61 protein-coding genes (2 of these 61 running past the window's edge) are annotated in these 54,633 nt (G+C 60.3%); 24 read left to right on the plus strand and 37 right to left on the minus strand.

Annotated features, from left to right (window positions below; translation table 11 throughout):
* Positions 1-763, minus strand: partial view of a hypothetical protein gene (locus tag BLR20_RS19335; RefSeq protein WP_074594979.1) — the 5' portion only. Its footprint begins 80 nt before the window's first position; only the first 763 of its 843 coding nucleotides appear in the window; the start codon lies at positions 761-763; the stop codon falls past the left edge of the window.
* Positions 764-1,054: 291 nt separating this feature from the next.
* Here BLR20_RS19335 and BLR20_RS19340 point away from each other — a divergent pair, with 291 nt between their 5' ends.
* Both BLR20_RS19340 and BLR20_RS19345 read left to right on the plus strand, forming a co-directional pair.
* Positions 1,055-1,366, plus strand: coding sequence for a cupin domain-containing protein (locus BLR20_RS19340; RefSeq protein WP_074594982.1), 312 nt, complete (start codon positions 1,055-1,057; stop codon positions 1,364-1,366).
* Positions 1,367-1,845: 479 nt separating this feature from the next.
* Positions 1,846-2,481, plus strand: a complete 636-nt coding sequence (locus BLR20_RS19345; RefSeq protein WP_010438272.1) for a hypothetical protein — start codon at positions 1,846-1,848, stop codon at positions 2,479-2,481.
* 42 nt (positions 2,482-2,523) lie between these two features.
* Here the strand turns inward: BLR20_RS19345 and BLR20_RS19350 are convergent, their stop codons facing one another.
* A complete protein-coding gene (locus BLR20_RS19350) occupies positions 2,524-3,075 on the minus strand; it encodes a hypothetical protein (protein WP_025991131.1) in 552 nt (183 codons plus the stop codon).
* Positions 3,076-3,307: 232 nt separating this feature from the next.
* Between BLR20_RS19350 and BLR20_RS28145 the strand changes: the two genes are divergently transcribed.
* Positions 3,308-3,733, plus strand: a complete 426-nt coding sequence (locus BLR20_RS28145; protein ID WP_010438277.1) for a hypothetical protein — start codon at positions 3,308-3,310, stop codon at positions 3,731-3,733.
* Positions 3,734-3,904: 171 nt separating this feature from the next.
* Here the strand turns inward: BLR20_RS28145 and BLR20_RS19360 are convergent, their stop codons facing one another.
* The 5 genes from BLR20_RS19360 to BLR20_RS19380 form a co-directional block, all read right to left on the minus strand.
* Positions 3,905-4,144, minus strand: coding sequence for a hypothetical protein (locus tag BLR20_RS19360; protein WP_003317071.1), 240 nt, complete (start codon positions 4,142-4,144; stop codon positions 3,905-3,907).
* Between the two features lie 228 nt (positions 4,145-4,372).
* Positions 4,373-6,679, minus strand: coding sequence for a TonB-dependent receptor (locus BLR20_RS19365; RefSeq protein WP_032615672.1), 2,307 nt, complete (start codon positions 6,677-6,679; stop codon positions 4,373-4,375).
* A 71-nt stretch (positions 6,680-6,750) separates the two neighbouring features.
* Entirely contained in the window at positions 6,751-7,155 is a 405-nt protein-coding gene (locus tag BLR20_RS19370) for an ExbD/TolR family protein (RefSeq protein WP_032615670.1), read from the minus strand.
* Between the two features lies 1 nt (position 7,156).
* Positions 7,157-7,849 carry a MotA/TolQ/ExbB proton channel family protein gene (locus BLR20_RS19375; protein WP_010438285.1) on the minus strand — a complete coding sequence of 231 codons (693 nt, stop codon included), beginning with the start codon at positions 7,847-7,849 and terminating at the stop codon, positions 7,157-7,159.
* Between the two features lie 10 nt (positions 7,850-7,859).
* Positions 7,860-8,660, minus strand: a complete 801-nt coding sequence (locus tag BLR20_RS19380) for an energy transducer TonB (protein WP_074594983.1) — start codon at positions 8,658-8,660, stop codon at positions 7,860-7,862.
* A gap of 319 nt (positions 8,661-8,979) precedes the next feature.
* Here BLR20_RS19380 and BLR20_RS19385 point away from each other — a divergent pair, with 319 nt between their 5' ends.
* On the plus strand, positions 8,980-9,828 hold the full coding sequence (locus tag BLR20_RS19385; RefSeq protein WP_074594985.1) for an ureidoglycolate lyase: 849 nt from the start codon (positions 8,980-8,982) through the stop codon (positions 9,826-9,828).
* A 45-nt stretch (positions 9,829-9,873) separates the two neighbouring features.
* On the opposite strand, the gene BLR20_RS19390 is transcribed toward BLR20_RS19385, so the two are convergent.
* The gene (locus BLR20_RS19390; RefSeq protein WP_010438292.1) at positions 9,874-10,692 is read right to left on the minus strand and encodes an alpha/beta fold hydrolase; all 819 of its coding nucleotides are present in this window, start codon (positions 10,690-10,692) and stop codon (positions 9,874-9,876) included.
* A gap of 291 nt (positions 10,693-10,983) precedes the next feature.
* Here BLR20_RS19390 and BLR20_RS19395 point away from each other — a divergent pair, with 291 nt between their 5' ends.
* From BLR20_RS19395 to BLR20_RS19405, 3 genes are all read left to right on the plus strand, one after another.
* Positions 10,984-13,302: a mechanosensitive ion channel family protein gene (locus BLR20_RS19395; RefSeq protein ID WP_054993305.1), complete on the plus strand. Its 2,319-nt coding sequence runs from the start codon at positions 10,984-10,986 to the stop codon at positions 13,300-13,302.
* 151 nt (positions 13,303-13,453) lie between these two features.
* Entirely contained in the window at positions 13,454-14,338 is an 885-nt protein-coding gene (locus tag BLR20_RS19400) for a sugar nucleotide-binding protein (RefSeq protein ID WP_074594987.1), read from the plus strand.
* Complete coding sequence (locus BLR20_RS19405) at positions 14,331-15,260, plus strand: NAD-dependent epimerase/dehydratase family protein (protein WP_054993304.1); 930 nt, start codon at positions 14,331-14,333, stop codon at positions 15,258-15,260. The genes BLR20_RS19400 and BLR20_RS19405 overlap by 8 nt, the downstream gene beginning before the upstream one ends.
* 261 nt (positions 15,261-15,521) lie before the next feature.
* On the opposite strand, the gene BLR20_RS19410 is transcribed toward BLR20_RS19405, so the two are convergent.
* From BLR20_RS19410 to BLR20_RS19430, 5 genes are all read right to left on the minus strand, one after another.
* The gene (locus BLR20_RS19410; RefSeq protein ID WP_003400347.1) at positions 15,522-16,208 is read right to left on the minus strand and encodes an OmpW/AlkL family protein; all 687 of its coding nucleotides are present in this window, start codon (positions 16,206-16,208) and stop codon (positions 15,522-15,524) included.
* Positions 16,209-16,311: 103 nt separating this feature from the next.
* Positions 16,312-16,836 carry a DUF3299 domain-containing protein gene (locus tag BLR20_RS19415; protein WP_025991132.1) on the minus strand — a complete coding sequence of 175 codons (525 nt, stop codon included), beginning with the start codon at positions 16,834-16,836 and terminating at the stop codon, positions 16,312-16,314.
* Positions 16,837-16,844: 8 nt separating this feature from the next.
* The gene (locus BLR20_RS19420; protein WP_054993303.1) at positions 16,845-18,110 is read right to left on the minus strand and encodes an ABC transporter permease; all 1,266 of its coding nucleotides are present in this window, start codon (positions 18,108-18,110) and stop codon (positions 16,845-16,847) included.
* A gap of 1 nt (position 18,111) precedes the next feature.
* Entirely contained in the window at positions 18,112-18,822 is a 711-nt protein-coding gene (locus BLR20_RS19425; RefSeq protein WP_010438312.1) for an ABC transporter ATP-binding protein, read from the minus strand.
* A gap of 69 nt (positions 18,823-18,891) precedes the next feature.
* Positions 18,892-19,479: a DUF2796 domain-containing protein gene (locus BLR20_RS19430; RefSeq protein WP_010438315.1), complete on the minus strand. Its 588-nt coding sequence runs from the start codon at positions 19,477-19,479 to the stop codon at positions 18,892-18,894.
* A 301-nt stretch (positions 19,480-19,780) separates the two neighbouring features.
* On the opposite strand from BLR20_RS19430, the gene BLR20_RS19435 reads away from it, so the two are divergent.
* Positions 19,781-20,203, plus strand: coding sequence for a nuclear transport factor 2 family protein (locus BLR20_RS19435; protein WP_054993302.1), 423 nt, complete (start codon positions 19,781-19,783; stop codon positions 20,201-20,203).
* Between the two features lie 61 nt (positions 20,204-20,264).
* Positions 20,265-20,618, plus strand: a complete 354-nt coding sequence (locus BLR20_RS19440) for a hypothetical protein (protein WP_054993301.1) — start codon at positions 20,265-20,267, stop codon at positions 20,616-20,618.
* Between the two features lie 54 nt (positions 20,619-20,672).
* Here the strand turns inward: BLR20_RS19440 and trxA are convergent, their stop codons facing one another.
* The 3 genes from trxA to BLR20_RS19455 form a co-directional block, all read right to left on the minus strand.
* Complete coding sequence (trxA, locus tag BLR20_RS19445) at positions 20,673-21,545, minus strand: thioredoxin (RefSeq protein ID WP_054993300.1); 873 nt, start codon at positions 21,543-21,545, stop codon at positions 20,673-20,675.
* Between the two features lie 240 nt (positions 21,546-21,785).
* Complete coding sequence (locus tag BLR20_RS19450) at positions 21,786-22,439, minus strand: class I SAM-dependent methyltransferase (protein WP_054993299.1); 654 nt, start codon at positions 22,437-22,439, stop codon at positions 21,786-21,788.
* Positions 22,436-22,885: a hypothetical protein gene (locus tag BLR20_RS19455; protein WP_003317052.1), complete on the minus strand. Its 450-nt coding sequence runs from the start codon at positions 22,883-22,885 to the stop codon at positions 22,436-22,438. Before BLR20_RS19455 ends, BLR20_RS19450 begins: the two co-directional genes overlap by 4 nt.
* A gap of 176 nt (positions 22,886-23,061) precedes the next feature.
* On the opposite strand from BLR20_RS19455, the gene nrdR reads away from it, so the two are divergent.
* The 9 genes from nrdR (at position 23,062) to BLR20_RS19500 (ending at position 29,741) form a co-directional block, all read left to right on the plus strand.
* Complete coding sequence (nrdR, locus tag BLR20_RS19460) at positions 23,062-23,526, plus strand: transcriptional regulator NrdR (protein WP_003317051.1); 465 nt, start codon at positions 23,062-23,064, stop codon at positions 23,524-23,526.
* 41 nt (positions 23,527-23,567) lie between these two features.
* Entirely contained in the window at positions 23,568-24,668 is a 1,101-nt protein-coding gene (gene ribD / locus BLR20_RS19465) for a bifunctional diaminohydroxyphosphoribosylaminopyrimidine deaminase/5-amino-6-(5-phosphoribosylamino)uracil reductase RibD (protein ID WP_162235659.1), read from the plus strand.
* 47 nt (positions 24,669-24,715) lie between these two features.
* Positions 24,716-25,378 carry a riboflavin synthase gene (locus BLR20_RS19470; RefSeq protein WP_003317049.1) on the plus strand — a complete coding sequence of 221 codons (663 nt, stop codon included), beginning with the start codon at positions 24,716-24,718 and terminating at the stop codon, positions 25,376-25,378.
* Positions 25,379-25,399: 21 nt separating this feature from the next.
* Positions 25,400-26,491 carry a bifunctional 3,4-dihydroxy-2-butanone-4-phosphate synthase/GTP cyclohydrolase II gene (ribBA, locus tag BLR20_RS19475; protein ID WP_010438336.1) on the plus strand — a complete coding sequence of 364 codons (1,092 nt, stop codon included), beginning with the start codon at positions 25,400-25,402 and terminating at the stop codon, positions 26,489-26,491.
* Between the two features lie 130 nt (positions 26,492-26,621).
* Positions 26,622-27,098 (plus strand): 6,7-dimethyl-8-ribityllumazine synthase, encoded by a 477-nt coding sequence (ribH, locus tag BLR20_RS19480; protein ID WP_002555427.1) that lies wholly within the window; start codon positions 26,622-26,624, stop codon positions 27,096-27,098.
* Positions 27,095-27,592, plus strand: coding sequence for a transcription antitermination factor NusB (gene nusB, locus BLR20_RS19485; RefSeq protein WP_003419525.1), 498 nt, complete (start codon positions 27,095-27,097; stop codon positions 27,590-27,592). The genes ribH and nusB overlap by 4 nt, the downstream gene beginning before the upstream one ends.
* A 16-nt stretch (positions 27,593-27,608) precedes the next feature.
* The gene (gene thiL / locus BLR20_RS19490) at positions 27,609-28,574 is read left to right on the plus strand and encodes a thiamine-phosphate kinase (RefSeq protein WP_032615653.1); all 966 of its coding nucleotides are present in this window, start codon (positions 27,609-27,611) and stop codon (positions 28,572-28,574) included.
* Between the two features lie 133 nt (positions 28,575-28,707).
* Positions 28,708-29,325 carry a GTP cyclohydrolase II gene (gene ribA / locus BLR20_RS19495; protein WP_003368920.1) on the plus strand — a complete coding sequence of 206 codons (618 nt, stop codon included), beginning with the start codon at positions 28,708-28,710 and terminating at the stop codon, positions 29,323-29,325.
* The gene (locus tag BLR20_RS19500; protein ID WP_003419519.1) at positions 29,322-29,741 is read left to right on the plus strand and encodes a hypothetical protein; all 420 of its coding nucleotides are present in this window, start codon (positions 29,322-29,324) and stop codon (positions 29,739-29,741) included. The genes ribA and BLR20_RS19500 overlap by 4 nt, the downstream gene beginning before the upstream one ends.
* 41 nt (positions 29,742-29,782) lie before the next feature.
* On the opposite strand, the gene BLR20_RS19505 is transcribed toward BLR20_RS19500, so the two are convergent.
* The 5 genes from BLR20_RS19505 to BLR20_RS19525 form a co-directional block, all read right to left on the minus strand.
* On the minus strand, positions 29,783-30,355 hold the full coding sequence (locus BLR20_RS19505; protein WP_010438353.1) for a HupE/UreJ family protein: 573 nt from the start codon (positions 30,353-30,355) through the stop codon (positions 29,783-29,785).
* Between the two features lie 25 nt (positions 30,356-30,380).
* Entirely contained in the window at positions 30,381-30,998 is a 618-nt protein-coding gene (gene ureG / locus BLR20_RS19510) for an urease accessory protein UreG (RefSeq protein ID WP_003368915.1), read from the minus strand.
* A gap of 21 nt (positions 30,999-31,019) precedes the next feature.
* Positions 31,020-31,694: an urease accessory protein UreF gene (locus tag BLR20_RS19515; protein WP_054993297.1), complete on the minus strand. Its 675-nt coding sequence runs from the start codon at positions 31,692-31,694 to the stop codon at positions 31,020-31,022.
* Positions 31,691-32,191: an urease accessory protein UreE gene (gene ureE / locus BLR20_RS19520; RefSeq protein WP_054993296.1), complete on the minus strand. Its 501-nt coding sequence runs from the start codon at positions 32,189-32,191 to the stop codon at positions 31,691-31,693. The genes BLR20_RS19515 and ureE overlap by 4 nt, the downstream gene beginning before the upstream one ends.
* Before the next feature lie 235 nt (positions 32,192-32,426).
* Entirely contained in the window at positions 32,427-33,059 is a 633-nt protein-coding gene (locus BLR20_RS19525; RefSeq protein WP_002555418.1) for a TetR family transcriptional regulator, read from the minus strand.
* Positions 33,060-33,280: 221 nt separating this feature from the next.
* Between BLR20_RS19525 and BLR20_RS19530 the strand changes: the two genes are divergently transcribed.
* A complete protein-coding gene (locus BLR20_RS19530; protein WP_054993295.1) occupies positions 33,281-35,347 on the plus strand; it encodes an AsmA family protein in 2,067 nt (688 codons plus the stop codon).
* Between the two features lie 219 nt (positions 35,348-35,566).
* On the opposite strand, the gene BLR20_RS19535 is transcribed toward BLR20_RS19530, so the two are convergent.
* The gene (locus tag BLR20_RS19535) at positions 35,567-36,106 is read right to left on the minus strand and encodes a ferritin-like domain-containing protein (protein WP_003317037.1); all 540 of its coding nucleotides are present in this window, start codon (positions 36,104-36,106) and stop codon (positions 35,567-35,569) included.
* 210 nt (positions 36,107-36,316) lie between these two features.
* Here BLR20_RS19535 and BLR20_RS28625 point away from each other — a divergent pair, with 210 nt between their 5' ends.
* Complete coding sequence (locus tag BLR20_RS28625; protein WP_441344152.1) at positions 36,317-36,403, plus strand: small membrane protein YohP; 87 nt, start codon at positions 36,317-36,319, stop codon at positions 36,401-36,403.
* 65 nt (positions 36,404-36,468) lie between these two features.
* Here BLR20_RS28625 and osmE read toward each other — a convergent pair whose 3' ends face one another.
* Positions 36,469-36,807, minus strand: a complete 339-nt coding sequence (gene osmE / locus BLR20_RS19545; RefSeq protein WP_010436526.1) for an osmotically-inducible lipoprotein OsmE — start codon at positions 36,805-36,807, stop codon at positions 36,469-36,471.
* Positions 36,808-37,117: 310 nt separating this feature from the next.
* On the opposite strand from osmE, the gene BLR20_RS19555 reads away from it, so the two are divergent.
* Entirely contained in the window at positions 37,118-37,351 is a 234-nt protein-coding gene (locus BLR20_RS19555; RefSeq protein ID WP_010436529.1) for a hypothetical protein, read from the plus strand.
* On the opposite strand, the gene BLR20_RS19560 is transcribed toward BLR20_RS19555, so the two are convergent.
* The gene (locus tag BLR20_RS19560) at positions 37,348-38,229 is read right to left on the minus strand and encodes a DMT family transporter (protein WP_010436532.1); all 882 of its coding nucleotides are present in this window, start codon (positions 38,227-38,229) and stop codon (positions 37,348-37,350) included. The two genes, BLR20_RS19555 and BLR20_RS19560, sit on opposite strands and share 4 nt — an antisense overlap.
* Positions 38,230-38,381: 152 nt before the next feature.
* On the opposite strand from BLR20_RS19560, the gene BLR20_RS19565 reads away from it, so the two are divergent.
* Positions 38,382-38,672 carry a PsiF family protein gene (locus tag BLR20_RS19565; RefSeq protein WP_032615645.1) on the plus strand — a complete coding sequence of 97 codons (291 nt, stop codon included), beginning with the start codon at positions 38,382-38,384 and terminating at the stop codon, positions 38,670-38,672.
* 188 nt (positions 38,673-38,860) lie between these two features.
* The gene (locus BLR20_RS19570; protein ID WP_003368896.1) at positions 38,861-39,871 is read left to right on the plus strand and encodes an AI-2E family transporter; all 1,011 of its coding nucleotides are present in this window, start codon (positions 38,861-38,863) and stop codon (positions 39,869-39,871) included.
* 348 nt (positions 39,872-40,219) lie between these two features.
* On the opposite strand, the gene BLR20_RS19580 is transcribed toward BLR20_RS19570, so the two are convergent.
* Complete coding sequence (locus tag BLR20_RS19580) at positions 40,220-41,485, minus strand: Hsp70 family protein (RefSeq protein WP_054993293.1); 1,266 nt, start codon at positions 41,483-41,485, stop codon at positions 40,220-40,222.
* Between the two features lie 327 nt (positions 41,486-41,812).
* Between BLR20_RS19580 and cbpA the strand changes: the two genes are divergently transcribed.
* On the plus strand, positions 41,813-42,757 hold the full coding sequence (cbpA, locus tag BLR20_RS19585) for a curved DNA-binding protein (RefSeq protein ID WP_003317031.1): 945 nt from the start codon (positions 41,813-41,815) through the stop codon (positions 42,755-42,757).
* Between the two features lie 75 nt (positions 42,758-42,832).
* On the opposite strand, the gene BLR20_RS19590 is transcribed toward cbpA, so the two are convergent.
* The 12 genes from BLR20_RS19590 to urtA all read right to left on the minus strand — a co-directional run.
* The gene (locus tag BLR20_RS19590) at positions 42,833-43,963 is read right to left on the minus strand and encodes a sensor histidine kinase (protein ID WP_010436545.1); all 1,131 of its coding nucleotides are present in this window, start codon (positions 43,961-43,963) and stop codon (positions 42,833-42,835) included.
* Positions 43,964-44,373: 410 nt separating this feature from the next.
* The gene (gene ureC / locus BLR20_RS19595; protein WP_010436552.1) at positions 44,374-46,074 is read right to left on the minus strand and encodes an urease subunit alpha; all 1,701 of its coding nucleotides are present in this window, start codon (positions 46,072-46,074) and stop codon (positions 44,374-44,376) included.
* A 264-nt stretch (positions 46,075-46,338) separates the two neighbouring features.
* Positions 46,339-46,647 (minus strand): urease subunit beta, encoded by a 309-nt coding sequence (locus BLR20_RS19600; RefSeq protein ID WP_002555403.1) that lies wholly within the window; start codon positions 46,645-46,647, stop codon positions 46,339-46,341.
* Positions 46,644-47,177, minus strand: coding sequence for a GNAT family N-acetyltransferase (locus BLR20_RS19605; RefSeq protein WP_010436555.1), 534 nt, complete (start codon positions 47,175-47,177; stop codon positions 46,644-46,646). The genes BLR20_RS19600 and BLR20_RS19605 overlap by 4 nt, the downstream gene beginning before the upstream one ends.
* Positions 47,178-47,187: 10 nt before the next feature.
* Positions 47,188-47,730, minus strand: a complete 543-nt coding sequence (locus BLR20_RS19610; RefSeq protein ID WP_010436559.1) for a GNAT family N-acetyltransferase — start codon at positions 47,728-47,730, stop codon at positions 47,188-47,190.
* Between the two features lie 10 nt (positions 47,731-47,740).
* Entirely contained in the window at positions 47,741-48,043 is a 303-nt protein-coding gene (gene ureA, locus BLR20_RS19615; protein WP_003317023.1) for an urease subunit gamma, read from the minus strand.
* Between the two features lie 79 nt (positions 48,044-48,122).
* On the minus strand, positions 48,123-48,968 hold the full coding sequence (locus BLR20_RS19620; protein WP_010436570.1) for an urease accessory protein UreD: 846 nt from the start codon (positions 48,966-48,968) through the stop codon (positions 48,123-48,125).
* A 48-nt stretch (positions 48,969-49,016) separates the two neighbouring features.
* Complete coding sequence (urtE, locus tag BLR20_RS19625) at positions 49,017-49,715, minus strand: urea ABC transporter ATP-binding subunit UrtE (RefSeq protein ID WP_010436573.1); 699 nt, start codon at positions 49,713-49,715, stop codon at positions 49,017-49,019.
* A gap of 100 nt (positions 49,716-49,815) precedes the next feature.
* Positions 49,816-50,676, minus strand: coding sequence for an urea ABC transporter ATP-binding protein UrtD (gene urtD, locus BLR20_RS19630; protein WP_010436576.1), 861 nt, complete (start codon positions 50,674-50,676; stop codon positions 49,816-49,818).
* Positions 50,673-51,752: an urea ABC transporter permease subunit UrtC gene (urtC, locus tag BLR20_RS19635; RefSeq protein WP_010436579.1), complete on the minus strand. Its 1,080-nt coding sequence runs from the start codon at positions 51,750-51,752 to the stop codon at positions 50,673-50,675. The genes urtD and urtC overlap by 4 nt, the downstream gene beginning before the upstream one ends.
* Entirely contained in the window at positions 51,752-53,341 is a 1,590-nt protein-coding gene (gene urtB / locus BLR20_RS19640; protein ID WP_032615639.1) for an urea ABC transporter permease subunit UrtB, read from the minus strand. The genes urtC and urtB overlap by 1 nt, the downstream gene beginning before the upstream one ends.
* A 303-nt stretch (positions 53,342-53,644) precedes the next feature.
* Positions 53,645-54,633 carry the 3' portion of an urea ABC transporter substrate-binding protein gene (gene urtA, locus BLR20_RS19645; RefSeq protein WP_032615637.1) on the minus strand. The gene runs 277 nt beyond the window's last position, so 989 of the gene's 1,266 nt are visible here — the last part of the coding sequence; the start codon falls outside the window, past its right edge; it ends in the stop codon at positions 53,645-53,647.

Raw genomic sequence — 54,633 nt, forward strand, 5'->3', positions numbered from 1 at the left:
CAACCCATACCATGAAGTGCCGAAAGCGGCGGTAGATATGAGCATTTGGGCGTTTGTCCAAATGACCCGCTATGCAAGATAGGCAGATAAGTACAAGGCCAATGTAAATACCTGCCCATGGAATAGAGTCGTACCCACTTACATGAAAGGTACCTCGCTTACTCACCACGATCAGATCGTTAGCCGCCAAACCGTGGCTCACCAAGGCAGTGGCAATCAACGCAATTACGGCCGCGGTGATGAGAGTTGGTAGAGTTTGACGATCGTCAGGTTGAGGCAATGGCAGTGTTTTTTTGGTCAATGACGCGATCACGCGCTTGGGTAAGGAACGCCACCTACTAAGGCTCCACGGCGGCGGCACTGAGGCTACGGGTTGCCATTGTGCCGATTGGCGTACCAACATCCACATGTAGCAGGACGCCAGGATGGGCCCTGCCAAGACAAATGTTATGAAGGGCGAAAAGGTAGAAGAAGCAAGCACTGCCAAAAAAAACAGTGTGATGTGAAAAAATCCCGAACCCGTAAGTATCTTTAGCCAGAAGCTGCGGTTGTGCGCGTCTATTTTATGGTGCCGAACTTTCATGAATGACGCCCAGGTTGTCCCTTGGGCCAGAAAAAGAACCGCCGAAGACGCTGCGATACCGCTACGGATACCTAGTTCTCTCCAGAACAAAGTCCATGTCATCAGACTGGCAGGCAGAAGCGTTATCAGCATGATCAGCCACAGGCTGACGGGGTGATAAAAGAAACGTTGGTATGCCATTCCACTCATCCATGTTCATAACACATCATCCATCGGGTGAGCGTAGCAGTCTCACCACCTGAGTGCCTCCCACCCACCTTTACGCGGCCCCGAGCGGCCTCGACTTTTGCACAGGGGCAAATTTCCGGCTAGCTCAACGGTTTGACAGCAACTGCTGTCGACTCAAAGCGGCCTGTGGCGAAAGAAACCGGCCAACAGCGACCGTGCAGTCCAAGTCTTCTTTTCAGCCAGCAGTAGAGGGTCAAACGTTCTGATAGATTGTTGGAAATACCTGTTCGAGAACCGCGATCAATGAGAGTTATTCGTAGCAAAGACTTCACTGCTACTCAAGCTTGGGGGGCTGACGATATCGCTAATATGGGGGGAACCACTGTCCGCCTCCACTGGACCGACAAGCCATATAAGTGGCATATCAACGATGGAGAGGAAGTTTTCGCAGTCCTCGACGGAGCGGTGGATATGCATTATCGCGAGTCAGGCATCGAGCGCGTCGTGAGATTGGTGGTAGGCGACGTGTTTTTCGCCGGGGTCGGATGTGAACATGTTGCGCATCCTTGTGGAGAAGCACGGATTCTGGTTATCGAACGTGAGGGCAGCGTTTGAGTTGACCAGGCTATCGCTCGTCATTACCTATCCATTCTTGTCGCGTCAGGCATGCCGAAAGCAATCGCCTGTTCGACCACCTATTATTTTTTGCTTGTGCCAAGAAGTAGTTCACTCGAAATTACCTAACGGGGCCGTCTGGCTTCAGGATAGCGTCAACAGCCATCTAGGGGCCGCAGGTCGTTAGTTCAAGAACTGCTGTACCCCTGTTGCATCGGTCAGTTGTAGCAGCGTGAAAAAAATAAGCCGTAGGGTATGAGGCATCTTGAGACGATCAAGAGCATGAAATCCTTTGCGGACGTGGCCAATGATTTCCCAATTCATTCGCCTGGAGGTCTGCGTCATCCTGAAGATTATTGACGAATTCTTAGTTGATGGCACAATAATGGCCTGTATCGCTGTCGTATGAGGCAGTGGCAAGACCGCAATTCTTGAAGGGATTCGGACAGACATTCTGTTACTGACTAAGGAAATCGTGAATGAAACGCTTGAAGACACTGGGCCTTGCGGCAATGCTGGTATTGAGCGGTTGCGCCAGTTTTACCAAGGATGAAGTAGCGCCAGTCACCATGCCCTCCATGGCCAGCTACACGAATAAACCCAACGTGTTTGTTGCCTTCGATTTCTACCAGGGCACACCCGGTACCACCGGCGCAGTAGAAGTACCGCAAGCTCGGGATGCACTCAGGCCGCAACTGCAAAAAGCGCTGACTGACTCTGGTTTGTTTGGCCGAGTGACCCTTGATGAGTTCAAGAAACAGCCAGGCGACTACAGCCTGCACCTCAAGGTGTATAACCATCCACCAAGCGGTGGCCAATTGGTAATGGCGTTTATCAGTGGCCTGACCCTGACGATTATTCCGTCGATGGCCACCGATCAGTACAGCATGAGCCTGGATGCGCAGGATTCCCAGGGCAAGGTGCTGAGAACAGTCGGTAACCATGATGCAATCAATACCTGGATAGGTATCTGGTTTGTGCCGATGATGGCCAATACACCGCAGAAGGCTGTTACCGATACATTTACGCGCCAGGTCAATTCACTGCTCAAGCAGTTGGTGGATAGCCAGAGTCTGAAGTACTCAATGCTCAAGGTTACTGTTCCGCAGGCGTGATGAACTCACGCCCGAAAAAAAGAGCCCATGTGGGCTCTTTTTTTATTTGTGATTCAGCGCCTGGATAAACAGCGGGTCGCTGTATAAAGCCTTGAGCAAATCACGCACCAACGGGTTGTAGGCGTTTGCCGCATTGGGGATAGCGACCGCACCCAAAAAGCTGCTGCTCCATTGGCTGCTGACCTGCTTGGTGGCGTCATATTCAACTTTCTCGCCGTCGATGAGGGTGAAGTGCGCGGCGATTGTGCCGGTGCCGGTACCCATTCCAGCGGTCAGTTCATTCTGCGTAACCAGCACATTTAGCTGACGCGGCGATTGCGGGTCGATAAGACCTGCGCGGTCCAGTTCACCCGTCAGGGCATCCTGGATATGTTGTGTGATGCTGCCGCTAGGGGATGTCACAGGATTACCCCGCACTTGCAGCGAATCCTGACCTGCCGCAGCGCTGACCTGAGTCTGACGGATCGGTAGAAGGGGAGGCGTTTGCTTGAGCTTCTGGACGTTATCGAAGCTGGGCTCGTAACGCGTCATGGTCACGCCGCAGCCTTGCATCAACAATGCAAGCACCGTAACCAACAGTAGATTTCCTTTCACTGCATTTCCTTGCCTGAGTTGTTTGAGGGCGTGATTATCAGGAACCTCAGATTCAAGGGCAATGCTTGATAGCCTGTGCTTTATGCCGCGCAGGTCATGGTAAGGCGTACCGATAGCCCTCCCGCAGAGCGCTCCCTTAACGTGATCTCAATTTGATAGAGTGTCGAGCGTTCAATGAAGAAGAATCAGCCGGCGTAAGGCTGTCCCCCGGGTAAGTTCAAGGAAGTGTTAAATGAAACTGATTTTTGCGATGTTGTTGATGTTCAGCGGTTACACGTTTGCGAATTGCGCCAGCATTAATGATTATGACCAGCGTGCCTATTGCAATGCCACGCAGGAGGGCAGCAGTTGCAACAGCATCAATGATCATGACCTGCGCGCACGGTGTAGCGCAGAAAAGGAAGGTAGTTCTTGCACCAGCATCAATGATTTTGACCAGCGTGCCTACTGCAATGCCAAGCAGGGCGGCAGCGGTTGCAACAGCATCAATGATCGTGACTTGCGCGCGCGGTGCATGGCAGAAAAGGAAGGTAGTTCTTGCGTCAGCATCAATGATCGTGACCAGCGTGCCTATTGCGCTGCCAAGAAGGAAGGCGGCAGTTGCGTCAGCATCAATGATCATGACTTGCGCGCAAAGTGTGAGTCGGAGAAGCGCTGACTCTGGCTGTGCTGGCTGATCCCTACTGTCTGTCAGAGGTCTATCACTGCTGATCGCGACCTCTGGCGGTGCAGACTCGAGAAGTCAGTAAGGGCGTCATGAAGACGCGTACCCTCCGCACGAGATGCAGCACATTGCGACGGTGCATGTTGTCCCGCCGCCACACAGGCCTTACATCCTCAGCGCTATGGCCTCTGCCACAAGGCACTCCAGCGCAAACTGCTCGGTATAGGTCATCTGAATCGGCGTGGTCTCGCCTTTGACGGTCCGTTCTCCATCGAGGATGTAGCGAATGCGTTTGTCAGTCACGCCGATGCGCTTGGCGATCCACGAAGGGGTCTGGCCGATGCGCGAGATCAGTTTGTCGGCATATTCGGTGGAGGGGTTATAGAGTTCTGCGTTGGGTGTCATGGGGTGTCCAGATGGAAGTCAGGCGCTATAGATGCGGAGCAGTATGCAGCACAGTGCGCTGTTCGTCGCCGTGGGGCTGGCCACCGACACGTATTATGCAGCGACTGGCAGATTGCCTTCGCGAGCAAGCTCGCTCCCACAGAAGCCTGTCTCCAGGAGCACACCGCGCAGCGTCATTCAATGCAAGTGGTGGATGGGGCGGTCCTTCGCCCCTTCAGTCAGCAACGATCAGAGTTTGACCCCCAGTGTTACGAACGCGCTGCGCGGTGTGCCTACCTGAAGGATCTGCAGGTTGCCCGCCGGGTCGGTGGCTGCGCTGGCGTCGGTGTTGAGGGTGGAGATATAGCGTTTGTCGAACAGGTTGACCATGTTCAGCGACAAGGTGGTGTCCTTGAGGGCGCCGAGTTTGCCGAAGTCATAGCCGAGGTTGGCGTTCGCCAGCCAGTAGCCGCTGACACTGGAGTCGTTGGTGTAGGTGTAATAGCGCTTGCTGATGTAACTGCCTTGCAAGCCGGCGTTCCAGTGTTCCCAATTCCAGTCCAGGTTGCTCGAATACATCAGTTTCGGTGTATCGACGACGGTCTTGCCTTTCACATGAACGGTGTTGCCGCCGCTGGCGTAGTCATCGTCGTAAGTGCTGTGGTTGTAGGACATGGAGTTGGACCAGCGCCAGTTCTCATTGGGGGTCAGGCCGAACGACAGTTCCAGGCCTCGACTGGTGACCGAACCGACGTTGGCGACGCCGTTCTGGCAGATGACGATGCCGGTGCAGTTGGTGATGGCGACCAGGCGGTTATCGAATTTGGTGTTGTAGATCGCCGCCGAGGCCGAATACAGCTTGGTGCTGCGGCGCACGCCCAATTCGACGGTTTTTGAGGTTTCCGGCTTCAGGTCCTTGAAGCCGTTCTGCGCATCGACGGCGCTCTGCGTCGTGAAGAACGGGCTGTAACCGCCACTCGGGAACGCGGCCATGTTTTCCGAGTAAGAAGTGAAGACTTCGTCGTCCTCGTCGAGTTTGTAGGTGGCGCCTGCTTGCGGCAGAAACCTGTCTCGCGCCTCCAGCGAACCACTGGCATAACCGCCGCCTTTGCCCTCGGCTGTCGAGGTGGTCACCGTATTTTTCGCACCGAACTCAAGTTTTAGGCGGTCATCAAGCAGGGTGTAGGTGTCGCGCAGGTAGAACTGCCGGGTCAGGTCGTTGTAACTCTGATCCAGGACCGTGGCCGCCAGCGGTAGGCCATCGGTTTTGACGATGTGGTTCTGCGGCGTCGCATTGGTGGTATCGAACAGGTAGCGCGAGATGTCGTTCTTGTTGGATTGAATCCAGAACCCGCCCTGAATTTCATGCTGGCCGAGATAGTAGGTCAGTGAGCTCTGGAAACCGGTTCGATCAATGCCATATTTTGTACTGCGAATCGAATTGCTCGGCACTGTCGTCGAGCCGCTGGTGTAGATGAACGGGTAATACGAGTTGCCCCGGCCCGAGTCATGGTGGTGGTAGACGGTCGCATCCAGTACCAGATCATCGGTCAGCGAGAAGTTGCCGTTGAGGATGTCCAGTTCGTCGTCGCGCAGGCTGCTGGCGTTATAGGTCGCATCGTTTGCGCTGGTTACCCCGCCGGTATAAATGCCGTTGGCCGCGTTGACCGCGCGGGTCCAGTCCGGCGTGTAGTAGCTCCAGTTGTAGCCCAGACGCTGGATGATGCTCTTCGACATGTTCGGCAGGTTGGCTTCGTCATGGGACGAGGTGCTGTGGAAGAAACTCACCCGGTTGTCGCCGAAGTCGTAGTTGACCTTGGCGTTAACCGCGTCGGACTTTTGCGGGTTGTTGTGGCCTTTCCAGGCGTCGGCGTCGTACTTTTCCCCCGACACATACGCGGACAGGCCGTTGTACTCACCGGTGTCGACCCGCATGAAAGTCCGGGAGGTGTCGTAGCTGCCCAGGGTTTGCGACAGACGCGCGCCGAACTCTTTATCGGGGTTGGAACTGGTGAACTGGATGGTGCCGCCCAGATCACTGTTCGATGCCGTGCCCAGCGAGCCGATGCCGGGAGCCACTTCGCTGGCGGCGATGTTTTCCGCGATGATCGCGCGGGTGATGCTCAGGCCGTTGAAGTTGCCGAAGCTCATGTTGCCGAGGGTAACGCCGTCCAGCGTGTAGCCCAGGTGGTGCATATCGAAGCCGCGCAGGCTGATGCGCTGGCTGCCTTCTTCACGACCCAGCGGGTCACCGGACTGGAAGTTGACCCCCGGCAGGCGTTGCAGAACCTTCATCGGGCTGGTGCCCGCCGAGTAAGCCTTCACATCCTTTTGCGTCACGCGCTGCACCTGGCGAGTCTCTCCCTGACCAATCACCGACACTGTGCCCAGCGTCATGGCGGCAGTGTTGTCGCTGGCGGGCGACGTTACCGAGGTGGGCACCTCGTCTTCGGCCTGAATGAACGGGCTGATCAGGCACAGCGAGTTCAATGAAATCAGCAGCGCGAGGCGTGTTACCGGAAATCGAGGGGCACGCGGTATCGATCGATTGTTCATGGAAAGGTTTTCCTGGGGGCGTCAGGGCGCCGCGCTTGCGGCGGGTCATAGGGTTAACGACAGGTTTTGCTTCACGGGCTTTCGGTAATCACCGACAGGCGACTGATGCCGGCTTTCTGCACATCGGCCAGCACCTGAGCCACGCGGCCGTAACCCGTCGCCTGATCGGCGCGCAGGCTGACGGCGACGTCCGGGTCCTTGTTGTGCAGGGCTTGCAGTGCCTCCGGGAGTTGCTCCAGCGCCACAGCTTCGCTGTCGATGAACACGCCGCCGCTGGCGTCGACACTCACCACCACCGGGTCGGCCTGATCCAGTGAGGTGGTTGCGACGGTCTGCGGCAGGTCGAGCGGTATGGCGTTATTGAGCAGCGGCGCGGTGACGATGAAGGTCACCAGCAGCACCAGCATCACATCCACCAACGGCGTGATGTTGATGTCGCTGATTGCATCGTCATCATTGGACGTGGAGAAGGACATGTCAGCTCACTCCTTTCAGGCTCGGGGCCGTCTTGTCGCGATGGTCGGGTTGCAGCCGGAAGGCGTTGCGTTGCGAGAGGTTGAGGAAGTCCACGGCGAACTCTTCAAGGTCCGCGATCACCAGCTTCAGACGTCGCCCGAAGAAGTTGTAGGCCAGCACCGCAGGCACCGCGACGGCGATGCCGACGCCGGTTGCCACCAGCGCTTCGCCAATGGGCCCGGCGACCACCGCAATGCTCGCCGACTTGGCTTGGCTGATCGCGGTGAGTGCATGAATGATCCCGAACACCGTACCGAACAGGCCGATGAAGGGTGCGGTACTGCCGATCGATGCCAGCAGGATCATGCCGCTTTCCAGGCGACGACGTTCCTTGTGGATCTGTTGGCGCAGGCTGCGCTCGAGCAAGTCCTGGCGGTTCCAGCTATGGCCCAGGTCCGGCGAGTCGTGGGGCGCGGCGAGGGCCTGCGCGCCGGCATCGGTCAGGCGTGCCAGGCTGCCCTCACTGTTGGGCAGGTGCAGCGCATTTTTCAGATCGCGTGCGGCCCAGAATTGCGTGGCGTAGCGTCGGTTCTGCCGGGTCAGTCGCCAGTGCTGGAAGGTCTTGCCAAGCAGCAGCGCCCAGGTCACCAGCGAGAAAATCACCAGCAGGGTCATTGAGGATTGGGTAATGAGTACGGAGTAAGCAGTGTTCATGACGTAAGCCTCAGGGTGCGAGTTTGAAAGCCATGGGGACGTTGACCCAGCCTTCTACCGGGGTGTCGCCGCGTTTGGCGGGAATAAAGGTCCATTGCCGGACGGCGGCCTGCGCGGCTTCATCCAGCGCCGGGACGCCGCTGCTTTGCAGCACTTGCACCTGATCGGTACGTCCGTTGGGCAGCACATGCACGCGCAGCATCGTCGTGCCTTCCTGATGGCGGCGCGCGGCGGCAGGCGGATAGACCGGCGGCGGATTGTTCAGGTAACCGGCGCGGCCTATCGGCGCGGTGGTGGTCTGTGGTGCCGCTGGTGCGGGTCTTGGCGCTGGCGCCGCGACGGAAGGCACCGGCGCAACAGGCTTGGCAACGGGTTTGCTCGGTGTGGTTCTGGGCTGCGCCTTGGGCTTGGGCAACTCGGCGGGTCTGGGCTCGGGTGGCGCAGGCTTGGGGGCTGGCGCCGGTGTTGGCGCAGGCGGCTCCGGTGCTGGCTGAGGGGTTGGCTCGGGCGGCGTCGGTTGTGCGACCGGTGGCGCAACGGGCGGCGGTACCCACTGCACGGTGATCGGCATCGGCGGTGTCGGCTCGGGGGCTTGCTGATGATCGGCCATCAGCCACACGGCCAGCGCGGCATGCAGCCCGATCGCCAGTGCAATTGCCAATGCGGCGTGCGGCCATGTGCGTGGTGCGTTGTTGCTGTGCTGCCGGACGACAAGCGACGACGGGGCGACGTTACAGTCGCCCGCAGGCTGATGTGGCCAGTGGCGTAGCTGACGCGGCGGTAGTCGGCGGGACAGTATCAGCGTTGACATGAGTTCAGCTCACCCGTGAAAGAATACGAGCCTGGCGTGTTGGCGAAGAGCTCGTTTCAACTGGAGCTGATATTAATACTCGTTGTGTGTATTAATTATGACCGCCGTCGTGTGATCCTGATTTTCTGTGGTTAAAGTGAACCCGGCTTGCCACGCGATTGTTGGTAAATTTCATTAGGCAAGGCATCGGCTGCAATGCTATCTGTCCAGACTTGCCAGGTTCGTCATTACACGAAAACGTATCGCCGCGCAGGCTGGGCAACAGGGCGTCACCCTCTTGATCCGCGGTTCACACCTTGGACACAAACGGGAGAACTCGATGAAATTGCTACGTTATGGTGAGAAGGGTCTGGAAAAGCCGGGCCTGCTTGATGCTGCCAACCAGATCCGTGACCTGTCTGCACACGTCAAGGATATCGCGGGCGATGTGCTGAGCCCTGCAGGCCTTGCAAGCCTGGCTGCGCTGGATCCCGAGAGCCTGCCTGTGGTTCCGGGCCAACCACGCATCGGGGCGTGTGTCGGGCAGGTCGGCAAATTCGTCTGCATCGGCCTGAACTACGCCGACCACGCCGCCGAATCCAATATGGAGATCCCGAAGGAGCCGATCATCTTCAACAAATGGACCAGCGCCATCTGCGGTCCGAACGACGATGTCCAGATCCCGCGGGGCTCGCTCAAGACCGACTGGGAAGTGGAACTGGGGGTAGTGATAGGCAAGGGCGGACGTTATATCGATGAAGCCGATGCCATGGAGCACGTCGCTGGCTATTGCGTGATCAATGACGTGTCCGAGCGCGAATGGCAGCTTGAGCGCGGCGGGACCTGGGACAAGGGTAAGGGCTTCGATACCTTCGGCCCGCTGGGTCCGTGGCTGGTGACCCGCGACGAAGTTGCCGATCCTCGCTCGCTCGACCTGTGGCTGGAAGTGGACGGCCACCGCTATCAGAATGGCAACACGCGCACGATGATTTTCAGCGTGCCGCAACTGATCGCGTATCTGAGCCGTTGCATGAGCCTGCAACCGGGCGATGTCATCTCGACGGGGACGCCGCCGGGGGTGGGGCAGGGCGTAAAGCCACAACCTGTCTTCCTGCGTGCAGGGCAACGCATGCGTCTGGGGATCACGGGGCTGGGCGAGCAGAATCAGTTGACCGTTCCGGCCGACTGACCCGCTGCCAGCAGGGAGCCGATCGGCTCCCTGTCACACAAACTATCAGCCCTGCAAAAACGCCAGCAGATCCTCGTTGAGCTTTTGCGCATGCGTCACTGCAAACCCATGTGGCGCACCGGAATACACCTTCAGTTCGGCACCCTTGATCATGGCGGCAGCCCGTTTGCCCGAGGCTTCGAACGGCACCACCTGATCGTCGTCACCATGAATCACCAGGGTCGGCACATCGATTTCTGCCATGTCCGGGCGGAAGTCGGTTGCGGAGAACGCCGTCACGCAATCCAGCGTGCCCTTGAGCGAGGCGAGCAGGGCCATGTTCAGCGTCTGCGTCTGTACGCCTTCGGAGACTTTCTGGCCGTGGTTTATGCCGTAGAACGTGCCAGCGAAGTCACTGATGAACTGAGCACGGTCCTTGAGCAGGCCTTCGGTGATGCCATCGAATACGGACTGGTCGACGCCTTCCGGGTTGTCAGCGGTCTTGAGGAAGAACGGGGTGACCGAGCCCAGCAACGCCAGTTTGGCCACTCGCTCGCTGCCATAGTTGGCGATATAGCGCGTGACGTCGCCGCCGCCCATGGAGAAACCCACCAGCGTCACGTCGCGCAGATCGAGGTGTTCGATCAGCTCGGCGATGTCGTCAGCGAAGGTGTCATAGTCATAGCCGGTCCACGGCTGGCCGGAACGACCGAAACCGCGGCGGTCGAAGGCGATGGTGCGATAGCCCCTGCTGCTCAGGTATTGCATCTGGTATTCCCACATGTCCGCATCCAGCGGCCAGCCGTGGCTCAACAGGACCGGTTTGCCCGTGCCCCAATCCTTGTAATAGATCTCGGTGCCATCTTTGGTGTTGAACGTGCTCATGCAGATTCCTCTCGATGTCAGGTTCTCGATGTCGGGGTTATCGGGCGAACGCCGTGGTGCGCAGGCTGGTGCACGCCTTCGGCTGCTCCCGATAATTCCGGCAGTGAGGGTTTTGCATAGTTCAGTCGAGAGGACTGAGCGTACTGCCCAACCGCGGTTTTCTGAAACATTGCCTCATCGTATTTCCCTGCCGAAACCGAACTTGCCGCGCATACGGGAATCAGTTCATTGGGGTCGAGGCTTGCCTGGCCCTGTCCATGGTTTGACTTGCCCATTGAAGGAGAGAACTGCGTGGCGTCTCAGCTGAAAATCTTGATCCTTTCGGGTCTGCTGTTATTCGCAGGCAGTTTCAATCTCCAGGCGGCCGATGTACCTGCATTGCCGATGGGCGCCGCGGTGCCGGCAGACGACAAGGCCGCTGAAAAGGCTGACCACAAAGCCGATCCCAAGGCCGCTGACAAACCCGCCGCGAAAGCGGACGACAAGGCGGCTGACAAGAACAAGACCGATGCGAAACCGGCCGATGGCGCAGAGCCTGCGGTCGAGGCCCCCGAGTTGCTGATGCAGGGCGGGTTACTGGGTGCCATCAGTACCAGCATCGATGACGTCCAGGAAAAGCTCAATCTGGACGACAACCTGTTCGATGCCTGGCAGCTGCGTGCCGATCGTGCCGCCGACGAGCTTGAAAAGCTGGTCAACAAACGTACTACACGATCCCCATGGAGTGTCGCCGGGGATTTCCTTGCCCTGTCTTTTGTGTGGATCGCATCGTTTGCGGTTCTGACCACGCTGGGTCGTTTTCTGGCCGTACGCTTGTGCCGCACACCGTTCATGCGGGTGCGCGCCCGCAGCCAGGCGCTGCTCAAATACGTGTTGCCGTTTACCCTGCCAGCCATCGTCTGCCTGCCGTTGACCCTTTACGTCAGCCACTTCATGCCTTCTTCGGTCGGGCGTGCGCTGGCGTTGTGTTTCGCTTACGCCACCAGCAGCGGCATCGTATCGACCTCGGTACTGCTCTGTGTGATCGTGATGTTCAACTTCGGCCACAAGCGTGCCGCCGTGCGAATGATTCGCCGCTACGCGCCAAGGCCGTTGTTCGTAGTCGGCTTTCTGGCGGCACTGAGCGATGCGTTGACCAGTCCGCAGATCGCCCGCCAACTGGGCAGTAACGTCACTACCAGTGTTGCGGTGTTTACCGGGCTGTTCGCCTCGGTGGTGTTCTGCATGCTGATCATCAAGGTGCGTCGCCCGGTAGCCCACCTGATCCGTAACCGCTCATTGAGCAGTCGCCTGCAACGGCCGGCCCTGCAACAGTCGTTGAAGATATTCTCCAGGCTGTGGCACCTGCCGATCCTGCTGATGATTCTGGTCTCGGCGATCAACCTCATTGGCGCCGGTGAGGACAGTCAGCAAGCGCTGCGTTGCGCGTTGTTCACCACCATTCTGCTGATTGCCACGGTGTTCCTCAGCACCGTGTTCCAGCATCTGTTCAAGCCGACGGAAACCCTCGGCCGCGGCGGGCATGTGTACAAGGCGCGTCTGTTGAGCCTGGTGTACGCGGTGTTGCGTATCGCGCTGGCCATCGGGTTCATCGAGATACTGGGGCGGATCTGGGGCTTCTCGATGTTCGAGTTTGCCCAGCGCAATACCCTCGGCCGGGTGATCAGTGATTCGTTGAGCAGTATCGGTCTGATATTCGTCGTCACCTGGCTGTTGTGGGTAGTGCTCGACACCGCCATTCAGGAAGCCCTCAAACCGCCGGTCAATCATCGCAGCGGTCGTCAGCCGAGCACCCGGATCAAAACCATTCTGCCGCTGCTGCGCAATGCGGTAAAAATCATCCTGGTCGTGATCTGTGCGATCACCACCATGGCCAACCTGGGCATCAACGTGGCACCACTGCTGGCGGGTGCCGGGGTCGTCGGCCTGGCCATCGGTTTCGGTTCGCAGCAACTGGTGCAGGACGTGATCACCGGTCTGTTCATCATCATCGAGGACACCTTTTCGGTGGGCGACTGGGTGGTGCTCAGTACCGGGCATTCCGGGTCGGTGGAAAGCCTGACCATTCGTACCGTGCGCCTGCGTGACGGCAAGGGGTTTGTCCACTCGGTGCCGTTCGGGCAGATCAAGGCCGTCACCAACCAGTCGCGGCAATTCGCTTACGCATTCTTTTCGGTGCAGTTCACCTATGACTCGGACATCGACGACGCGCTGGCGCTGATCCGCGAAACCGGCCAGTCGATCAGCGAAGACATCCTGCTCAAGAGCAACCTGCAGGGTCCGCTGGAGGTCTTCGGCGTCGACCGCATGGACCTCAACGGCGTGGTGCTGACCGCGCAATTTCGTACTTCTTCCGGCGGCCAGTACGCAGTGGGGCGTGCGTTCAACGAGCGTCTCAAGCGGCTTGTGGACAAGAATCCGAACGTGCGTTTTGCGCAGACTTATCCACAGATGGTCATGGGGCCGGGCTTCAACAACCCGCAGGCTGGCGTCGAAGCTGAAGGGCCGCCCGCGCCCTCGGACCCTGCCATGGCGACACCTTCTGCGCCCGCGCCGGCGCCGCTCAGTCTGTCCAAGGGCAACAGCACGCCGGGCCCGGCGGCTCAGTAACTCAGCCGGCATCGTGACGCCGCAACGCCTTGTCGCGGCGTCATTAACCCGCCAGGCTGCGCAACTGTTGGGGGTTGGCAGGCAACGTGTTATGTTTGCAGGCGTTTTTCAATTGTTCGTTTGATTATCTGATACCGAGCCTGCTGACTCTATGCGAATGCGCCTTATGCTGTTGGGCGGCGGGAATGCCCTCGGGCAGGCGCTGATTCGTCTGGGTGCCGAGGAAGACATTGGCTTCCTCGCACCACGTCCACCGCAAGACGGCTGGGACGTGGCGAGCCTCACGCAACTGCTTGATGACACCCGCCCCGATGCCCTGATCAACCTTGCTTACTACTTCGACTGGTTTCAGGCGGAGACCGTGAGTGAAGCGCGCCTGACCCATCAGGAGCGCTCTGTCGAGCGTCTTGCCGAACTGTGTCAGCACCACAACATCACGCTGGTTCAGCCGTCCAGCTATCGTGTATTCGATGGTTCCCGCGCGACGGCCTACAGCGAAAAAGACGATCCGGTACCTCTGGGCCTGCGCGGTCAGGCCCTGTGGCGTATCGAGCAGAGCGTTCGAGCGACCTGCCCGCAACATGTACTGGTACGTTTCGGCTGGCTGCTGGATGACAGCACCGATGGCGTGCTGGGTCGCTTTCTGTCGCGTGCGAAAGACCCCGGAGAGCTGCTGCTCGCCGATGATCGTCGTGGCAACCCGACACCGGTCGATGATGCGGCGCGGGTGATCATTTCGGTCATCAAGCAACTCGACTGCGAAGCGCCGCTTTGGGGCACCTACCACTACGCCGGACACGAGGCGACCACGCCGCTGGCGCTGGGGCAGGCAGTGCTTACCGAAGCGCGTCTGCTGCACGCGCTGGCCATCGAATCGCCCACTGCGCAGGCCCACGCCGCGCGTCCCGATGCAGCCGAAGAACCGCAGCACGCGGTATTGGCCTGCAAGAAAATTCTCCACACTTTCGGCATCAAGCCCCGCGCCTGGCGGGCCGGCCTGCCAAGCCTGCTGGATCGGTATTATCGACATGTCTGACGCTCCTGTTCTGATCACTGGAGGTGCGGGTTTCATTGGCTCGCACCTGACCGACGCATTGCTTGCCAGCGGGCATGCCGTGCGTATCCTCGACAACCTCTCGGCAGGCAAGCGCAGCAATTTGCCGCTCGATAACCTGCGGGTCGAACTGATCGAAGGGGATGTGGCCGATGCCGACCTGGTCAAGCGCGCGGCGCAGGGCTGCAAGGCCGTCGTGCACCTGGCGGCAGTGGCCTCGGTGCAGGCGTCGGTAGACGACCCGGTGCGCACGCACCAAAGCAACTTCATCGGCACCCTGAATGTCTGCGAGGCCATGCGCGAAGCGGGCATCAAACGCGTGATCTTCGCTTCCAGTGCGGCGGTATACGGCAACAACGGTGAGGGCGAAGCGATCACCGAGGACACCACCAAGGCACCGCTGACCCCTTACGCCTCGGACAAGCTGGCCAGCGAGTATTACCTGGATTTCTACCGTCGCCAGCATGGTCTGGAACCGGTGATCTTTCGCTTCTTCAACATTTTCGGGCCACGCCAGGACCCATCGTCGCCGTACTCCGGCGTGATCAGCATCTTTGCCGAGCGCATCCGCAAAGGCCTGCCGATCAGCGTGTTTGGCGATGGCGAGCAGACGCGGGATTTCTACTATGTCGGGGATCTGCTCAAGCTGCTGCTGCAGGCCTTGTCACGGGAAGGCGCCATCGAAGGCGCAATCAACGTCGGCCTCAACAAGACCACGTCGCTCAACGAATTGCTGGCCGCGCTTTCGCAGGTCGTCGGCAAGCAGCCGGACGTCAGCTATCAGGCACCCCGCTCGGGCGACATCAAACACTCCCGTGCCAGCAACCAGCGCCTGCTGGAACACTTCACCATCGATGAGCCAACGCCACTGGTGCGCGGGCTTGAGTTGTTGATGGGGCAGTGAGCCTCGCATCGAATGTAACTGCCTCGCGAACAAGTTCGCTCCTACAAAAGCCTGTGAGCACCTGTAGGAGCGAACTTGTTCGCGAAGACGATGTTGCAGACACAGAATTGCATCGAATGTAATCGCCTTCGTGGACAAGCCCGCTCCTGAAAAAACGCGGCATGACTTCGTCATGGAGTCGGCACGAGATCATCAGGTCTACAAAACACAAAGGCACCCGATGAGGGTGCCTTTGTGTTTGCGGCGGCTGAGGCATTCAGGTCAGAACTTGTAACCCACGCCCACCATGTACACCCACGGGTCGATGTCCACGTCGACCTTGGTCTTGCCGACGGCCAGGGCTGACGGGCCATCCACGGTTGCTTTGGTGTCGATATCGACGTACCAGACCGAGGCGTTGAGCAGCACGTTGTCGGTGATCATGTAGTCCATCCCCAGCTGTGCGGCCAGGCCGACCGAGTCCTTGAGCTTGAGGTTGCTGAACCCCTGATCCTTGCGGTTGCCGGTCAGGTCGGTATCGAAGAAGGTGGTGTAGTTGATGCCCACGCCGGCATACGGCTGGAATTTCGATGACGGCTCCATCGGGTAGTACTGCAACGACAGCGTCGGCGGCAGTTGTTTGATATCGGCCAGCTTGCCATCCAGGCCAGGCCCGAGGCCTTTGACCGATACGGTGTGGCTGAACGGTGTGGCGGCCAGCAGCTCGATGCCGACGTGCTGGGTCAGCATGTAGGCGAAGGTCAGGCCCAGCTGGTTTTCGCCGTCGACAGTCGCTTTGGTGCCGGAAACCTTGGCACCGTCAAGGCGCACTTCGCCGCTGTCTTCGTTAGGCTGGACGTGTGCGACACCGGCGCGAACGATGAAGTCGCCAGGCTGGTAGGCGTGTGCCGCGACCGGGGCGGTGAGGGCAAGCGCGACAAGGGACGCGCGTAGCAGATGCTTGTGCATGGAGGCTCCAGAGATCAGTCAAAATTTATGGGCGTAATGTTAAAGCGCTGTCGAGCGGCGACTTTGACTCAGCTCAATGAAATCGCTGGGAACCTCGTGATCCTTATGAATCCGGCAACTCGTAGACAAGAATCTTGTCTGCCTGCATCTGATAACCCGCTTCTGCCAGTTCGCTGGAAGACGACTTGGCCTGCATCGGTCCTTCGATCCAGTACGGCTGATACAGCTCATCGACCTTCACACCCAGCTCGCTCGTGACATGCACGATCTGGTTCGCCGGTGGCGGCGGCACATGGATGCAGGCGCCGAAATACGGCACCAGCAAAAACTCCGTCACCCGGCCTTCCTCACTGACCTCGAGCGGCACGATGTAGCCCGGTAAACGCACCAGTTTGCCGTCCAGTGCCTTGACCACCGGCGCATGCGGCGCCAGTTGGTGGGCCGCAGGCGCTGCCTCCATGGCCAGTGCATCGGACAGCTTGGACATATCGTGGAGCGGAGCCGTTACCGGCTTCACCACAGGTGCATCGGGTGGAATCATGTCATTCCAGGTCAGCTCTCGCGGCTCGGCTGCCCACACTTGAGTGGTCGCCGAGAACAGCAGAGTGAGTAGCAAGCGCCGCATCATGAAGGTCCTCATAAACGAATTGACAGTCCATCGGCCAGTGACTGCCTGTAGGCTCGCCAGGCTGGCACGGTTCCCATCAACAGCGCGCACCCGAGAATGGCACCGAGCAACGTCCATTCATATTGGCCAGGTGGCATAGACGACAGGTACAGACCGTAGTTGTCGAGCACGTAGTCGCGGGCCACGAAGATGCCGATATAGAGCAGCGCAAGGCCGCTGATGACACCCGCCAGCGCCAGGGCGAAGGCTTCGAGTATAAGCAGACTTGCGATATGCCAGGGGCGCGCGCCGACCGAGCGCAGGATGGCCATTTCCCGGCGCCGTTCATTGAGGCTGGTGAGAATCGCAGTCAGCATGCCGATCAGCCCGGTCAACACCACGAACAGCGAAATCACGAACAGCGCCTTTTCCGCCGTGCCCATCAGGCTCCACAGCTCCTGCAGTGCCACGCCGGGCAGAATCGCCAGCATGGGCTCGCCACGGTATTCGTTGATCTCGCGTTGCAGGCTGAAGGTGGAAATCTTACTGTTCAAGCCCAGCATGAATGCGGTGATCGCAGTCGGCGTCAGGTCCATGTTGCGCGCCTGATCGGCTGAAATACGCTCGTTGCCGCGTGCCGGGGCGCCGTTGTGCCAGTCGATATGAATGGCCTCCATGCCGCCCAGGCTGATATGCAGCGTGCGGTCCACCGGCGTACCGGTCGGCTTGAGGATACCGACCACGGTGAACGGCTTGTCGTCATGCTTGACCAGGCTGATCGCCGCTACACCGTGCGCCAGTACCAGCTTGTCGCCCAGCTTGTAATGCAGCGCCTTGGCGACCTCCGAACCCAGCACCACTTCAAAGGGATCGGTCTTGAACTCGCGTCCTTCGGCCATTTCCAGATGCTGTTGGCGGCCGAACTGATAATGCTCGAAATACGCTTCGCTGGTGCCCATCACCCGATAGCCACGATGGGAGTCGCCCAGCGAAACCGGGATCGCCCACTTGACCTGCTTGCTATTGGCAAAGTGCTCGAAGCTGTCCCAGCGAATGTTGTTGGTGGCATTGCCGATGCGGAACACCGAGTACAACAACAGGTTGATCGAGCCGGAGCGCGCACCGACGATCAGGTCGGTGCCGCTGATGGTGCTGGCAAAGCTGGAGCGCGCTTCGGTGCGCACCCGCTCGACGGCCAGTAACAGGCAGACCGACAGCGCAATGGCGAAGGCAGTGAGAAACGCGGTGAAACGGCGGTTGGCCAGGCTGGCGATGGCCAGACGAAACAGATACATCTCAAATCTCCACGGCGACGGCGGCGCGATTCAGGTCGCTCAGCGACAGATTGCGATCAAACAGCGGTGCCAGGCTTTGGTCATGACTGACGAACAGCAGGCTGGCCCCGGCCTCGCGGCACTCGGCGAACAACAGGCGAATGAATGCCTCGCGGGAGTCCGCGTCCAGCGCAGACGTAGGCTCATCGGCAATCACCAGCTCCGGTTGACCGATCAGCGCCCGGGCGGCAGCGACCCGTTGTTGCTGGCCGATGGACAGCGAGTCGGCGCGGCGTGTCAGCATCGCCGGGTCTTTCAGACCCAGGTGGGCGAGCAGGGTAGTGGTCGCTTTCTCGACGCTGCCGTGGCGTTGTCTGGCACGTTCGGCACGCACGCTGGAAAAATGGCAGGGCAGTTCGATGTTTTCCCGCACCGACAAAAACGGCAGCAGGTTGAACTGCTGAAAGATGTAGCCGGTATGGTCGACGCGAAAGCGATCGCGCGCGGCCGAAGAGAGGGCTGACAGTTCCTGGTTCAAAAGGCGAATGCTGCCGCTGACCGGTTTTTGCACGCCGCCCAGCAGGCCCAGCAGCGTGGTTTTACCGCTGCCGCTGGGGCCTTTGAGAAACAGTGTTTCACCGCTTTGCAGGCGGAACTCGGGGATGTCCAGCAGTTGCGGATGGCCGGGCCAGTTGAAGCGCAGGTCCGACAGTTCGATCAGTGCTTGGGTCATGGGCTGACTCACGCTAGGTTGGAAATTAAAAGACCGGGCCAGGCCCGGTCGTTGTACCGCAGGGTGCGATCAGAATTTCAGCGTTGGGTTGGCTGCAATCACTTCTGCGCCCGACTGGCCGCCTGGCGAAATCAGTTGTACCTGAAGCTTCTTGGTGTCGGGAAAGGTTTTGAAGATTTGCGACAGGTCGAGCTTCTTCAGAATGGCCGGTGCGTCACAGACGAACTTGTAATGGCCGTGGATTTCACTGTGCTCGTGATGATCGGCATCGCCAGCGGCGGCATGCTCGTCGTGATCGTCATCCTTGTCACCAAACAGCGGGCTTTCCAGCTTTACCGAAGTGGCCGAGCAATTGGCGGCATCGGCAATGCTGAACAGTGCATTGGGCTTGAGCAGCAATTCGCGCGCCTTGGCGACTTTGGCCTTGTCTTCATCCGAGGTCGCAACGTGTTCGAAACCGACGATGTTCATGGCCGGGCTGTCGAATTCGAATTCCAGCGTCTTGCCTTCCAGCACCACATCCAGACGTCCGACGCCATGCTCGTGCGCACCCAGGCTGCCATGTTCATCGCCATGATCGTGGTCGTGTTCTTCCGCAGCGTGCGCAGCAACGAGTGGCAACAGGGCGAAAGGCAGGGCGAGTAGCAGACGGCGCATAGCGGGCTCCAGAACAATAATCGAGAAAAATGTTATGTGATCTTATAACAAGTGGCGGTCTGCGTGGACGTGTTTTTATCCAGGCGCCGGGTGACCGGACTTTAGCAAAGCGCTATTGATGGCCTTATCGGGAATACCCGGTCCAGTGCTTATGCCTAAGTAGTCTCACACTTCGCGTCATCAAGTCCTACTCTGGAAGATGAAAATCGCTACACCTGCGCCGGATGCGCAGGAAAGGTTTTCATCGCCAGCCGCGACCTGCGCTCGACCTGGGCCGAGTGCGACATCAGGGAAGATACTCATGAACAAGCTCCATTCGAACCGAGAAGTCCTGCGTGCTGTGTACAAGGATATGACACGCATCACCGAATTTGCCGACGCTGACATCGTGCTGCACAAGGCGGATCAAGGCGCTGGCGGTGGTTTGTCCATAGCCGTTGGCAAGGAGGCCGTGCTTGCCCACGAGATCAATCTGATCAGACGCACGCATCAGACCCTGTACATGGATGTCCACGACATCGTTGCCAACGATCACTTCGGCTCGGTGTTGGGAGAGATGCGCGCCAGTTGCGGTGGCCGGAAAATCATCATGCCGTTTTGCGGCCTGTGGCGGTTCCGCGATGGACGAATCATCGAGCACTGGGAAAACGTCTACGACGTGCGTGCGCTTGGCAATTTCATCAACGGTAAGGAACCGGTCCTCAACCAGTGGCGTTACGGTTGATCATGGGAATGCGCGCCAGCCTGTGGGAGCATGTACGCCTGACTGTCAGCAGGTGCACATCATGTTGCGTATTCGTGGAACCGTAGGCCAGTGGCCGGTGGATTTGACCCTTAAACTGGACGAAGGGGACTGGGCGCAACTGGGCGCGCAGCTCAAGGCGGCCGCTCCGGAGGTGTCCGCCGCCGTGGCCGATAGCAAGCCGCTCAACCAGGACGACAGGCTCTGGCAGGTCGCTCAGGAATTGCTGCACAAGGCCGGGCAGATGAGTGGACCGGATCTGTTGGGGCAACTGGAAGGGCTGGCGGGCAGCACCGCCGCGGGCAAGCATCTGCTGGTGCGCCTGCGCCACTCGGCGAACGTGAAAGTCGAGAGCGGCGGAGATGCGCCGCTGTACAGTTGGGTCGGGGCGACCTGACCTGACGGCGCTCAGCTATAACAGGCACCCGTGCGGTGCCTGTTAGGTTGCGCCTCAGTACAGCGCGGCAAACAGCTTGCGACGGTACGCCGTGACCAGTGGATGTTCATTGCCCAGCAGGTCGAATACCTGCAGCAACGTCTTGTGCGGCAGGCCCTCGGCGTAGTTGCGATTGCGGATGAACAGCTTGAGCAGGCCCTCGAGCGCGGCTTCGTACTGTTGGCGCGACAACTGCTGAATCGCCAGTTGCAGTGCTGCTTCATCGTCCTGAGGGTTTTGCGCCAGACGGCTTTTCAGTTCGGCAGCGTCCGGCAGGGTCGCGGCTTGCGCGAGGAACGTCAGCTGGGCCTTGGCGCCCGCCAGTTCGGCCTTGTGCGCATCACCGGTGACAGCATCGAGTACCGCCTTGGCCTCGCTCAATTCGCCCCGTTCGGCCAGGCAGCGCGCATACAGAATCAGCGCCGCGCCATTGGTGTTGTCTTCACCCAGCAGTACCTTGAGCTGTGCTTCGGCCTCGGCGAAACGACTTTCCGCAAACAGCGCCTGTGCCTGCTTGAGCGGATCGGCGGCCGAAGGTGGCGGCATGACCACATGTTGTTCGAGGATCTTGCGGATTTCCGACTCGGGCTGGGCACCGGCAAAGCCATCTACCGGCTGGCCGTCCTTGAACAGCACTACAGTCGGCAGACTGCGAATGCCGAAGCGCGCCACGATGTCCTGCTCGATGTCGCAATTGACCTTGGCCAGCAGCAGCTCGCCTTGATAGCTCTCGGTGATTTGCTGCAGCAGGGGCATCAAGACCTTGCAGGGCGCACACCACTCGGCCCAGAAGTCCACCAGCACCGGCTGGTCGAAGGACTTGTCGATCACCAGTTGATCGAAGTTCGCAGTGGTTGCATCGAAGATGTAAGCAGTTTCCTGGCTCATTGCACGTCTCGAAGAATCTGAATGCTGCCAACTATAAAGCCCGCAGGGCAATGCTGAAAGCGGTGTCATTCATGGGGCTGGGAACTGACTCTCGTGCGAATGCTCGGCGTTGGCATGCAGTTCGTGACGCTCTGCGTCGCAATTCTGCGCCGCTGCGCACGCTCAAGGTCGGACGCAGAGCGTCCAGAAATGCATTCCCACGCTGGAGCGTGCGGAACGATAAAGCGTGAGTCAGCACGCTCACCGCGCCGCGTGATAGAGGCTCACGTCGCGAAACTCGTGCGGCTCGGCCAGGTCCGGCAGGGTGTGCGCATGCAGCATCGTCAGACGCTGGTAGGCAGCGTGCTTGAAGTCGCGCACGCGGGAATCCGCTACCAGTGCCTCGCGGCCTCGGGAAAGAAACTGATCCAGCAGCGGCAGGTTGGCGCGGTCGTAGAGCACGTCGGCGACCAGAATCAGATCGAAGCGGTCCGCCTCGGCAAAGAAATCCGTCGAGTAGCTCAATGGCACCTGATTGAGTTCGGCATTGGCCCGGCATGCTGCGAGCGCCAGTGGGTCGAGATCGCAGGCCACCACTTCGAGCGCCCCGGCCCTGAGCGCGGCAATGCCCGCCACACCCGAACCCGCACCGAAATCCAGTACCCGCTTGCCGGCCACCCAGTGCGGGTTTTCAGCCAGAAAGCGCGCCAGTGCCAGGCCGCTCGCCCAGCAGAAGCTCCAGTACGGTGGATCTTCCAGAATGCGCCGGGTTTCATCCGGGCTGAAAGCGCGGTCCATGTTGGCCTCGTCGATCAGCCACAGCTTCAGATCGGTCCCCGGCAGCGCAGTGACGGCCAGCCGGGCGTCGCCAAGCAGTTCGCTCAGCGCGTGTTGCAGATGTTGCGGAGCAATCATGGCGCCTTGACGAACTGCAACTGCCCCAGGGCCTGAGTCGCCGGCTGATCGATACGCATCGACGGCAGGTGCAGAATCAACTGCCCGGATTTGCTGGCGCGGCCGCGCAACTCGACACGTCCGCCGACCGGAAAGGCTTCCGGGTTGAAACGCAGCTGGAACGGCAATGATTGACCGTTGCCCTTGAGCAGCGTGTTGGTCAGCAGCTTCTGCGGACGTCCGCGCTCGTCGATGACCAGCATCGCCAGCTCGACCTCGGCGCCGGCCGGCACGCCCAGCAATTGGCCGCTGAGTTCACGTTGGTACGGTTGCAGTGGCCCCGGCCCGGCGGGCAGCTTGATCGAAGGTGCGACCGGTGGCGGCGCAGCGGGTTTCGGCGCGTCATTGCTGCTGCACGCGGCCAGCAAGCCGATGAAGCAGAGTAGAAAAGCGGGGCGTAACGTCATCAAGAGCTCCACAAGGCAAAATTCGAAAGGCTGGGTGACGCCAAGCGTGCAGTATTACCGAGCCCGGACAATTTCACACCGCTTTAATGCGCGTCTATATACCGTAAACCCTCAGCCTTGTCTTGCCGGCAGGATGCGCTAACATGGCGCTCCTCATTCTTTTGTTGCCAGCCACCATGCACTGTCCCTTCTGCGGTGCCAATGACACCAAAGTCATCGACTCCCGCCTCGTCGCCGAAGGCGAGCAAGTACGCCGCCGACGCGAGTGCCTGGCCTGCGGCGAGCGCTTCACCACGTTCGAAACTGCCGAACTGGTCTTGCCGCGTCTGATCAAACAGGACGGCAGTCGCCAGCCTTTCGATGAAGAAAAACTGCGCGCCGGTATGCAGCGCGCGCTGGAAAAGCGTCCGGTGAGTGTCGAACGCCTGGAAGCGGCCCTGGTTCACATCAAACACAAGTTGCGCGCGACCGGCGAACGCGAAGTCAAATCGCTGGTGGTGGGTGAGCTGGTCATGACCGAGCTGCAGAAGCTCGACGAAGTGGCCTACATCCGCTTCGCTTCCGTGTACCGCCGCTTTCAGGACCTCAACGAATTCCGTGAAGAAATCGACCGTCTGGCCCGCGAGCCGGGCAAGGAATAAATGCATTGCTGACTGAACAGGCGGCTCTCGACGTTCATTACATGGCGCGAGCACTCGAGCTGGCGCGCAAGGGGCTGTACTCCACACATCCCAACCCGCGAGTCGGCTGCGTGATCGTGCGTGAAGGCCGCATCGTTGGCGAAGGCTGGCATGCGCGTGCCGGTGAGCCGCATGCTGAAGTGCATGCGTTGCGCCAGGCCGGCGAGCTGGCCAGAGGTGCGACCGCCTACGTCACCCTCGAACCGTGCAGTCACCAGGGGCGCACACCGCCCTGCGCCGATGCACTGATCGAAGCCGGAGTGACGCGGGTTGTCGCGGCGATGCAGGACCCTAATCCCGACGTCTCCGGCCGTGGCCTGTTGCGCCTCATGAACGCCGGCATCGGCGTTCAATGTGGCGTGCTGGAAAGCGAATCGCGAGCGCTGAACAAAGGCTTTCTCAAGCGCATGGAGACCGGCCTGCCGTACGTGCGGGTCAAAATGGCCATGAGTCTCGATGGCCGCACGGCGATGGCCAGCGGCGAAAGCCAATGGATCACCGGTCCCGAGGCGCGTTCTGCCGTGCAGCGCCTGCGCGCCCAGTCGAGTGTGGTGCTCAGCGGTGCCGATACGGTTCTGGCCGACAAGGCGCGTCTCACCGTACGCCCCGATGAACTTGGGCTCGATGCCGAACTGACCGCGCTGGCCGCTGCGCGTGCGCCGTTGCGCGTGTTGATCGACGGCCGTTTGCGTGTGCCGCTCGATGCACCGTTCTTCCAGGCAGGCAGTGCGCTGGTCGTGACCTGCGCCGCTGCGTCGGCACGAGGTCGCTACCAGGAAGAGGGCCATGAAATGCTGGCTCTGGCCGACAGCGCCGGTCATGTGGACTTGCGCAGGTTGATGGGCGAGCTCGCCGCGCGGGGTGTCAATGAAGTACTGGTCGAGGCCGGTCCGCGTCTGGCGGGGGCTTTTGCGCGTCTCGGCCTGGTCGACGAGTTTCAGCTCTTCATTGCCGGCAAGTTTCTCGGCTCATCGGCCCGTCCGCTGCTCGATCTGCCACTGGCGCAGATGAGCGAGGCGCTGGAACTGAACATTGTGGAAATGCGTGCTGTCGGTAATGACTGGCGAGTCATCGCTCTCCCTGTGCGCACACCCGGCGTATAATTCCCGGCTTTCGCCTTGCGCGCAGCCCTTGTTCTCCCGGAGGACCCATGTTTACCGGCATTATCGAATCCATTGGCAGCATCCGCGCCCTGACTCCCAAAGGCGGCGACGTCCGCGTTTATGTGGAAACCGGCAAGCTTGACCTGACCGACGTCAAACTCGGCGACAGCATTGCCGTCAATGGCGTATGCCTGACCGCCGTCGAATTGCCCGGCGATGGCTTCTGGGCTGACGTCAGCCGGGAAACCCTGACCGTCACCGCCTTTGTCGACCTGAAGAGCGGCAGCCGGGTCAACCTGGAAAAGGCCCTGACCCCGACCACGCGCCTGGGCGGTCATCTTGTCAGCGGCCATGTCGACGGCGTCGGCGAAATCGTCGCCCGTGCAGATAACGCCCGCGCCATTCAGTTCACGGTGCGTGCGCCACGTGAACTGGCCAAATACATCGCCCATAAAGGCTCGATCACGGTCGACGGCACCAGCCTGACCGTCAACTCGGTCAACGGCGCGGAGTTCGAACTGACCATCGTGCCTCATACCTGGAGCGAAACGATCATGGCCGACTATCAGCCCGGCCGTAAGGTCAACCTGGAAGTCGACCTGCTGGCACGTTATCTGGAGCGCCTGCTGCTGGGCGACAAGGCGGCAGAACCGGGCCACGGCACGATCACTGAAAGCTTCCTGGCCGAGAACGGCTACCTCAAATCCTGAATTGATTGAAGGGGGTGCCGCGTGGCGCTCAACAGTATCGAAGAACTGGTCGAAGACATTCGCCAGGGCAAGATGGTCATCCTCATGGATGACGAAGACCGCGAAAACGAAGGCGACCTGATCATGGCCGCCGAATGCGTGAAGTCCGAGCACATCAACTTCATGGCGCGTTTCGCCCGTGGTCTGATCTGCATGCCGATGACCCGCGAGCGCTGCGAAACCCTCAAGTTGCCGCTGATGGCAGCGCGTAACGGTTCGGGTTTCGGCACCAAGTTCACCGTTTCAATCGAAGCCGCCGAAGGTGTGACCACCGGCATCTCGGCAGCCGACCGCGCACGCACTGTGCAGGCTGCCGCTGCCAAGGACGCCAAGGCCGAAGACATCGTCAGCCCGGGGCATATCTTCCCGCTCATGGCTCAGGCGGGTGGCACCCTGGCGCGCGCCGGTCATACCGAAGCGGCCTGCGACCTGGCGCGCATGGCCGGTTTCGAGCCGACGGGCCTGATCTGCGAAGTCATGAACGACGACGGCACCATGTCGCGTCGCGCCGAACTCGAAGCATTTGCCCTGCAACATGACATCAAGATCGGCACCATCGCCGACCTGATTCACTATCGGATGATCCATGAACGTACCGTTCAGCGGATTGCCGAGCAGCCGATGGACAGCGAACTGGGCAGTTTCAACCTGGTGACCTACCGCGACTCGGTCGAGGGCGACGTGCATCTGGCGCTGACCCTGGGCACCATCTGCGCCGAAGAACCCACGCTGGTTCGCGTGCACAACATGGACCCGCTGCGTGACCTGTTGATGGTCAGCCAGCCCGGCCGCTGGAGCCTGCGCGCCGCGATGCGCGCGGTTAACGAGGCGGGCAGCGGGGTGGTGCTGCTGCTCGGTCACCCGCTGGATGGCGATGTTTTGCTGGCTCATATCCGCGAAACCGCCGGTCAGCAACCGATCAAGACGCCGACCACCTACAGCACGGTCGGTGCCGGTTCGCAGATCCTTCGTGACCTCGGCGTGCGCAAAATGCGCCTGATGAGTTCGCCGATGAAGTTCAATGCGATATCCGGTTTCGATCTGGAAGTTGTAGAATACGTGCCCTCCGAATAAATACCGGCAGATCGGGGCTTGTGAAAGATGGTTTTTTCGCAGGTTTCGGCCTGACAGTCATGATTCGTGGCCTAATATCCCTCAAAGTCCGCCCCAAGGCGGGCTTGCTCTTTAATACGAGACTCACCGAATGACCTTGAAGACCATCGAAGGTACCTTCATCGCCCCCCAGGGCCGCTATGCCTTGGTAGTTGGCCGTTTCAACAGCTTCGTCGTGGAAAGCCTGGTTAGCGGTGCCGTTGATGCGCTGGTACGCCATGGCGTGAGCGAAAGCGACATCACCATCATCCGCGCGCCGGGTGCGTTCGAGATTCCACTGGTTGTGCAGAAAGTTGCCCAACGCAGCGAGTTCGCGGCCATCGTCGCACTGGGTGCAGTGATCCGTGGCGGAACTCCGCACTTCGAATACGTGGCAGGCGAGTGCGTCAAGGGCTTGTCCCAAGTGTCCATGGAATTCGGCGTGCCGGTTGCTTTCGGCGTATTGACCGTCGACTCCATCGAACAGGCCATCGAGCGCTCCGGCACCAAGGCCGGCAACAAGGGCGCTGAAGCCGCTCTGTCCGCCATCGAAATGGTCAGTCTGCTGTCGCAGCTGGAGGCCAAGTGATTTCCGACGATACCGACCAGTTCAACCCGCGCGACGCCAAATCGCCGGAAGCCGCCAAGGGCAAGAGCGCCAAGCGTCGTGAAGCACGGCAGATGGCAACCCAGGCCCTGTATCAGTGGCACATGGCTGGCCATTCGTTGAACGAGATCGAAGCGCAGTTCCGTGTCGACAACGATTTCAGCAACGTTGACGGCACCTACTTCCGTGAGCTGCTTCACGGCGTGGCAACCAACAAGACCGAGATCGACACCGCACTCTCGCCTTGCCTTGACCTGACCATTGAAGAGCTCGACCCGGTTGAACTGGCCGTACTGCGGCTGTCTACCTTCGAACTGCTCAAGCGCATCGACGTGCCTTATCGCGTGGTGATCAACGAAGGCATCGAGCTGGCGAAAGTCTACGGCTCCACTGACGGCCACAAGTTCGTCAATGGCGTGCTGGACAAGCTGGCGCCGCGCCTGCGTGAAGTCGAAGTGAAGGCCCACAAGCGCTGATTCGCGCCTGACCTTAATGGGAGAGTTCGAGCTGATCCGCAATTACTTCGCCGCCGCGCCCTGTGCGCAGGCGGGCGGGGAAGTTGCCCTGGGGATCGGCGACGACTGCGCGTTGCTGGCGTTAGCGACCGGCGAGCAGTTGGCGGTCTCGACCGACACCCTGGTTGCCGGGGTACATTTTCCTGACGTCTGCGACCCCTTTCTGCTTGGCCAGCGTGCCCTGGCGGTGTCTGCCAGTGACCTGGCGGCCATGGGCGCCCGGCCTGTGGCGTTCACCCTTGCCCTGACCCTGCCGCAGGTCGATGCCGACTGGCTGCAGACCTTCGCTCGCGGCCTGAACCAGATGGCGCAAGGCTGTTCGCTGCGTCTGATCGGTGGTGATACCACACGCGGTCCCTTGAGCCTGACACTGACCGTGTTCGGCGCTGTGCCGGCCGGATCAGCCCTGACCCGCGCGGGTGCCCATGCGGGTGATCTGCTGTGTGTCGGCGGCACATTGGGGGATGGCGCAGGTGCATTGCCGCTGGTATTGAAGCAGCGCAGCGCCGAGGCCTCGATCACCGAAGCATTGCTGGCCCGCTACTGGTCGCCCCAACCCCAGCTGGCTTTGGGGCAGGCGTTGCGCGACAGGGCGACGTCGGCGCTGGACATCTCCGATGGGCTGCTGGCCGACTGCGGGCACATCGCCCGCGCGTCGGGTGTTCGTCTGGTGGTCGAGCGTAACCGGCTGCCGATGTCCGAGCCGTTGCTGACCTTGTTCGATCTGTCCTCTGCCCGACAGGCTGCGCTCAGCGGCGGCGACGATTACATCCTGGCCTTCACGCTGCCCTCCGAACACCTGCCGGGTTTGCTGAAAGAAGGCTGGCCGGTGCATGTCATTGGCCGGGTAGAGCAGGGGCACGGTGTCGTTCTTGTCGACGACGCAGGGCAAGACGTCACGCCCGACACGCGTGGTTACCAGCATTTTGGCGGTGAGCAGTGAGTGGGTGAGCGCTTCTATCTATCGAACTTTATGATCTAAATGCCCGAGAATTCACCCTGAGCGTCTGCAAGAACCTGCTGTTACAATGCAAATCTTGCGAATTTCCAGTCTTCATACTGATCAGGAGCACACGGTGCCCGTCGTCTTTGTCGCCGCTTCCAAACTGCCCACTCCCTTTGCAGAGTTTGCCATGCACGGCTTTATCGAGTCGGCAACCGGCCGTGAACACGTCGTCCTGAGTCTGGGCGATGTGGCGGACGGTGAGCCGGTTCTGGGTCGCGTACATTCCGAATGCCTGACGGGCGACGCCCTGTTCAGTCAGCGTTGCGATTGCGGTTCTCAACTGGAGGCTGCCCTGCGCGCCATTGCCACCGAAGGGCGTGGCGTGCTGCTGTACCTGCGCCAGGAAGGGCGCGGTATCGGTCTGATGAACAAGATCCGGGCCTATGAGCTGCAGGATGGCGGCGCCGACACGGTTGAAGCCAACGAGCGTCTGGGCTTTGCTGCCGATCAGCGTGACTACGCCATCTGTCTGCCGATGCTTCAGCACTTGGGTGTGCAGTCGTTGCGGCTGATGACCAACAACCCGCGCAAGGTCAAAGCCCTGACCGACATGGGTATCAGGGTCGCCGAGCGCGTGCCTCTGCACACCGGGCAGAACCCGCACAATCGTCTTTATCTGGCGACCAAGGCGGGCAAGCTGGGGCACATGATGGGCAACGAACATCAAAGCGAGGTCGGCCCCGCGTGACACGCAGCGAGGTTCGTCAAAAGCTGGAGATGCAATGGTGGCGTCAACTGGGTCTGACCCTGGCGCCATTGCTGGTGGTCTGTGTATTTTTTGGTGCCAGCGAACCGCTCATTCCGGTGCTGGCGATCCCGCTGTTCATCGCCGGGATAGGCTCGATGTTCGTCAGCCTCAAACCGTTCGGCGCCTACAAGCGTGCGTTGGCGGTTACCCAGGCTGCACTCGATACACCGGAGGAGCCGGCAGCCTGGCTCAAACTCGCCGCCATCCGCCGCCTGGCCTTCCTGGCCGCCGGATTGCCTGCCTGGATCGCTGCCATCGCGGTTCTGTTCGGTCTGCATCCCTTGCCGGTCTGCCTGCTGGCGTTTGCCAGCGCAGTGCTGCTCTACCTGTACCGCATCCCCGCGCCTTCGCGCTGATCATCCCCGGCTGAAGCGAACACGATCAGCGCGAAACCCGATCAGGCTGCCAACAGCCACACACCGGCTGCTGCAGAGGCCGCACCGGCGATACGCACCAGCGGTGCTGCCGCCTGAGGCAATATGCGAACCACTGCATAACCCAGCGCATGCAAGGCCGCAGTCGCTGCAACGAAACCTGCTGCGTACGCCCATGGGCTGGACATTTCCGGCAGTTCAAGGCCGTGCGCCACGCCGTGGAACAGAGCAAACACTGCCGTTGCTGCGACCGCCAAGGCCAGCGGTGGACGCACTGCCAATGCCACGGCCAGGCCCAGAGCCAGCACCGATGCTGCAATGCCGCTTTCCAGCGCCGGCAGATTGAGACCTTCAAAGCCCAGCACGCCGCCGATCAGCATGGTGCCGACGAAGGTGCACGGCAGCGCCCAGCGTGCCGAGCCTTGTTGCTGCGCAGCCCACAAGCCGACGGCAAGCATGGCCAGCAAATGATCCAGCCCACCGATCGGGTGGCTGATACCAGCGATCAGGCCGTTATCGCCATGACCGGGGTGAGCCAGCGCCAGAGTCGGGACCAGCAACAGCGCGAGGGCGCCAAGGGCTTTTTTGTAGTTCATCGACGGGTTCCTTTTGGTTGTGAATTCAGGCGGCTGCAGTCAGCAGGCCCTGGCGCTCAATGAAGGCAATGATCTGTTCCAGACCCTGACCGGTTTTCTGATTGCTGAACACGAACGGCTTTTCGCCGCGCATCCTGCGCGTGTCGCTGTCCATCATTTCCAGTGACGCGCCCACCAGAGGTGCGAGGTCGATCTTGTTGATCACCAGCAGGTCGGACTTGCAGATGCCCGGACCGCCCTTGCGCGGCAGCTTGTCGCCGGCCGACACGTCGATCACGTAGATGGTCAGGTCGGAAAGCTCCGGGCTGAAGGTCGCGGAAAGGTTATCGCCACCGGATTCGACGATGATCAGGTCCAGGCCTTCGAAGCGGCGATTGAGCTGGTCGACTGCTTCCAGGTTGATCGAAGCATCCTCGCGAATGGCGGTGTGCGGGCAGCCGCCGGTTTCAACGCCGATGATGCGCTCAGGTGCCAGTGCCTCGTTACGCACCAGAAAGTCAGCGTCTTCGCGGGTATAGATATCGTTGGTCACGACGGCCAGGTTATAGCGGTCGCGCAATGCCAGGCACAGCGCCAGGGTCAGCGCCGTCTTGCCGGACCCGACCGGTCCACCGATTCCGACACGCAGAGGTTGGCTGTTCATTGAGTTCTCCATAAGGGCTGATCAGGACCGGAATAACCGGCTGTATTGACGTTCATGCGCCATGCTCGCCAGGGACAGGCCGAAGGCTGCGCTGCCGGCATGGCGGGGATCTTGTGTGCTGGCACTGACCTGCGCCTGCTGCAATAGCGGCAGCAGTTCGCTGGTCAGGCGCTGGGCGGCTTGCTGGCCCAGCGGCAGGGTTTTCATCAACACGGCCAGCTGGTTTTCAAGCCAGCTCCATAGCCATGCCGCCAGCGCATCCTGCGGGCTGATCTGCCAGGCGCGTGCGGCCAGCGCCCAGCCAAGAGCCAGGTGCGGCTCGCCAGTCTGCTGCAGAAAATGCCGCGCATCACGATCCAGTTCAGGCAGGCCATTGAGCAACTGCTGCAGCGAGTACCCCATCTGCCGGCTTTCCAGATGCAACTCGCGGGTCTCGCGACTGGCGCGATGCTGTTCGCTGACTTGCAGCAGCTGGCCCCAGTCACCGGCTGCTGCCGCCTCGCAATGAGCCAGCAGCAGGGGAGCCTCGAAGCGCGCGAGATTGAGCAACAGTTGATCGCCGATCCAGCGGCCCGCGCTCTGCGGGTCCACCACAATGGATTGCTCCACTGCCATTTCCAGCCCTTGCGAATAGCTGTAGCCACCGATAGGCAACTGCGGGCTGGCCAGGCGCAACAGCGCCCAGGCGCTGTTCACTTGCGCACGCCGAACTGGTGCATGCGCGGCGGATAGTTGAAATCCTCCTCGCCTGCGCGCGAGTGATGATGCCCGCCGCCGTAGGCACCATGTTCCGGCTGGAACGGCGCTTCGATGGTTTCGACAGTGGCGCCCAACTGGTCGAGCATCGCCTTGAGCACGTAATCGTCGAGCAGGCGCAGCCAGCCGTCGCCGACTTGCAGGGCCACGTGACGGTTGCCGAGGTGATAGGCCGCGCGGGTCAGTTCGAAGGTGCTGCTGCACGTGACATGCATGAGTTTTTCCGGACGGGCACAGACACGTACGACACGGCCGTCCTGGGCCTGAAGAAACTCGCCATCGCGCAGCGGCGACTGGCCACGCTGCAGAAACAGACCGACGTCTTCGTTTTCCGCACTAAAGCAACGCAGACGACTTTTACTGCGTGCCTCGAAATTCAAGTGCAGCTCGGCGGCCCATTCGGCCTGGGGTTCGATTCGATTGTGAATCACCAGCATCAGATTGCTTCCAGCCAATTGCGATGCTTCAAATCAGAGCAAGGGGCTTGCCAACAGTGCAGTTTGTGGGGAAATGGCTGACAGAGGCGACGGTACGCGTATCGGTAAGCGTCTCGGTGCTCTATTCAGGTGCTTAATTGGCTGGGTGCTTCATGTTGGTGCGGCGCTGTTGTTAAAAGGGGAAGTTAATAGCGAGACGGTTTGTGTGTCTGGGAGAAACAGAGCGAGCTGACGCTCAATCGTGACTGCCCAGGCCCCGCCAGTGCCGTGCGCCGATGAAGATGAAGCGCAGTTGCTGGGTGATCTTGGCCTGAGGTGTCAGGTGCGGAGCGAGTGAGGCGGGAGGTGGATCGATCAGTTCCGGCAGCATCGCAAACACGCTTTTCACCACCAGATCGGCGATGATCGACAGTGCATCGGCATTCAAATGCTGCCATTTGGGCATCTTTGCCAAGTCGGCCGTGAGGTCAGCGCTGATGCCTTCGCGCAGCGCGCCGAGTGCCTGACGCACCTTTAAGGAGCCGCCGTATTGTTCGCGCGCCAGAAACAGGAACTGCGACCGGTTGGCCGCCACGCGTTCGAGGAATATCTTCACCGACGCGCGAATCAGCCCGCCCATAGCAAATTCGTTGTGGCGCACCAGCCGGATAGTCTCGCGAAAGGTCTGGCCGACCTCGCTGACCAGCGCCAGCCCCAACTGGTCCATGTCTTCAAAGTGCCGGTAGAAGCCGGTCGGTACGATGCCTGCCGTGCGCGCCACTTCCCGCAGGCTAAGGCTGCCGAAGCCGCGCCCGCTCTCCATCAGTTGATGGGCAGCATCGAGCAGGGCTCTTCGGGTCTGTTGCTTCTGTTCGGCGCGGGGCAGCATGGCTCAAACGATTCTTGGATTAGGCTGGGTTGCACTTTAGCAAATGCGCTTTACCTGCGTCGAAAGGGTTTTCAGTCGGGCTTCTTGCCGGAATAGAACATGAGTGCTGGCCTTCGACGCATTTTCGTATTCAAATCAAACCCTCGGCGCGTTTGTCAGTCGAACATTCATGTCGTATTCAGCGCGCCAGGGTCGGGGCGCTGTTTTCTGGAGAGTGACGCATGACGCGCAGCCGCAAGATTTTCGCCTGGACAGGTGCCACGTTGTTGGTGGTGCTGGCCATATTGGTCATTGTGATTGTCACTTTCGACTGGAATCGCATCAAACCCACCCTCAATGAGAAAGTCAGCGAAGCGCTGCATCGCCCGTTCGCCATCAATGGTGACCTGGATGTGCGCTGGACGCGCGAGCCCGAACTCGGTGGCTGGCGTGCCTGGGTGCCGTCGCCGCACTTTGTCGCCGATGACCTGAGCCTGGGTAATCCCGAGTGGTCGAAGACCCCGCAGATGGTGATCCTCAAGCATGTCGAATTTCGTCTCTCGCTGCTGCCGCTGCTGGCTCAGCAAGTGGTTATCCCGCGTATCGATCTGACCGGCCCCGAGGCCCGTCTGGAGCGTCTGGCCGATGGTCGCGCCAACTGGGTGTTCGATCTGCCCAAGTCCGATCCGAATGCCGAGCCATCCAAATGGGTGATGGACATCGGCGCGATCAAGTTCGACAAGGGACTGGTGAGCTTCAATGACCAGAGACTCAACGCCAATCTGGACGTAGTGATCGACCTGCTCGGCAAGCCGATTCCGTTCAGTGAAATCGCCGGCAGCAAGGAAGCGAAAAAGGCCCAGGACAAGGGCGCAGTGCCGCAGGACTATGCATTCGGTCTGGCGGTCACCGGCCAGTACCACGGTCAGAAGCTGAGCGGCACCGGCAAGGTCGGCGGTCTGCTCGCGCTCAAGGATTCCAGTCAACCGTTTCCGGTGCAGGCTGACGTGAAGGTCGGTGACACCCATGCGGTGATCGCCGGGACCCTGACCGATCCACAGAACCTGGGCGCGCTGGACCTGCGCCTCAAGCTTTCCGGCGCGAGCCTGAGCAATCTCTACCCGCTCACTGGCGTGACATTGCCGGATTCTCCGGCGTACTCAACCGATGGCCGTCTGATCGCCAAACTGCATGATCCGGCCGGCGCCAACTTCCGTTACGAAGGCTTCAACGGCAAGATCGGCAACAGCGATATCCATGGCGATCTGGGCTTCGTCGCCAGTCAGCCCCGGCCCAAGCTGAGTGGCGTGCTGGTCTCTAACCAGTTGCTGTTCAGTGACCTCGCGCCGCTGATCGGTGCGGACTCCAATGCCGCACAGAAAAAGCGCGGTGGCGAGAGCAAGCAGCCTTCGGGCAAGGTCCTGCCTGTAGAAGAGTTTCAGACTGATCGCTGGCGGGCGATGGATGCCGATGTGGAGTTCACTGGCAAGCGCATCGTGCAGAGCCCGGATCTGCCGTTCACCGACCTCTACACCCATCTGGTTCTCGACGATGGTCAGTTGAGCCTCGAGCCGCTGCGTTTTGGAGTGGCAGGCGGCAAGCTGGACGCGGACATTCGCCTGAACGGGCAAAACAAACCGATGCAGGGCAGGGCCAAGCTGTCGGCGCGTAATTTCAAGCTCAAGCAGCTGTTCCCGACCTTCGAACCGATGAAAACCAGCTTCGGTGAGCTGAATGGCGATGCCGACATCAGCGGGCGCGGCAACTCGGTTGCAGCCTTGCTGGGGACTGCCAACGGCGAAATGAAGATGCTGGTGAACGACGGTGCGATCAGTCGTGGCCTGATGGAAATTGCCGGGCTCAACGTGGGCAACTACGTGGTCGGCAAACTGTTCGGCGACAAGGACGTGAAGATCAATTGCGCAGCCTCTAACTTTGGCATCAAGGACGGGCTGGCGACCAGCAGGCTGTTTGTCTTCGATACCGAGAACGCCATCATCTATATCAACGGCACCGCGAACCTGAAGACCGAGCAACTGGACCTGCAGATCAACCCTGAATCCAAAGGCTTCCGCGTGTTCTCGCTGCGTTCGCCGCTGTACGTCAACGGTCCGTTCGCCAAGCCCAACGCAGGCGTACAGTCCGGCCCGCTGTTGCTGCGCGGAGCCGGCATGGTGTTGCTGGGTGCAACCGTAGGTCCAGTTGCCGGTTTGCTCGCGCTGGTCGCCACTGGCGACAGCGAGCCGAATCAGTGTGGTCCGCTGCTGGAGCAGATGCGCACCGGCAAGGCGCCCAAAACGGTGAAGTGATGCTCAATCTCTCATGCCAGCGCTCCGCGTTGGCATGCGTTTTGTGACGCTCGCGTCACACGTGTGCGCCCCGGCGCAGACTCGGGCGGACGTAGAGCGTGCAGAAAATGCATTCCCACGCTGGAGCGTGCGGAACGATGTTCACACGTCAGGCCTGAGAAAATATCCCCCACAAAAAAGCCAGGACACAGGTCCTGGCTTTTCATTTGCTGCCGCGCGTTACAGATCGTTCAGAATGTCTGCCATGTCATCGGCGTGCTCTTCTTCCTGAGCAAGGATTTCTTCGAAGATGCGGCGGGTAGTCGGATCACTGTCGCCGAGGTATTGAATGATCTCGCGATAGCTGTCGACGGCGATGCGCTCGGCAACCAGATCTTCGTAGACCATTTCCTTCAGCGTGTTGCCAGCCACGTACTGCGCGTGGGAGTTCTTGGACAGGGTGTCCGGGTTGAACTCCGGCTCGCCGCCCAGTTGCACGATACGCTCGGCCAGTTTGTCAGCGTGCTGCGCTTCCTGCTCTGCGTGTTCCAGAAACTCGGCTGCCGCGACGCTCGCTTTCAGGCCCGACGCCATGTAGTAGTGGCGCTTGTAGCGCAGCACACAGACCAGCTCGGTAGCCAGCGATTCGTTGAGCAGGCGCAGGACCGTTTCGCGGTCAGCGCTGTAACCTTGAGTCACAGCACCATCCTCAACGTTCTGGCGTGCGCGCTGGCGCAGAGTGTTTACATCGGAAAGCTGTGATTGCGGTGCAGAATTCATCATTTATCTCCAGGACTCATCAGGTTTTGCTGTCTCGCTCTATAGGTGGCCCGGCAGGATCAGCAAAGATTGTGAGTGCCGAAGGAGGCAAAAAGTTTTATCGGATTTTCCCTGGTTCCGACGGTTGTGACTGAATGTAAAAATATAAGAAACGAGTACCGAGCCCCGCGGTCCCAACCTTGAGACCCAAATAAATCGTGGAGATACACAATGCTCAAGTTCCTGGGAAGCACCGTCGGCATCATCTTTCTGATCGGCCTGGTCGTGGTTATCGCCCTGTTCAAGCTGGTTTTCTAAAAAGCATTCAACAAAAAGCCCGAGGCATTTATGCCTCGGGCTTTTTGTTTGTGCCTGTCTTTTGATTACATCGCTTTTTCGTTCTTCTCGCGTTGTTCGCAAGTCATGAAACCCTTGTTGGTCACACGGCCGTCGCTGTTGAAGCTGACGTGGTAAACCTGTTTGTGGCCGTCCTTGTTCATGACGTAGTTGTTGCAAGTGCCTGGGTTGACCTGGCGCTCGATGGTGCTCGAAGGCTCACCGCCGATAGTCAGGACCTGCTGGCGCGTCATGCCGTTCTCGACCTGCTTGACCAGCGGCTCGTTGCGATAAGTGACGTAGTCCACCGGGTTCTGCACGGTTGTGTTGCTGCAGCCAGCCATCGTCGCCAATACAAAGGTCGCCGCGAAGAGTTTTTTGTACATCGTTATTGCTCCACATGTCAGAGCCGGTTTTGGCCCGGTATGCCTTGGAGCAGGGGAGAGGCTCAAGAGTTCGAAAAAAAGATGGCGATGAGGCAGTACTTTGCATCCACTCTGATGCCGTTGCTGAATCCCATGAACGCCATGACGATCGGGCATGAAAAGCGCCCTGAATATTCCTCGCACGTTCCCGAAAGGCCGAGGTCAATCTGATGGCATGGTTGAGCGTTTTGCTCAGCCTTGGGCTCGGTCATCGGTTGTCGGACCGTAGTTCGTTAATCAGCCGCTCCTCAGTGACGGCCAGGAAGATGCGATGAGCGATAAAGAACTGTATGAGATCGAGTACACCCTGCTCGGCGAGCACCACGTAGACGTTATCGAGAATCTTGACGTGCCCATCATCGAAGTGGTGCACGAGCTGGCGCTCAAGCATCACGTAGAACTGGACGAGCTTCCAATGGGTGAAACCGGGCTGCCTCTTGCCGCCGGTATCACCGATGTGTCGATTCACAGCCTGGAGGGCAGCGAAGGCAGCGCGACTGCCTAATCCGCCCTGGACCGCAGCGGCGTCGTCCAGCGCTCCGCGAGGATGACGCCGCACAGCGTCAGCGCTCCGCCGAACAGGTGATAGAGCGCCAGTTGCTCGCCCAGTGTCGCCGCGGCAATCAATGCCGTGGCGATGGGCATCAGGTTGAAGAACAGTGTTGTGCGGCTGGGGCCCAGGCGCATGATCGAGGTCATCCACAACCACGGCGCGAGCATCGACGTCGGAATTGCTGCATACAGCACCATCGGGATGTTGCTTGTATTCAGGCCGGTTTTCGCCGACAGCATGAACGGCGGCAGCAATACGATAATCGCCAGCAGGATCTGTACGTAAAGCAACTGCAGGGGCGGCAAACGCAACTGCCACTTCTTCAGCAACGTGCTGTAAACCGCATACGATGCGGCTGCCACCAGCACCATCGCATCGCCCCGATTGACGCCCTGCTCGATCAGGCCGGCCGGATTGCCCGCCGAGACCACCACGATCACCCCTGCAAATGACAGCACCGCCCCGAGCAGCGCACCGGAGGTCAGGCGAGTGCCGAGGCAGGCTATCGATAGCCCCAGCGCCATCATCGGCACCATCGACTGAATGATCCCCATGTTGGTGGCGGTTGTCAGGCTGGCCGCGAAATACGCCAGGCTCTGATACAGCGCGGTGCCAAGCACGGCCAGAATGAAAATCTTGCCGAGTACCGGTTTGATCGCCGCGCGGTTCGCCCACACAGGTCCGAGCATGAACGGTGTGAACAGCAAACCGGCCAGCGCCCAGCGATAAAAGCCTATTTCAGCCGGAAAGATCACCCCGGCAGACGCCTTGGTGACGGCTGTGTTGATCGCCCAGATAAGGACGGTAATCAGCGGGAAAGCGTATTGCATGAGGGGATCATCGTTAAAGCGAGGCGTAATTATCCGCCTGTTTGTCGAGAATGCCAGCGGCGATGCTCTGTGTTCCGTCATAGACCGCAGACGCTGACTACACTGAATCTCAGCCTGTGCCGCCCGGCGCAGCGGATCTGGAGAGTGGATCGATGAAGAAGCTCGGTATTCCTGTGTTGCTGTTTGGCTTGATGTTGTCTGCCCAGGGCTTTGCTGCGACCGCGCAGCAGAACAAAATGACCGCCTGCAATGCCGACGCCAGCGCGAAGTCGCTGAAGGGCGATGAGCGCAAGACGTTCATGAGCACTTGCCTGAAAGCGGCACCACCGCCGGCGGCCACCCAGCAGGAGAAGATGAAAACCTGCAACGCTACCGCCAGCACTCAGGCGCTCAAAGGGGACGCTCGCAAGAGTTTCATGAGTGATTGTCTCAAGAAGAAATAATTTTTCAGTCGGTATCTTTGCTGCAGGCAAGAGGCGCGGGTGCAGTAAACACTGCACTTTCGCGCCGTTCTCGAGCCGATCATCGGGCAGATGATTGCGGCTTGTTTTTTCCGGCTTTCGGATCACTGGTTCTGGACTGAGAAGGCTGGCAGACTGCCCACCTTCCTTGTGTTGCCCGTTGAGGGTCTATGCCAACGTTTTCTGCGCGTCAGGTGTTAATAGCCAGCTGGATTCTTGTATTTGGCGGTCTGTTATTGGTGTTGCCATTCAAGTTGTTGCCCAGCCTGTTGGCCGGACTGTTGGTCTTCGAACTGGTCAACATGTTGACCCCCAAGCTGCAACGTCTGATCTCCGGCGAACGGGCCCGCTGGCTGGCTGTGGCGCTGCTGGGCACGCTGGTGGTCAGCCTGCTGACGCTGATTTTTGCCGGGGCCATCAGTTTTGTGCTGCACGAAGCCGAAAACCCGGGCGCCTCGCTCGACAAGTTCATGACCCTGGTCGACCGCGCGCGTGGTCAGTTGCCACCGTTCATCGATGCCTATCTGCCTGCCAGTGCCGCGGAGTTTCAGGTTTCGCTCGGGCAGTGGCTGCAGAAGCATGTGGGGGAGTTGCAATTGATCGGCAAGGGGGCCGCGCACATGTTCGTCACCATGCTGATCGGCATGGTGCTGGGCGCGATCATTGCCTTGCAGCGTATCTCCGACGTGCATGCGCGCAAGCCGCTGGCTGCCGCACTGTTTGATCGTCTGTACCTGGTCAGCCGGGCGTTTCGCAACATTGTTTTCGCCCAAATCAAGATTTCCCTGCTCAACACGGCATTTACCTCGGTGTTTCTGGCCATCGTGCTGCCGCTGTGCGGGATCCACCTGCCGCTGACCAAGACCCTGATCATCATGACCTTCCTGCTCGGCCTGTTGCCGGTGGTGGGTAACCTGATGTCCAACACGTTGATCTTCATCGTCGGCATGTCCATCTCGATCTGGGTCGCGCTGGCTGCGCTGGGCTACCTGATCGTGATCCACAAGGTCGAGTACTTCCTCAATGCGCGCATCGTGGGCGGACAGATCAATGCCAAGTCATGGGAGTTGCTGTTGGCAATGCTGCTTTTCGAAGCCGCATTCGGCCTGCCGGGCGTCGTCGCAGGGCCGATTTACTACGCGTACCTGAAAAGCGAGTTGCAGAAGGAAGGCTTGGTCTAGGGCGCTTGCGTAGATAGGCGTCCGAAAGAACGCCTATCGTGACAGCGCTCCGCGTTGGCATGCAGTTCCGGACGCTCTGCGTCCGCTCTTGAGTCTGCGGTGCGGCCGGAATCTGTGACGCGGAGCGTCACGAAAGGCATTCCCACGCCGGAGCGTGCGGAACGATAGACACCTGATTATCGTGCCAGCGCTCCGCGTTGGCATGCAGTTCCGGACGTTCTGCGTCCGCTCTTGAGTCTGCGGTGCTGCCGGAATCTGTGACGCAGAGCGTCACGAACGGCATTCCCACGCTGGAGCGTGAGGAACGATAGCTCTATAACTATCGTGCCACCGCTCCGCGTCACATGACTAGCCGTAACGTTTCTTCGCTTCGATGGCCAGGCCGCTGCCGATGCTGCCGAAGATGTTGCCTTCAACGTGGCGCGCCTTGGGCAGCATGTCCGAGACGCTGTTGCGCAGGGCAGGGATGCCGCTTGAGCCGCCGGTGAAGAACACCGTGCTGACCTGTTCGACACTCACTCCCGCATCGTTCAGCAAATTCGTAACGCTGTTGCGCACCCGCTCAAGCTGGGCGTCGATGGCTGCTTCGAACATCACCCGGCTCAGATCCACGCTCAGTCCGGCTTCCACTCGATCCATGAGCAGGTGACGGCTGTCGGCTTGGGTCAGCTGGATCTTGGTTTCTTCCACTTCCATGGCCAGCCAATGCCCGGCGCGCTGTTCGATCAGCTTGAACAGGCGATCGATGCCGCCGGTGTCTTCGATGTCGTAGCGCATGCTGCCCAGGGCCAGTTGCGACTTTTGCGAGTACACCGCGTTGATGGTGTGCCAGGTCGCCAGGTTCATGTGGTGGCTGGTCGGCATGTACGCACCGCTTTTCATGCGGCTGCCATAACCGAACAGCGGCATCACGCCTTGCAGGCTCAACTGCTTGTCGAAGTCGGTCCCGCCGATGTGTACGCCACCGGTGGCGAGGATGTCCTGCTGGCGATCATCGTGCTGGCGTCGCTCGGGCGACAGGCGCACCAGCGAAAAGTCCGAAGTACCACCGCCAATGTCGACAATCAGTACCAGTTCCTCGTCCTGAATGGTGGACTCGTAATCGAAGGCCGCAGCGATAGGCTCGAACTGGAACGACACGTCCTTGAAGCCGATCTTGCGGGCCACCTCAGCCAGCGTGTCTTCGGCTTCCTGATCGGCCTGGGCGTCGTCATCGACAAAATGCACCGGACGGCCCAGGACGACTTGCTCGAATTCGCGTCCGGCCGTTTGCTCCGCTCGCTTTTTCAGTTCGCCGATAAACAGGGCCAGCAAATCCTTGAACGGCATCGCCGTGCCCAGCACGCTGGTGTCATGTTTGATCAGCTTTGAGCCCAGCAGGCTCTTGAGCGAGCGCATCAGGCGGCCTTCGTAGCCTTCCAGATACTCGTGAAGCGCCAGGCGGCCATACACCGGGCGGCGTTCTTCCATGTTGAAGAACACCACCGAAGGCAGGGTAATCTTGTCGTCCTCCAGCGCGATCAACGATTCCATGCCGGGTCGTTGCCAGCCGACAGTGGAGTTGGACGTGCCGAAATCGATACCGCAGGCACGGGCCGGGGATTGGTCATTCATGTCTTTTACGTTCCAGTCAAAAAACGGCCGCGCAGTTTATGTCAGCGCGGGCAAATTGCGTAGCGCGACACGTCGCTTATATTTACCTGGCTGTATTTGCGGCCAAGGCTTGAACTGGGGCCCGTTACCCCCAATCTTGAAGGGATTCTCGGTAGACCCTGTTGTCGGACATTATGTTGTCGAGCTATCGACCCGCCGGCAAAGGCAGCTGGTCTATCTGTATATTTTTCGACGTTAGGTAATCCAGATGCCTCGTGACAGAGGGAGCTGGGCGCGTGACGCCAGCGTATCTGGCTTTGCCGGATAATTCGGATGGGTGATCGTTACATGGATTTCAAAGACTACTACAAGATACTTGACGTAGAGCCGACTGCGGACGACAAGGCGATCAAGACCGCCTATCGCAAACTCGCGCGCAAGTATCACCCGGACGTCAGCAAGGAAGCAGGCGCCGAAGACAAGTTCAAGGAAGCGTCCGAAGCGTATGAGGTACTCAGCAGCCCTGAGAAGCGCGCCGAGTATGACGAACTGCGCAAATACGGTCGTCAGGGCCGTCCGTTCCAGACCCCGCCGGGCTGGCAAAGCCGTGCAGGCGCCGGAGCGGGCGGGTTCGAGGAAACGGCAGACTTCTCGGAGTTTTTTAGCTCCATTTTCGGTGGCCGGCCACAGCAGGGCGGGCGTACCCGCAACCCTGGGCGTACCGGGCAGGACGTGGAGATGGAACTGGCGGTGTTCCTCGAAGAGACCCTCTCGGGGGAATCCAAGCAGGTCAGCTTCAAGGTGCCGCAGCACAGCCCCAACGGGCAGCGCATGAGCGATATCACCAAGACGCTGAACGTGAAGATTCCGGCGGGCGTCGTCGATGGCGAGCGCATTCGTCTCAAGGGGCAGGGCGCGCCGGGTGTGGGCGGCGGTGCCAATGGCGATCTGTACCTGATCATTCGCCTGGCCCCGCACCCGCTGTTCGAGGTCGAAGGCCATGATCTGGTCATCACCGTTCCACTGGCGCCCTGGGAAGCCGTGCTGGGCACCAAGGTCGCTGTGCCGACGCTGACCAGCAGGATCAACCTGACCATCCGCCCGGACAGTCAGAACGGGCAGCGTCTGCGGATCAAGGGTAATGGCTTGATGAACAAGAGTGGCGAACGCGGCGATCTTTACGCGCAGTTGAAAGTCGTCGTGCCCAAGCACACCGACGAGGCTACCCGGGCGCTCTGGCAGAAACTGGCAGACAGTTCGTCGTTCGACCCTCGCGCGCAATGGAAGGGCTGAGCGGAGCAGTCTTCCGGTCCTGTCTTTTCTGCCTGAGCTGATGCGGCCCCCGCATCAGCAGGCAGTCAGCCCCGGTCAGTTTTTCGGCAGCACCACATTGAAGGTCGTGCCCTCGCCAATGGTCGAGGTCACAGTGATGCTGCCGCCGTGGGCGTTGACTACTTCCTTGACGATGAACAGGCCAAGACCCAGGCTGGTCGACGTGCCGCGTGTTTCATTGTTTTCCTCGGTGCTGCGTACCAGCGGATCGAAGATCGTCCCGATAGCGTCTTCGGCAATCGGTTTGCCTTCATTGTGTACCACCAATATCACGGCTTTCTCGGCACCCGTGACAGTCACCGTTATCTCGTGACTGGCCGCGCCATGCTGCAGGGCGTTGCCGATCAGGTTCTGTAACATCTGGCTGATCCGCCCGGCGTCCCAGTGACCCTTTGTGTTGCCTTCTATGTTCAGCACCGGAACAGAGTCCGGTCGCCCGGCGCAGGCCTCCTCGATGGCCTCGCGGCAGGCGCTGGCCAGGTCCATGTATTTGCGCTCCACCGGCAGCCCGGCGCCCAGCCGACTGCGCACGAACTCCAGCAGATCGCTGACCATCGAGCCCATATGACGGGTGCTGGTCTGGATACGTGAAACATAGGACTGGGTCTTTTCGTCCAGCGGTATTTTGCGTGACAGCAACTCGGTGGACATGCTGACGGCCTGCAGCGGCGCGCGCAGGTCGTGACCGAGAATGGCGAGAAAGATATCCCGTGAGCGGCCAACCCGCTCCGCATAGGCAGCGGTGGACTCGGCAAGCGCCTCGTCGATGGCTTCGTTGAAGCGAATCACGTCCTGAAAATCGGCCAGTTGCGGCGCCGCCAGGCTTTCTACCCAGAGGCGGATGACGCTGGCGCGCAGATGGCGAAACTCGGACGTCATCTGCACCAGATCAAAGCCGACCTCATGGCGCAACTCGCCGTGGCTGCTGGCTGCTTCGTCCAGGCTTGGCGTCTTGTTCAGCTCCTCGCCCCTGGCCTTGGCAATCTCCTCGCTTTTGCTCTGCGCGGTCTTCATGTCCCGTGCAGCGGCGAGCAAGATCGACTTGGCATGATCCCGCAACTCGGCCTTGGTCATCGTTTCTGCCGCAGGTTTCAGGGTTCTGGCGAACTCTTCCCATTCATCGACAATGCGATCCACATGAATAACGATGAATTCGGAAAGGCGCATGGCCGGTTACCTTTGGAGGAGCGTGACGAAAGAATGGGCGCATATTACCTCCTTTGCATGACGCGACAAACAGGGCGTTTACTGTCATGTTTGTCATTAGACGCCGTTTTTTGGGGGGCTGTGCTCGATTGGCGATCAATTGAATGGGAGTCCTGAACACCAGTGTCATGACCGTGACCGAGTCAGCCGTCCCGAAAGAGGTGCTGGAGGCCGGCCACCACAGGCTTGTGGTGGTGGAGTTCTAGACTGAAGGAAAGGTTGATAAGCAAGGAGAGGAAATGCCAGCGCCAGAATGGATACGATTTTCGAGGGGCTGGAAACGGACTACGCCTGCTCCAGGCCGGGCTATCGACAATCTCGCGGCTGAAACACTCAAGGGCCTTCGCAAACCGAAAGCCCTTTGTGTGGTTTCAAAACAGAAAGTACCGCTGCGCCATCGGCAGCACATCCGCAGGTTCGCACCACAGCAATACTCCGTCGGCCTTGACCTGATAGGTCTGTGGGTCGACTTCGATGTCCGGCAGGTAATCGTTGTGGATCAGGTCTTTCTTCTGCACGGTGCGGCAGCCTTTGACGACGCCGATCTGCTTCTTCAGGCCCAGTGACTGCGGTACACCGGCGTCGAACGCCGCCTGGCTGATGAACGTCAGGCTGGTGGCGTGCAGCGAGCTGCCGTAGCTGGCGAACATCGGACGGTAATGAACCGGTTGCGGGGTCGGGATCGAAGCGTTGGCGTCGCCCATCAGGCTGGCAGCGATGGCCCCACCCTTGAGGATCAGGGTCGGTTTGACGCCGAAGAACGCTGGCCGCCACAGCACCAGATCCGCCCACTTGCCGACTTCGATCGAGCCCACTTCATGGCTGATGCCGTGGGTGATCGCCGGGTTGATGGTGTATTTGGCGATGTAACGCTTGGCGCGGAAGTTGTCGTTGCCCGGGCCATCCTGCGGCAGTGGGCCACGCTGTTTCTTCATCTTGTCGGCGGTTTGCCAGGTGCGCATGATCACTTCGCCGACCCGGCCCATGGCCTGGCTGTCGGAACTGAGCATGGAAAAGGCGCCCAGGTCGTGAAGGATATCTTCGGCGGCGATGGTCTCGCGGCGGATGCGGCTTTCCGCGAAGGCCACGTCTTCGGCGATGCTCGGGTCCAGGTGATGGCAGACCATGAGCATGTCCAGATGCTCGTCGATGGTGTTACGGGTGAACGGGCGCGTCGGGTTGGTCGAACTCGGCAGCACGTTCGGCGAACCACAGGCCTTGATGATGTCCGGCGCATGACCGCCACCGGCACCTTCGGTGTGGTAAGTGTGAATCGTGCGGTTCTTGAACGCGGCCAGGGTGGTCTCGACAAAACCTGACTCATTGAGCGTATCGGTGTGGATCGCGACCTGCACGTCGTATTCGTCGGCAACGCTCAGGCAGTTGTCGATGGCCGCAGGCGTGGTGCCCCAATCTTCGTGCAACTTCAGACCGATGGCGCCAGCCTTGACCTGCTCGATCAGCGGGCCGGGCAGACTGACGTTGCCCTTGCCGGTAAAACCGATGTTCATCGGGAACGAGTCCGAGGCCTGGAGCATGCGCGCCATGTGCCAAGGGCCGGGTGTGACTGTGGTGGCGTTGGTGCCCGTGGCCGGACCGGTGCCGCCGCCGATCATCGTCGTCACGCCGCTCATCAGGGCCTCTTCGATCTGCTGTGGGCAGATGAAGTGGATGTGCGTGTCGACGCCGCCGGCGGTGAGGATCATGCCTTCGCCGGCGATGACCTCGGTGGCTGCGCCGACTGCGATGGTCACGTCCGGCTGGATATCCGGGTTGCCCGCCTTGCCAATGGCCGCGATACGCCCGTTCTTGATGCCGACGTCTGCCTTGACGATGCCCCAGTGATCGATGATCAGGGCATTGGTGATCAGCGTGTCGACCACGTCAGCGGCCAGCAGCTGGCCCTGGCCCATGCCGTCACGAATGACCTTGCCGCCGCCGAACTTCACTTCTTCGCCATAGGTGGTGAAGTCCTTCTCGACCTCGATCCATAGCTCGGTATCGGCCAGGCGAACCTTGTCGCCGACGGTGGGGCCGAACATGTCTGCGTAGGCTTGTCGGCTTATCTTCATCTCTCGTACCTCGGATTCAGAGCGGCAAGCTGCAGGCCGCAAACTGTAAGTTTTTCAAAGCGACCAGAGGCGAGCTGCAAGTCGTTAGTCGTCAAAGCTTTTGATCCTCGTGCAGGGTGCCCATCGTAGTCCGAACGCCCTGTTTCTGGAGGCTGTACCGGCCTCTTCGCGAGCAAGCTCGCTCCTACGGCCTCTGGCCAGAATCAAAAGCAGACGCGTGTATAACTCTGAGCGCGGAGCGTAGGAACGATCTTCAAAAAGCCTTCAATCCAGATCGCCCATTACCCGACCGGCAAACCCGTAAACCTTGCGCAAGCCGGCCAGGTCCACCAGCTCGACTTCGCGGGACTGGCCCGGTTCGAAGCGCACGGCGGTGCCGGCCGGAATGTTCAGGCGCATGCCCCGGCTGGCAGCTCGGTCGAAGGTCAGCGCGTCGTTGGTTTCGAAAAAGTGGAAATGCGAACCCACCTGAATCGGCCGGTCGCCGCTGTTGGCGACGGTCAGGCTGAGGGTGCGGCGTCCGGCGTTGAGTTCGATGTCGCCGGGCTGGATCTGGTATTGACCAGGGATCATGTCGGTTGCCCCAAGGTTTTGAAATAAATGGCGGTCGGCCGATAGCGACCGTCCGGTGTGGCGCAATAATCCGGCAGCTCACCGACACGGTGGTAGGCCAGCGCGCTGTAGAAGGCTTCAGCCGTCGAACCTGCTTCGGTGTCCAGATGCAGCAGCCCACGCTTGAGTTTCACGGCCGCCAGCTCCACGGCCTCCATCAATTGCCTGCCCAGGCCACGCCCGCGAGCCGCAGGCAGCACCATCAGTTTCTGCACTTCGGCGCGGTTCAGGCCATTGGGCTTCTGGCACAGCGACAGTTGCGCACTGGCCAGGACGTTCTCGTTCTCGACCACCACCCACAGCAGCAGAGTGCCAGCGGCGACGTCGACTCTGAGCCCGTCGCACCAGCCGTAGGCCTGCGCCATGTCGAGGTCGGCCATGAAACCGACCGACGCGCCATCATGAACCGTATCGAACAGCAGTTGCGCCAGACCCTGGCGGTAGTGTGCGAAGCTTTCGGCGGTGACGCGACGCAGCTGTGCTGGGTTCATGGCGTGCTCTCTAAAGGGCGGAGGGGGTTTGCGAAGCCGGTGGCTGAGCACCGGGCGACAGGTCGAGCTGCATGAACGTCAGGTCCAGCCAGCGGCCGAACTTGGTGCCGACCTGCGGCATTTGCCCGGTGGTCTTGAAACCCAGGCGGTCATGCAGGGCGATGGAGGCAGCGTTACCGCTTTCGATGGCCGCGACCATCATGTGCTTTTCACAGTCGCGGGCGCGCTCGATCAAGGCGGCCATCAGGCGCGGGCCCAGGCGTTTGCCGCGCTGGTCGGCGCGCACGTAGACCGAATGCTCGACCGTATGGCGAAAGCCTTCGAACGGCCGCCAGTCGCCAAACGACGAATAGCCGAGCACTTCGCCTGCGCTGTCGACCGCGACCAGAATCGGATAACCCTGACTCTGGCGAGCTGCGTACCAGGCCTGGCGGTTGGCCAGATCAACCGGCTGCTCGTTCCAGATAGCCGTGGTGTTCAGCACTGCATCGTTGTAGATGTCCAGAATGCCCGGCAGGTCGTCCGGCCCGGCATCGCGAATCACGTCCTGCATGATCACTCCTTCAGGCAATCGGCTGATGCACGGTGACGAGTTTGGTGCCGTCCGGAAAGGTCGCTTCCACCTGGATCTCCGGGATCATTTCCGCGATGCCTTCCATGACCTGATCGCGGCTCAGCAGGGTCGTGCCGTAGTGCATGAGCTCGGCGACGGTCTGTCCGTCACGCGCACCTTCGAGCAGCGCCGCAGAGATGTAGGCCATGGCTTCCGGGTAATTGAGCTTCACGCCGCGCGCCAGACGCCGTTCGGCGACCAGTCCGGCGGTGAAGATCAGCAGCTTGTCTTTTTCGCGTGGTGTCAGGTCCATGTGGCTTCCGTTTGTTCAGGTAGATGTCTTTCCCGCGCTTGAGCCGGGAATGCCGCCGCGCATGTCGTGCGTCCAGCCATCATGTATTCCAGATCCTCGGCGTGACGGCTTCCTTGCCCAGCAATACCGGGCGCAGTCGTTGCCACAGCGCGATCAGCCAGGCCCGGGCGTGCAACGCTTCGTCTGCCAGACAGCGAGCGACCAGCAGACCGGGCAATTGAGTCAGGTCGCCACGTACCGGGTTGGGCATCGACAGCGAACGGCAGGCCTCGAGTAGCTCGCTGCCTACATCGCCGGTCATCAGCAGGGTGGCGAACACTGTTCTCCCGTCCAAGCCAATGGGCGAGTCGAGCAGCCCGTCGCCACCGATAATGCGTTGTCGCTCATGCCAGAGCAATGTGCCGTCGCGACGGATATCCAGATGCGATTGAAAATGCCCGTGCTCGAACCGCTCGCCACTGGCCGGGCGGCCCAGCGCCACTACGTCCCAGTAGCACAGCTTCGCATCACCATGCAGCTCTATGCGCGTGCTCAGTTCTGCCTGGGCATTGCTGAAGACGATGGTTTCCTGCGGCAGCCATTCCAGTGTCGCACCGGGCTGGACGTGCAGTTCCAGTTGCTGAAAGGCCGGGCTGGCGGCGCGATACCATTTGGCCGCGCCGGGGCTGGTCAACTGTGCCCAGGCATTGGCTCCGACGGTGGCCGAGATATCCAGCCGGTCACCCCCGGCGATGCCGCCCGGTGGATGAACGATGATGTGCTGGCACACCTCCGGGCCTTCGGCGTACAGATGCTTTTGCACCCGCAGCGGTCCTTTGTGGCGCCGCAGTGTCGGGCGTGTGCTGTCATCGAAACGGCCGTAACCCAATTCCAGCTCGGCGTGCCAGCTGGGGGTGAAGAGGGCGGTGTTGGCAGGCAGGTTCATGATGTCTTCATTGGCTTGTCGAGTGCTGCACGATAACGGATTGACGCATCAAATGGTCACCAGACCTCGAACGCCGTCGCTCTCCATGTTCTCGCCACGGCCCTGCTGGACGATCTCGCCTCGCGACATCACCAGGTACTGGTCGGCCAGTTCCGCGGCAAAGTCGTAGAACTGTTCGACCAGCAGAATCGCCATGTCGCCCCGCTCGGCGAGCTTTTTGATGACTGCGCCGATTTCCTTGATCACCGAGGGCTGAATACCTTCGGTGGGCTCGTCGAGAATCAGCAGGCGTGGACGGCTTGCCAGTGCCCGGCCTATGGCCAGTTGTTGCTGCTGACCACCGGACAGATCGCCGCCGCGACGGTGCTTCATTTGCAGTAGCACCGGGAACAACTCGTAGATGAAGGCCGGCACTTCCTTGGCCTCGGAGCCCGGAAAGCGGGACAGGCCCATGAGCAGATTTTCCTCGACCGTCAGCCGGCCGAATATTTCCCGACCCTGCGGCACGTAAGCAATCCCGGCATGTACCCGCTGATGCGTCTTTAACTGGGTGATGGTCTTGCCCTCCCACTGCACCGAACCTTCCTTCGATGGCAGCAGGCCCATCAGCACGCGCAAGAGCGTGGTCTTGCCCACGCCGTTGCGGCCCAGCAGGCAGGTGACTTCACCGACCTTCACATCAAACGACAGACCGCGAAGAATGTGGCTGCCACCGTAATACTGATGAAGCTTTTCGACCTGGAGCATGGTTGCTGTTCTCGTCTGTTGCAGCGTAACCGCAGTGTTGCGAAGCGGGCGTCTGGACCGGCGTTCCCGCGCAGCGCGCCGGAACGATCAGTTCGTCACGTCAGCGGCCCAAATACACTTCGATCACGCGTTCGTCGGCCTGTACATCGTTCAGCGAGCCTTCTGCCAGCACGCTGCCCTGGTGCAGCACGGTGACATGGTCGGCAATCGAGCCGACAAACCCCATGTCGTGCTCAACCACCATCAGCGAATGCTTGCCGGCCAGGCCCTTGAACAGCTCGGCGGTGAATTCGGTTTCGGCATCGGTCATGCCCGCCACGGGCTCGTCGAGCAGCAGTAATTGCGGGTCCTGAACCAGCAGCATGCCGATCTCCAGAAACTGCTTCTGGCCGTGGGACAACAAGCCCGCAGGGCGGTGCATCGAGCTGGTCAGGCGGATCGTTTCCAGCACCTCACTGATCCGGTCCTGTTGTTCGCCGCTCAACCGCGCGCGCAAACTGGCCCACACCGATTTGTCGGTCTTCTGTGCCAGCTCAAGGTTTTCGAACACACTCAAGGCCTCGAACACCGTGGGCTTCTGGAACTTGCGGCCGATGCCGGCCTGGGCGATCTGCACTTCGGTCATCTTCGTCAGGTCCAGCGTTTCACCGAACCAGGCCTTGCCGTGGCTGGGCCGGGTCTTGCCAGTGATGACGTCCATCAGCGTGGTCTTGCCCGCGCCGTTGGGGCCGATGATGCAGCGCAGTTCGCCTACGCCGATGTACAGATTCAGATCGTTCAGGGCCTTGAAGCCGTCGAAGCTGACGCTGATGTCTTCCAGCGTCAGGATCGTGCCGTGGCGAGTATTGAGGCCTTTGCCAGCGCTTTTGCCGAATCCCACTGCGTCGCGGCTGGTGCCCGCGTCGGAGTTCGGGGCCAGAATCGGCTCAAGCATGAAAGACGGGGTCGGAGTGGTTTTCATTGCTCGCTCCTTTTCTTCAGCATGCCGATCACGCCCTTGGGCAGATACAGCGTGACGATGATGAACAGCGCGCCGAGAAAGAACAGCCAGTATTCCGGGAAGGCCATGGTGAACCAGCTCTTCATGCCGTTCACCAGACCTGCGCCCAGCAGCGGCCCGATCAGCGTGCCGCGGCCACCCAGGGCTACCCACACAGCGGCTTCAATGGAGTTGGTCGGCGACATTTCGCTGGGGTTGATAATGCCGACCTGCGGCACATACAAGGCGCCAGCCAGACCGCACAGCACGGCGCTCAGGACCCAGACGAACAGCTTGAAACCGCGCGGATCGTAACCGCAGAACATCAGGCGGTTTTCCGCATCGCGCAGCGCGGTCAGCACGCGGCCGAACTTGCTCTGTGCCAGGCGCCAGCCGATGTACAGACTGGCCACCAGCAATGCGACCGTCGCCAGAAACAGCGCGGCTCTGGTCCCTTGGGCACTGATGCTGAAGCCCAGAATGCTGCGGAAGTTGGTGAACCCGTTGTTGCCGCCAAAGCCGGTCTCGTTGCGAAAGAACAGCAGCATGCCGGCGAAGGTCAGCGCCTGGGTCATGATGGAAAAGTACACGCCCTTGATTCGCGAGCGGAAGGCGAAGAAGCCGAATACCAGCGCCAGCAGTCCCGGTGCCAATACCACCAGGCACATCGCCCAGAGGAAGTTGTCGGTGCCCGCCCAGTACCACGGCAGCTCGGTCCACGACAGGAAGGTCATGAAGGCCGGCAGACCATCGCCCGCGGCCTGGCGCATCAGGTACATGCCCATGGCATAACCGCCCAGGGCGAAGAACAGGCCGTGGCCCAGCGACAGCAGCCCGGCGTAGCCCCAGACCAGGTCCAGCGCCAGCGCGACGATGGCATAGCAGAGGATCTTGCCCACCAGGGTCAGGGTGTAGGCCGAGACCTGGAAGCTGTTGTCGGCAGGCAGCAACGACAGCAGCGGCAGTGCCAGCAGCACCGCCAGTATTACGGAGCCTGCGGTCAGCGTGCCTCTGGGCCCGACTTTTTGCGCGGCAGTTACTATCAATGGCTGGCTCATCAGTCGATCACCCGTCCTTTCAATGCGAAGAGGCCTTGCGGACGTTTCTGGATAAACAGAATGATCAGCGCCAGGATCAGGATCTTGCCCAATACAGCGCCGATTTGCGGTTCGAGAATCTTGTTGGCGATGCCCAGCCCGAAGGCTGCCATCACGCTACCGGCCAGTTGCCCGACACCGCCGAGCACGACCACCAGGAACGAATCGATGATGTAGCTTTGGCCCAGATCAGGGCCCACGTTGCCGATCTGGCTCAGGGCAACCCCCCCCAGACCTGCGATACCTGACCCCAGACCGAAGGCCATCATGTCGATGCGCCCGGTCGGTACGCCGCAGCAGGCGGCCATGTTGCGGTTCTGAGTGACGGCGCGCACGTTCAGGCCCAGGCGGGTCTTGTTCAGCAGCAGCCAGGTCAGCACCACCACGAACAGCGCGAACGCGATGATCACGATGCGGTTGTAAGGCAGCACCAGATTAGGCAGCACCTGGATGCCGCCAGACAGCCATTGCGGGTTGGCGACTTCTACGTTCTGCGCGCCGAAAGCCAGACGTACGGCCTGAATCAGCATCAGGCTGATGCCCCAGGTGGCGAGCAGGGTTTCCAGTGGGCGGCCGTACAGGTGACGAATGACCGTACGTTCCAGGGCCATGCCGATCGCGGCGGTGACGAAGAACGCCACCGGCAACGCGATCAGCGGGTAGTACTCGATGGCCCCTGGTGCGTAGCGCTGCAGCATCAGTTGCACGACGTAGGTGGAGTAGGCCCCCAGCATCAGCATCTCGCCGTGGGCCATATTGATCACGCCCAGCAGGCCGAAGGTGATCGCCAGCCCCAGCGCCGCCAGCAGCAGGATCGAGCCCAGTGACATGCCGCTGAACGCCTGGCCGAGGATTTCACCGATCATCAGCTTGCGCTTGACCTGTGCCAGGCTGGTTTCAGCCGCCACGCGTACCGAGGCGTCGGTTTCCACGCCGGGTGCCAGCAATGATTCAAGACGGGTACGCGCCAGCGGGTCACCGGTTTCGCCCAACAGGCGCACGGCAGCCAGACGCACTGTCGGGCTGGTGTCGACCATTTGCAGGTTGGCCAGTGCCAGGGTCAGCGCGCTTTTGACGCTGGAATCGGTTTCGCTGGCCACGCGTTCGGTCAGCAACTCCAGTTGTGCAGGGCGCGCGCTTTTTTGCAATTGCAGGGCGGCGGCCATGCGCAGTCGTGTGTCGGCTGCCAGCAGTTGATGGCTGGCCAGCGCCGTTTCAACCAGGCCGCGCAGCCGGTTGTTCAAGCGCAATTTACGCGGTTCATCAGGCGTTGGTGCATCGGCGGCGGCAGGGGCCTGTGCATCGACGGCTACGTATTGATCGTTGTTTTCGATCCAGGCGCGCTTGCTGCTGTCGGCACCCACACGGCCATCGCGCAAGGCTTCGAGCAGCTCGACGCGTTCCGGTGCAGGCCTGGCTGCCCAGGCCTCCAGCAGCTCTGCCTGTTGCGAAGAACTGGCTGCGACAAAGTCACTGGCATCGCCGGCCTGGGCAGCGAAAGGCAGCAGCAGGCTGATGGCGAGGATCAAACGGTAAAAATAAGAAGGCATATCAATATGGCCTTGATTCAGTATGGCGTCGTCTACTTTTGAGACGGTCCTTCACGCCCTTCGCAAAGCGTCACATGCGGGGGCTGTTTTTGATTCTGGCCGAAGGCCGTAGGAGCGAACTTGTTCGCGAAAGGGCCGGTACATTCTCCGAAAATGTATCGTTCGAACTACCGTCTTCGCGAACAAGTTCGCTCCTACGCCCTGTGGGCAGAAGCTTTGAAGCCCCGGATCTCGCGGGCTTCAGGACCTGTATATGACGCTTGGCGCCGAGCGTGGGAACGATCAGCAGTCGGCTTTTATCCTTCAGTTGCTCTTCGCCGGGGCGTCCGGCTTCTTGTCGTTGCCAGGGATGTACGGGCTCCATGGCTGGGCGCGGATCGGCTCTTTGGTCTGCCACACGACGTTGAATTGCCCGTCGTCCTGGATTTCGCCGATCATCACTGGCTTGTGCAAGTGGTGATTGGTCTTGTCCATGGTCAGAGTAAAGCCCGACGGCGCTGCGAAGGTCTGGCCGGCCATGGCTTCACGGACCTTGTCCACGTCGGTGGATTTGGCTTTCTCGACCGCCTGCGCCCACATGTGAATGCCGACATACGTGGCTTCCATCGGGTCGTTGGTCACGGCCTTGTCAGCGCCTGGCAGGTTTTTCTTTTTGGCGTAGGCCGTCCAGTCAGCCACGAACTTCTTGTTGACCGGGTTTTCCACCGACTGGAAGTAGTTCCAGGCGGCCAGGTGGCCGACCAGTGGCTTGGTGTCGATGCCGCGCAATTCTTCTTCGCCTACCGAGAAGGCCACAACCGGTACGTCGGTAGCGTTCAGGCCCTGGTTGGCCAGTTCCTTGTAGAACGGCACGTTGGAGTCGCCGTTGACGGTGGAGATAACGGCCGTTTTGCCACCGGCGGAGAACTTCTTGATGTTGGCCACGATGGTTTGATAATCGGAGTGACCGAACGGGGTGTAGACCTCTTCGATATCGGTATCTTTCACGCCTTTGGAATGCAGGAACGCGCGCAGAATCTTGTTGGTGGTGCGCGGGTAGACATAATCGGTGCCGAGCAGGAAGAAGCGTTTGGCCGAGCCGCCATCTTCACTCATGACATATTCGACGGCAGGGATGGCCTGCTGGTTAGGCGCGGCGCCGGTGTAGAAAACATTGGGCGACATCTCTTCGCCTTCGTACTGCACCGGATAGAACAGCAGGCCGTTGAGTTCTTCGAAGACCGGCAGCACCGATTTGCGCGACACCGATGTCCAGCAGCCGAATACCACGGCGACCTTGTCCTGGGTCAGCA

This window comes from Pseudomonas congelans (assembly GCF_900103225.1).
In the GTDB taxonomy this organism is placed as follows: Bacteria; Pseudomonadota; Gammaproteobacteria; order Pseudomonadales; family Pseudomonadaceae; genus Aquipseudomonas; species Aquipseudomonas congelans.

What these genes read in the sequence shown, in the direction of transcription:
- BLR20_RS19535 (WP_003317037.1), bottom strand. Translation starts at nt 36,106, where the DNA reads ATGAATTCTGCACCGCAATCACAGCTTTCCGATGTAAACACTCTGCGC.
- BLR20_RS28625 (WP_441344152.1), top strand. Translation starts at nt 36,317, where the DNA reads ATGCTCAAGTTCCTGGGAAGCACCGTCGGCATCATCTTTCTGATCGGC.
- ureE (WP_054993296.1), bottom strand. Translation starts at nt 32,191, where the DNA reads ATGCTGGTGATTCACAATCGAATCGAACCCCAGGCCGAATGGGCCGCC.
- BLR20_RS19380 (WP_074594983.1), bottom strand. Translation starts at nt 8,660, where the DNA reads ATGTCAACGCTGATACTGTCCCGCCGACTACCGCCGCGTCAGCTACGC.
- urtE (WP_010436573.1), bottom strand. Translation starts at nt 49,715, where the DNA reads ATGCTCCAGGTCGAAAAGCTTCATCAGTATTACGGTGGCAGCCACATT.
- osmE (WP_010436526.1), bottom strand. Translation starts at nt 36,807, where the DNA reads ATGTACAAAAAACTCTTCGCGGCGACCTTTGTATTGGCGACGATGGCT.
- BLR20_RS19565 (WP_032615645.1), top strand. Translation starts at nt 38,382, where the DNA reads ATGAAGAAGCTCGGTATTCCTGTGTTGCTGTTTGGCTTGATGTTGTCT.
- BLR20_RS19375 (WP_010438285.1), bottom strand. Translation starts at nt 7,849, where the DNA reads ATGAACACTGCTTACTCCGTACTCATTACCCAATCCTCAATGACCCTG.
- BLR20_RS19390 (WP_010438292.1), bottom strand. Translation starts at nt 10,692, where the DNA reads ATGAGCACGTTCAACACCAAAGATGGCACCGAGATCTATTACAAGGAT.
- BLR20_RS19365 (WP_032615672.1), bottom strand. Translation starts at nt 6,679, where the DNA reads ATGAACAATCGATCGATACCGCGTGCCCCTCGATTTCCGGTAACACGC.
- BLR20_RS19430 (WP_010438315.1), bottom strand. Translation starts at nt 19,479, where the DNA reads ATGCGCCGTCTGCTACTCGCCCTGCCTTTCGCCCTGTTGCCACTCGTT.
- BLR20_RS19420 (WP_054993303.1), bottom strand. Translation starts at nt 18,110, where the DNA reads ATGTATCTGTTTCGTCTGGCCATCGCCAGCCTGGCCAACCGCCGTTTC.
- BLR20_RS19360 (WP_003317071.1), bottom strand. Translation starts at nt 4,144, where the DNA reads ATGACACCCAACGCAGAACTCTATAACCCCTCCACCGAATATGCCGAC.
- BLR20_RS19590 (WP_010436545.1), bottom strand. Translation starts at nt 43,963, where the DNA reads ATGCGCCTTTCCGAATTCATCGTTATTCATGTGGATCGCATTGTCGAT.
- BLR20_RS19370 (WP_032615670.1), bottom strand. Translation starts at nt 7,155, where the DNA reads ATGTCCTTCTCCACGTCCAATGATGACGATGCAATCAGCGACATCAAC.
- BLR20_RS19400 (WP_074594987.1), top strand. Translation starts at nt 13,454, where the DNA reads ATGCGAATGCGCCTTATGCTGTTGGGCGGCGGGAATGCCCTCGGGCAG.
- BLR20_RS19530 (WP_054993295.1), top strand. Translation starts at nt 33,281, where the DNA reads ATGACGCGCAGCCGCAAGATTTTCGCCTGGACAGGTGCCACGTTGTTG.
- urtD (WP_010436576.1), bottom strand. Translation starts at nt 50,676, where the DNA reads ATGAAAACCACTCCGACCCCGTCTTTCATGCTTGAGCCGATTCTGGCC.
- BLR20_RS19340 (WP_074594982.1), top strand. Translation starts at nt 1,055, where the DNA reads ATGAGAGTTATTCGTAGCAAAGACTTCACTGCTACTCAAGCTTGGGGG.
- BLR20_RS19600 (WP_002555403.1), bottom strand. Translation starts at nt 46,647, where the DNA reads ATGATCCCTGGTCAATACCAGATCCAGCCCGGCGACATCGAACTCAAC.
- ureA (WP_003317023.1), bottom strand. Translation starts at nt 48,043, where the DNA reads ATGGACCTGACACCACGCGAAAAAGACAAGCTGCTGATCTTCACCGCC.
- BLR20_RS19525 (WP_002555418.1), bottom strand. Translation starts at nt 33,059, where the DNA reads ATGCTGCCCCGCGCCGAACAGAAGCAACAGACCCGAAGAGCCCTGCTC.
- trxA (WP_054993300.1), bottom strand. Translation starts at nt 21,545, where the DNA reads ATGAGCCAGGAAACTGCTTACATCTTCGATGCAACCACTGCGAACTTC.
- BLR20_RS19580 (WP_054993293.1), bottom strand. Translation starts at nt 41,485, where the DNA reads ATGAATGACCAATCCCCGGCCCGTGCCTGCGGTATCGATTTCGGCACG.
- ribD (WP_162235659.1), top strand. Translation starts at nt 23,568, where the DNA reads ATGGCGCGAGCACTCGAGCTGGCGCGCAAGGGGCTGTACTCCACACAT.
- nrdR (WP_003317051.1), top strand. Translation starts at nt 23,062, where the DNA reads ATGCACTGTCCCTTCTGCGGTGCCAATGACACCAAAGTCATCGACTCC.
- BLR20_RS19505 (WP_010438353.1), bottom strand. Translation starts at nt 30,355, where the DNA reads ATGAACTACAAAAAAGCCCTTGGCGCCCTCGCGCTGTTGCTGGTCCCG.
- BLR20_RS19425 (WP_010438312.1), bottom strand. Translation starts at nt 18,822, where the DNA reads ATGACCCAAGCACTGATCGAACTGTCGGACCTGCGCTTCAACTGGCCC.
- BLR20_RS19410 (WP_003400347.1), bottom strand. Translation starts at nt 16,208, where the DNA reads ATGCACAAGCATCTGCTACGCGCGTCCCTTGTCGCGCTTGCCCTCACC.
- BLR20_RS19620 (WP_010436570.1), bottom strand. Translation starts at nt 48,968, where the DNA reads ATGAACCTGCCTGCCAACACCGCCCTCTTCACCCCCAGCTGGCACGCC.
- thiL (WP_032615653.1), top strand. Translation starts at nt 27,609, where the DNA reads ATGGGAGAGTTCGAGCTGATCCGCAATTACTTCGCCGCCGCGCCCTGT.
- BLR20_RS19555 (WP_010436529.1), top strand. Translation starts at nt 37,118, where the DNA reads ATGAGCGATAAAGAACTGTATGAGATCGAGTACACCCTGCTCGGCGAG.
- BLR20_RS19385 (WP_074594985.1), top strand. Translation starts at nt 8,980, where the DNA reads ATGAAATTGCTACGTTATGGTGAGAAGGGTCTGGAAAAGCCGGGCCTG.
- BLR20_RS19610 (WP_010436559.1), bottom strand. Translation starts at nt 47,730, where the DNA reads ATGCAGGACGTGATTCGCGATGCCGGGCCGGACGACCTGCCGGGCATT.
- ureC (WP_010436552.1), bottom strand. Translation starts at nt 46,074, where the DNA reads ATGAAGATAAGCCGACAAGCCTACGCAGACATGTTCGGCCCCACCGTC.
- urtB (WP_032615639.1), bottom strand. Translation starts at nt 53,341, where the DNA reads ATGCCTTCTTATTTTTACCGTTTGATCCTCGCCATCAGCCTGCTGCTG.
- cbpA (WP_003317031.1), top strand. Translation starts at nt 41,813, where the DNA reads ATGGATTTCAAAGACTACTACAAGATACTTGACGTAGAGCCGACTGCG.
- BLR20_RS19560 (WP_010436532.1), bottom strand. Translation starts at nt 38,229, where the DNA reads ATGCAATACGCTTTCCCGCTGATTACCGTCCTTATCTGGGCGATCAAC.
- ribH (WP_002555427.1), top strand. Translation starts at nt 26,622, where the DNA reads ATGACCTTGAAGACCATCGAAGGTACCTTCATCGCCCCCCAGGGCCGC.
- BLR20_RS19440 (WP_054993301.1), top strand. Translation starts at nt 20,265, where the DNA reads ATGTTGCGTATTCGTGGAACCGTAGGCCAGTGGCCGGTGGATTTGACC.
- BLR20_RS28145 (WP_010438277.1), top strand. Translation starts at nt 3,308, where the DNA reads ATGAAACTGATTTTTGCGATGTTGTTGATGTTCAGCGGTTACACGTTT.
- BLR20_RS19345 (WP_010438272.1), top strand. Translation starts at nt 1,846, where the DNA reads ATGAAACGCTTGAAGACACTGGGCCTTGCGGCAATGCTGGTATTGAGC.
- BLR20_RS19435 (WP_054993302.1), top strand. Translation starts at nt 19,781, where the DNA reads ATGAACAAGCTCCATTCGAACCGAGAAGTCCTGCGTGCTGTGTACAAG.
- BLR20_RS19450 (WP_054993299.1), bottom strand. Translation starts at nt 22,439, where the DNA reads ATGATTGCTCCGCAACATCTGCAACACGCGCTGAGCGAACTGCTTGGC.
- BLR20_RS19405 (WP_054993304.1), top strand. Translation starts at nt 14,331, where the DNA reads ATGTCTGACGCTCCTGTTCTGATCACTGGAGGTGCGGGTTTCATTGGC.
- BLR20_RS19605 (WP_010436555.1), bottom strand. Translation starts at nt 47,177, where the DNA reads ATGAACCCAGCACAGCTGCGTCGCGTCACCGCCGAAAGCTTCGCACAC.
- urtC (WP_010436579.1), bottom strand. Translation starts at nt 51,752, where the DNA reads ATGAGCCAGCCATTGATAGTAACTGCCGCGCAAAAAGTCGGGCCCAGA.
- ureG (WP_003368915.1), bottom strand. Translation starts at nt 30,998, where the DNA reads ATGAACAGCCAACCTCTGCGTGTCGGAATCGGTGGACCGGTCGGGTCC.
- BLR20_RS19570 (WP_003368896.1), top strand. Translation starts at nt 38,861, where the DNA reads ATGCCAACGTTTTCTGCGCGTCAGGTGTTAATAGCCAGCTGGATTCTT.
- BLR20_RS19455 (WP_003317052.1), bottom strand. Translation starts at nt 22,885, where the DNA reads ATGACGTTACGCCCCGCTTTTCTACTCTGCTTCATCGGCTTGCTGGCC.
- BLR20_RS19415 (WP_025991132.1), bottom strand. Translation starts at nt 16,836, where the DNA reads ATGATGCGGCGCTTGCTACTCACTCTGCTGTTCTCGGCGACCACTCAA.
- BLR20_RS19470 (WP_003317049.1), top strand. Translation starts at nt 24,716, where the DNA reads ATGTTTACCGGCATTATCGAATCCATTGGCAGCATCCGCGCCCTGACT.